The organism is Nocardia farcinica (assembly GCF_001182745.1).
GTDB lineage: Bacteria > Actinomycetota > Actinomycetes > Mycobacteriales > Mycobacteriaceae > Nocardia > Nocardia farcinica.
The window spans coordinates 1,902,342-1,957,138 of record NZ_LN868938.1; the positions used below are offsets into that span (position 1 = coordinate 1,902,342).

The following is a 54,797-nucleotide window of genomic DNA, read 5'->3' on the forward strand; positions in this document are numbered from 1 at the left end:
GGGTAGTCGACCAGCCGCTGTCCCCAGCGCTCCCGCCCACCCAGCACGGTCGTCCTCATCGGCCCACCGCCGGGAGCAACCGCGCCAGCTCGGAGAGGTGGTCGGGGTGGTCGGCGGGCACGATGCCGGAGTACAGCGCGGTCCAGCAACCCGGGCAGCACTGCTGCCGGAACACCACCGGGGTGTCGACGTATGCGGCCGGGTCGGAGGTGACCTGCGGACCTGCCTCATTCGACGGGCCCTCGTAACAGGCCAGCGCCAGTCGCCCGGAGCCGCTGTCGCCCAGCAGCCGCCCGCAGTGCGCGCAGCCGATGAAGCGATCGTCGCCGTCCCGCACCTCGACCAGGTTGTCGTCGAGGCGCCGGGCACGGGCGAGATCCAGGGTGGTGCCCGGAGCATCGGGGACCACCGAGCGTTCCCGCCGCCGGGCACGCAGCGCGGCACGCAGGTCCGCGGTCTTCGCGACGTCGAGTGTCCCGTCGGCGACGACGACGCCGTAGCCGAGTTCGGCGCCCTGTGGGCTCACCTTGCCGTTGCGGACGTCGACCGCCACCGCTTCGGGGTCGCGGCGCAGCGGGTCGCCGTACCCGCCGCCGCCCTGCCAGTGCATGTAGAGGACTTCGCCGGGGGCGAGGTAACTCTCGGCGTAGCAGGCGCCGAGTTCCGCGGTGCCGTCGAGTTCGTCGAGAGAGCCGGGAATGCGCCCCTCGGCCAGCATCCGCAGCACACCGGAGTCCCTGGCGAGGATCTCCAGGCCGGTGTTGCCCGGCAACCCACCCGCCAGGCCGCCGTTCTGCGCGACCGCCTTACCCGCCGAGGCGAACACCAGGCCCATCGGCAGGCTGGTGCCGTACGGTGTCACCGCCAGCGAGGCGCTGACACCGCCGCGGTGCCGCCCCGGCCCGCCGGAGTCGGGTTCTTCGCGCCGCCACAGCGTCAGCAGCGGGTAGAGGAACTCGGTCATCTCGGTGTCGGGGATGCGGCCCATCGGGATGCAGAACAGCCCACCGGTGTCCATGCCGTCGGCGACGGGGCGCGCGCCGTAGCCGCCCGCCATCGGCTCCATCATGATGTTGAGGAACGGCACCGGCTGTTCGGCCCGCTCGTCCAGACCGGCCACCACCGCGGTGTCCCAGGTGCCGCAGCAGGAGGCCTGCACGTTCTTGCCGAATTCGATGTGCTGGTCGAGCATCTGGGCCAGGCATTCGGCGATCAGGTTGCCGGTGAGCCACGCCGGGCCGATCGGCCCGCGGCTCACCGCCGCCGGGAAGGTGGCGTTGTTGATGGTGCCTTCTTCGGAGATCAGGTCGAAGCAGCGCATCAGGCCGCCGGCCGACCACGGGATGTCACCGGCCAGGATCGGCAGCAGCGCCAGCATCACGCCGCCGCGCATGCCCGCGTAGGTGCAGTTGATGACGCCGGTCTGTGGATCTGTTCCGGTGAAGTCGAAGCTGAGGTGGTCGCGGGTCTTGGTCATAGCGACCGTGATCTTGTGCACGCCGCGATCGCCGATCTGCGCCTGATCCTGGTAGCCGGTGGCGCGCCAGGTGCCGTCGGGCAGATCGGAGAGCTTGGCGCGCAACCGGTTCTCCGCGTCGGCCATCATGCGCTTCATGACCGCCTTGACGGTATCGGCGCCGTACTGCTCGATCACCGCGAGCAACCGGTTGCGCCCCACCGTGTTCGCGCCGATCTTGGCGCGCAGGTCCAAGCCGACCAGCATCGGCACCCGCGAACGGCGGACCCACACGTCGGCCACGTCGCGCTGGAGTTCGTAGTCACGCACCACCTTGATCGGCGGGGTCGGCAGCGATTCGGAGAACACGTCCTTGGCCGCCGGGTCGAACGAGCCCAGACCCGAACCACCGAGGTCGGGTTCGTGGCAGATGGCGCTCGTCCACGCGAACAGTTCGCCCTCGTGGAAGACCGGTTGATAGACGATGACGTCACTCTGGTGCAGACCGCCGCCCACCCACGGGTCGTTGCACAGGAACATGTCGCCCTCGGCGATACCGGGGTTGGTGCTGCGGTTGCGCAACGTCCAATAGATGGCCAGGTCGACAGCGCCGACCAGCATGGTGTTGTAGAGGCCGACCTGAACCTCCTGGCCCAGCTCGTCGCTGATGGCGAAGTCGAAATCGTTGGCGTCGGTGACGATCGGCGAGCCCGACATCCGCTTGAGCGCCTCGCCCATCTCGTCGGTCACCGACCACAGGCGGTGCCGGATGACCTCGTAGGTGAGCGGGTCGACACCGTCGATCTGTTCCTGGGTGACGGTGTGGACCGGCAGCGTGGGCGGCAGCGAGCGGCGCAACTCCTCGGGGTCGACGGGGCGGCTGGCGAATACTTCGGACCCGGGAATGGGTGCGGTCATGGTGGTTCTCCTGGTACGAGGCTGGGCTAGTCGGCGGTGATGGTGAGATTGCCGAGTCGGTCGACGGTTCCGGTCGAGTCGTGCGGCACCACCACCGTCGTGGTGGGCACCTCGACGATCGCGGGCCCGCGTAGCACGTGGCCCGCCCGCAGCCGGGTGTAGTCGTAGATGTCGGTGTCGACGAAGCCGCGACGGCCGTCGAGGCACACCTTTCTGGTGCCCACGCGCGCGACGCTCGCGTCGGCCGAATCGGCGACGGCGAGTTCGGGCAGCTCCGGCGAGAACGGCAGTACGCCGGTGCCGCGGACCCGGTAGGTGATGGCCTGGATGCCCGCCTCCCGGAATCCGCTGTCGGCTCCGTAGAGCTCGGCGTAGCGCTGCTCGAAAGTGTCGGAGGCGGTGGCGATTTCGGTGGCGGTCAGCGCGCCCCCGGCGACCGGGGTCGCGACCTCGGCCAGCTGCATGGTGTAGCGCATGTCGATCTCGCGGTCGATGCGGACCTCCGCGAACTGCAGGCCCTGGCGCGCCAGCTGCTCGCGAACCTGTTCCTCGAGCTGCTTGAAGTTCTGTTCCACGCGGGCCGGGTCCAACGGCATGGCGGCCGGGTCGGACAGTTCCTTGGCCAGCACGATGTCGGAGGAGGCCAGACCGTAGGCGGAGAAGGCCGAGGCCACCTGCCCGAGCGGCACCACGACGTCACGCACGCCGATCTCCTGGGCATACCGGCCACAGTGCGCGGGGCCGGAGCCGCCGAAGGCGTAGACGATGAAGTCGCGTGGATCGTGCCCGGCTTCGACGACCGTCTTTCGGAGCAGGTCGCCGGTCTGAGCGTTCTGGACCTCGTAGATCGCCGCGGCCGCCTCCTCCACCGACAAGCCCAGCGGCTCGGCGATCCGGCGGCGGATGGCCTCGCGCGCCAGCTCCACGTCCAGCGCCTTGCGCCCGCCGAGGAGACCCCGCTGGGGCAGGATGCCGAGCACCAGATTGGCGTCGGTGTTGGTGGGCTCGGTGCCGCCCTGCCCGTAGCAGGCCGGGCCGGGCACGGCCTGGGCGCTGTGCGGACCGATCTGCAGGTTTCCACCGGCGTCGAGCCAGGCGATCGCGCCGCCGCCGGAACCGATGGCGTGCACTTCGAGGGTCGGCACGTTGATCGGGTGGTGGTTGATGATCGTCGTCGAGGAGCGCACCGGTTCACCGTCGACGATGAGCCCGGCGAGGAAGGTGGTGCCGCCCGCGTCGGTGGCGATGATGTTGCGGTGGCCGAGTTGGCGGCCCAGCGACACCGCACCGACGACGCCGCCGGTGAGCACCGAGCCCACCGTGGAAATCGCGTGTGCGGGAGCTTCGGCGGCCGCGACCGCGCCGCCGTTGCTCTGCATCACCAGCAGCGGTCCCGCCAGGGAGTGCTCGCGCAGCCTGCCTTCCAGTTCGCCGAGGTAGTCGCGCAGGCCGGGACCGATCTGGGTGCTCATGATCGTGGTTGCGTTGCGGGCGAATTCGCGGATCCGGGGGCTGACCTCGCTCGAGAGCGAGACGAACAGGTCCGGATCGATGTCGTGGGCGATCTCGCGGATGCGCCGCTCATGGGCGGGATTGCGGAAGGACCACAGCAGCGACACCGCGACCGCGGTGATGCCGTCCGCACGCAGGGCGTGGATGGCCGCGCGCACCTCGTCTTCGTCCAGCGGCACCACCACCCGGCCGTCGCGGTCGACGCGCTCGGTCACCTCCAGCGCGTGGCGCTTGCTCACCAGGCCGTGCGACTTGCTCTGGCCGAGCACGTTCTGCAACTGCTCGGGTGAGCGGCCGAGGTACCTGCCCTCGACGTTCATGATGTAGATCGAGTCGCGGTGGCCCTTGGTGGTGAGGAAGCCCACCTCGGGTACCTGGTTCATCACCAGCGCGTTCAGCGACGAGGTGGTGCCGTGCGCGATGTGGTGGGTGTCGGCGAGCATCGCCGCGAGCGGCCGGCCGAGCTGCTGGGCCAGCACCTCGAGCACATCCATCACGCCGCGGGAGTAGTCCGGCGGGGTCGAGGGCGACTTGCCCGCGATCACCATGCCCTCGCCGTCGTCGAGGACGGCGTCTGTGAACGTGCCACCGACGTCCACTCCGATCACATATCCCATTGCCGCTGTGCTCCTTCGGACAGAGGTGCGGGCGAGCCGAATCCGGCCGCCGCTCGTTTAACGAATTCGTCGAGTATTTGACGTGTTCGACGACATGTCAAGCCACTCTCGTGAGTCGGATCACTTTTCCAGGGTAACTCTCCCAGCTCGAACCACCCTTGACGTGTCCGTCTCTGATGTCGAATACTTGTCGTGAACGTCGAATCGCGGGCGAGGGTCGCCCGCATCGGATCGGAAGGGAAACGATGGGCATCCACCGCATCGGGCTGGTCGTCCCCAGCTCCAACGTCACCGTCGAAACGGAGATGCCCGCGCTGCTGTCGCGGCATCCCGGGGCGGAGTTCTCGTTCCACTCGACGCGGATGCGCATGCACACCGTCTCGCCCGAGGGGCTGGCCGCGATGAACGCCCAGCGCGAACGGTGCGTGCTCGAGATCGCCGACGCGGCACCGGAGGTGATCCTCTACGCCTGCCTGGTCGCGGTCATGGTCGGCGGGCCGGGCGAGCACCACCGGGTGGAGAGCGCCGTCGCCGAGCAGCTGGCGACCGGCGGCTCGCAGGCGCTGGTCCGCTCCAGCGCAGGTGCACTGGTCGAGGGTTTGCGCGCGCTGGACGCGCAGCGAGTCGCCCTGGTGACCCCGTACATGCGCCCGCTCGCGGAGAAGGTGGTCGCGTATCTGGAAGCCGAAGGCTTCACCATCTCGGACTGGCGTGCGCTGGAGGTGGCGGACAACACCGAGGTCGGCTGCATCCCGGGCGAGCAGGTAATGGCCGCGGCCCGCTCACTCGACCTGAGCGAGGTCGACGCGCTGGTGATCTCCTGCTGCGTGCAGATGCCCTCGCTACCGCTCGTCGAGACCGCCGAACGCGAATTCGGCATTCCCGTCCTGTCCGCCGCGACCGCGGGCGCCTACAGCATCCTGCGCAGCCTCGACCTGCCCGTCGCCGTGCCCGGCGCGGGGCGGCTGCTGCGCCAGGACTCCGCTGTCACCGCGAGCTGACCGCACCGAGATCATTCAGGAGCCATCATGAGCGCACTCGCCCACACCGTCCGCGGCGTCGATCACGTCGCCTACCCCACCTTCGACCCCGCGGCCACCGTCGCGTTCTATCGCGACGTGCTCGGTTTCCCGGTCGTGCACTCGATCTGCGCGGCGGGTTGGGGTCCGGACAAGCACCCCGATTTCATCCACTTCTTCTTCGACATCGGCAACGACGACCGGCTGGCGTTCTTCTACTACTTCGGCCTGACGCCCTTCGACGGCGGCCCGCAGGGCGATGCGTATTCGCGGTTCGGACCCGAGGTGCCGATCTGGTTCATTCGTTCCCGCCACCTGGCCATCCACGTCGACAGCGAGGCAGACCTACTCGAGTACCGCAGCCGCCTGGACAACAGCGCGTGGCCGGTGGAGATGCAGATCCAGCACGAGACCATCGAGTCCATCTACACCCACGACCCCAACGGATACATGATCGAGATCACCCGGGCACTGCGCCCGGTGACTCCGCAGGAAGACCTCGACGCCAACCTGACCATCGATGCTCTGGTCGACGTCGTGTCCCGGCCGAATCCGAGCATGGCCGCCCTGCTCGCCCGCAAGGCCGAACTCATCGTGGAGCGGGCCGAGGCGTGGCAGGCGGCGCGTGGCGAGCACACCGCGGCGGTGGCGCGATGACGGCGCTGTTCGTGCTCGACGTGCCGGAGAACAAGCCCGTCGCCGAGGTGGCCGGGCGTGACCCGGCGGTCAGCGTCGACCGCGTGGGTCCGTACTTCAAGATCAGCGCGCCCGGCCCGATCAGAGTGGATCGGCGGGCGACCGGATGCAGGCATGCGGTCTGGTACAGCAGCGTGGCCGGCCTGATCGACTCGCGGATCGTCCAGTGGGACAAAGACGCGTTGGAGGTGCGGCCGCGATGAGCCCGACCACCGAACGCCCGACCACCGAACGACTCGGGGCGGGGCGATATCGCGAGGCCGCCGCGGCGCCGGCGGCCACCGTGACCTCGGTGCACGAGCTGGCCACCGCCGACGGCGCGAAGGTCGCCGGCGTCCTGCGCAGCGTGCCCGGCGCCCGAACCGTGGTCGCGCTCATGCATCCGCGCCAGGATCTCACCCACCACGTGCTGGTTCCCGAACTGCTCGCGCGCGGGTACGCGGTGTGGACGCAAGGCGCGCGGTCGCCCAACAACGACATCGCCCTGATCCACGAACAGGCCCTCCTCGACGTCGCGGCGGGTCAGGTCTTTCTGCGCGACACCGGATTCGAGCACGTGGTGACGCTCGGGCACTCCGGCGGCGGCACCTTGTTCGCGTTCTACCACCAGCAGGCGGGCCGCGCTCCGGGCGAGCGGCTCACGCAGACCCCGGCCGGGCGGCCCATCGATCTGGCTGCCGCGGACATGCCGCTGCCGGACGGCGCGGTGTTCCTGGCCCCGCATCCCGGGCAGGGTGCCCTGCTGCTGCGGCTGATCGATCCGTCCGTGGTGGACGAGTCCGACCCGCTGAGCGTGGACCCGGCGCTGAACCCCTTCGATCCGGCCAACGGGTTCGCCGAACCGCCGCACAGTTCCACCTACTCCGCCGATTTCGTCCGGCGGTACCGGGCGGCCCAGCGCGAGCGGATCGAACGTCTGGACGCCGTGGCCCGCGCCCGGGTGGCCGAGGCCGCAGCGGCGCGGCGCCGGTTCACCACCTCGCACGACCCGGCCGACCGCCGGGCCGCCCTCGTGCCACGGGTGCTCACGGTCTACCGCACCGACGCCGACCTGCGTTTCACCGATCTGTCGCTGAGCCCGAACGAACGCCCCTACGGCTCGCTGTTCGGCCGCCGCCCGGACCTCACCGATTACGGACTGGTCGGCTTCGGCCGGTTCAGCACCCCGGAGGCGTGGTTGTCCACCTGGTCGGGACTGAGCACCAACGCCGACTTCGTGCGGTGCGCACCGGGAGTCACGGTGCCGTCGTTGTTCGTCGAACTCACCGGCGACCAGGCCTGTTTCCCGGAGGATGCCGCCGCGATGGTCGCCGCGCTCGGCGCCGCCGACACGACCCACATCCGCGTCCGCGGAACGCATTTCGGCGGACCGATCGCCGAGGGCGAGCCCACCGGCGCGAGCCTGGCCGCGGTGGAGATCGACCGCTGGCTGGCGGAGAGGTTCGCGCGGTGAGCGAAATCTAAGACCGCGGGATCGGGTGCAGGACGACATCCCGTAACTGGCCCGCCACGGCGACCGCCGTCAGGTAGGTGTGTTCGGGCTGTCTGCGCCGGTCGGTCGGCGAGCCGGGATTGAGCAACCGTAACCCGGTGGGCGCAACCGTGTCCCAGGGGATGTGGCTGTGCCCGAAGATCAGCACGTCGGTGTCGGGGAAGGCGCGGGCGCAGCGCTGCTCGCGGCCCTTGGCCGGGCCGGTCTCGTGCACCACGGCCAGCCGCACGCCGTCGAGGTCGGCGTGGGCGATCTCGGGCAGCCGGGCCCGCAGCTCCGGCCCGTCGTTGTTGCCGTGGACGGCGACGAGCCGGGCGCTGCGGGCTTCGAGCCGGTCCAGCAGTCCGGGTTCGATCCAGTCGCCCGCGTGCACGACGACGTCGGCCGCGTCCACCTCCCGCCAGAGCACCTCCGGCAGATCCTTCGCGCGCACCGGCACGTGCGTGTCGGACATGATCAGCACCCGCATGGGTCCATCATGCGCCCCGCCGCGCGCCGCGAGCGCGATCGGTCAGCGCACGTCAGTCCAGGACCAGGGATTCCGTGCCCGCCAGCTCGTCTCCGGAGGTGTCCTTGAGCGCGACGCCGGAGCGGCCGAGCCTGCGGGCGCCCGCGACCAGGGCGGCGGTGATGGCCGCCGCCCGCTGGTAGCCGAGACCTTCGGGCGGGTGGATGTTGGAGACGCAGTTGCGGTCGGCGTCCGTGCGGCCGGGGCGGGGCAGGTGGGTGAGATAGATCCCGAGGCTGTCGGCGACCGAGAGGCCGGGCCGTTCGCCGATGAGCACGATCAGGGTGCCCACGCCGAGCGCCGCGCCGATGTGATCGCCGAGTGCGACCCTGGCCTGCACGGCCAGCACCGGCGGGGCGAGCCGGTAGTGCGGGCGCAGCTCCGCGGCCAGTGCCTCGAGCAGGCCGGGGCCGTGTTCGTCGAGGGCACGCGGGGACAGCCCGTCGGCCAGGACGATACCGATGTCGGCGTCGGTGCGCGGCACCGCGGACAGGTCGGCGGGGGTGCGGCCGAGATCCGGTCTGCGCAGGTATTCCCCGCGGTCGCCCGCGTTGCTGCGCACCACCGACGGCGCACCGAGCCCGACGGCGGCGATCCGCTCGGCGAAGGCGGCGGCGTCGAACGGCAGGTGCACGGCGTCGCGGGCGGCGGCGTGCGCGGCACGGAACTCCAGCACCCGCCGGGTGGGCAGGGCGTTGCCGGTGCGGCCCAGCCCGATCCTGGCCTGGGTGGTGCGGCGCAGCGGCGCCCACACGTCCTGCGGGGAATCGGCGGCGTTGTCGATCTCCACGACGAATCCTCCTGGTCAGCGCGTGGTCAGGGCGAGCAGTGGCGAGGCGTCCGCGTCGACGGGCCGGATGCGGCCCGCCTCGTCGGCCATCCCGAGCCCGTGCAGCCAGGTCTCGAACTCGGGTGCGGCCCGCAGGCCGAGCACCTGACGCACATACAGCGCGTCGTGGAAGGACAGGCTCTGGTAGCCGAGCATGACGTCGTCGGCGCCGGGCACCGCGATCACGAAAGCCGCGCCGGCCACCCCGAGCAGGGTGAGCAGGGTGTCCATGTCGTCCTGATCGGCCTCGGCGTGGTTGGTGTAGCAGACGTCCACGCCCATCGGCAGGCCGAGCAGCTTGCCGCAGAAGTGGTCCTCCAGCCCGGCGCGGATGATCTGCTTGCCGTCGTAGAGATACTCCGGCCCGATGAAGCCGACCACGGTGTTGACCAGCAGCGGGTCGAGCGCGCGGGCCACCGCGTAGGCCCGCGCCTCCAGCGTCTGCTGATCCACCGGCAACCCGCCGGTGCCCAGATGCGCACCGGCCGACAGCGCCGATCCCTGGCCGGTTTCCAGATACATGACGTTGTCGCCGACGGTCCCCCGCCCCAGCGAGCGAGCCGCCTCGTTGGCCTCGGCCAGCATCGGCAGAGTGATCCCGAAGCTCGCGTTGGCGCCCTCGGTGCCCGCGATGGACTGGAACACCAGGTCCACGGGCACGTTCCGCTCGATCAGCGCCATCGTCGTGGTCACGTGCGAGAGCACGCAGGACTGCATCGGGATGTCGAAGCGGGTGCGGATGTCGTCGAGCAGGTGCAGCAGGTCCGCGGTCGCCCGGGGCGAATCGGTGGCGGGGTTGATGCCGATGACGGCGTCGCCGCAGCCCATGAGCAGCCCGTCCAGGGTGGCGGCGGCGATGCCGCGCGGGTCGTCGGTGGGATGGTTCGGCTGGAGCCGGGTGGCGATGCGGCCCGGCAGGCCGATGGTCGTGCGGAACGCCGAGGTGACCGTCGCGGCCTTGGCGACCGCGATCAGGTCCTGGTTGCGCATGAGCTTCGAGACCGCCGCGACCATCTCCGGCGTCAGGCCCGCGGCGACGCCCGACAGGGTCGCCGCGGCGTCGGGGCCTGCGGCGGTGGCCAGCAGCCAATCGCGGAACCCGCCGACGGTGAGGTGCGCGATCGGCGCGAAGGCCGCGCGGTCGTGTCCGTCGACGATCAGCCGGGTCACCGCGTCGGTCTCGTAGGGCACCACCTGTTCGTCGAGGAAGGTGGTCAGCGGCAGGTCGGCCAGCACCCAGCAGGCGGCGGCGCGTTCGGCGTCGGACTCCGCCGCGCACCCGGCGAGCTGGTCGCCGGAGCGCAGCGGGGTGGCCTTGGCCAGCACCTCCACCAGCGAGCCGAAGCTGTAGTTCCGGCCGGACACGCTCTGGTGGTAGGTCATTCGAGTTCCTCCTCGGCGCGGGCCAGGACCGCGAACTCCTCGTCGGGCGAGTTGGCGACCAGGCGGTGGCGGCTGTAGAGACCGAAGTAGGCCAGGAAGGCGGCGAACACCGCCAGGCAGCACAGCGCGGCCGTGGTGTCCACCAGGAAGGTGGCCACCACCGCGAACGCGGCGACGACCAGGGCGAAGCCGGTGGTCGCGATGCCGCCGGGGGTGCGGTAGGGCCGCGCCATCCCCGGTTCGCGGCGGCGCAGCACGATGTGGCTGGTCATCATCAGCACATAGCTCAGCGCGGCGCCGAACACGGCCATGTTCAGCAGCATCGACCCCTGCCCGGTGAAGGTGAGCCCGAACCCGATCGTGCCCGGCACGATCAGCGCGAGCACCGGCGCCTTGCGAGAGTTGGTGACCGACAGCGACTTCGGCAGGTATCCGGCGCGCGAGAGCGCGAACAGCTGGCGGGAGTAGGCGTAGATGATGGAGAAGAAGCTGGCGATCAGCCCGGCCAGGCCGATGTAGTTGACCACCTTGGCCGCCCCGCTGTCGCCGAGGGCCTCGACCAGCGGGTTGCCCGAGGACTGCATGGCCTCGGCCCCGCCCGCGCCGGTGGTGAGCACCAGCACGAGCGCGCAGGTCACGAGCAGCACGCCCATGGCCGCGACGATACCGCGCGGCACGTTGCGCTCGGGGTTCTTCGTCTCCTCGGCCGCCAGCGGCACGCCTTCCACCGCCAGGAAGAACCAGATGGCGAACGGGATCGCCGCCCAGATGCCGAGGTAGCCGTGCGGCAGCACGCTGGAGGCACCGGCGGCGTCGGAGACCGGGATGTCGGTCAGGTTGGCCGGGTCGAATTCCCCGATCGCGGCGACGACGAACACGATCAGGCCCACCAGCGCGATCGCGGTGATCACGAACATGACCTTGAGCGCCTCGCCGACACCGCTGAGATGGATGCCGATGAAGATCGCGTAGACGGCCAGGTACACCCACCAGCCGTCCTGGATGCCGAACAGGCCGAGCGACTCCACGTAGGCGCCGATGAAGGTGGCGATCGCGGCGGGCGCGATGGCGTATTCGATGAGAATGGCCGTGCCGGTGGCGAATCCGCCCCAGGGGCCGAGCGCGCGCCGGGCGAAGGTGTAGCCGCCGCCCGCGGCGGGCAGTGCCGAGCTCATCTCGGCCATGCCGAGCACCATCGCCAGATACATGCCCGCGATGATCACCGCGGCGATGGCCAGGCCGCCGAAACCGCCTTGTTCCAGCCCGAAGTTCCAGCCGGAATAGTCGCCGGAGATCACATAACTCACGCCGAGCCCGGCCAGCAGCAGCCAGCCGGCGCTGCCGCGTTTCAGCTGGCGTCTGGCCAGGTAATCGTTGGATTCCTCGTGCGATTCGCTCCCTTGATTCCGGGATTTGTCGGCGTCGAGAACAGACATCTGCGGCTCCATACGGGCTTCGGAAATACGGCGGTGAGCTGGGCTCGCGGGCGGCGAGCCGGGAAATCGATCGCTCACGTCGGCAAAAGGTACTGAGCCGATATGACGGCCTGCATACGTTTGTCGAATCTGTTGTGAGAAATCCTCCGCCGGAAATTCCCACCCCGCGTAACATGCCGGAAACATTCAACCGGTGCGCTTGTGATAATCCTCGGTACGGCGCCGACCCGCGGCGCCGTACCGAGGGAACGGAGTGCGATGCCCGAGGCGCAGGGACGGCAGCTGATCGCCGAGCAGTCCCCGGTCCGCGGCCTGGACCGGCGGCGCCTGCCGTTCGCGCCCGTGCTCGCCCAGTCGGTGGCCGCCGTCGCCCCGGCAGGCACCGCGGGCGTGACGCCCGCGCTGGTGCTGGCGACCGCGGGCGGCGGCGGAGCGCTGGTGGCGTTCGTCTGCGCGGCGGTGCTCACGCTGCTGGTCTCGGCGTGTGTGCGGCCGATGGCGCAGCGGATGGCGTCGGTCGGCGGCCTCTACACCTATGTCGCGCGGGGGCTCGGCCCGAAGGCCGCCGTGCCGACGGGCTGGTCGGCGATCGTCGGTTACGGCGCGGTGTCCATCGCCGGTCTCATCGCCGTCGGCGCCTACCTCGCGCACGTGGCCGCGAGCATCGGGCTCGCCCGCGGCACGCCCGCGGTCGCGGTGGGCGCGGTCGCGGTGACCGCCGCGCTGGCCGTGGGGGTGGTGCTGATCCGCGGCATCCGCATGTCGGCCTGGACGACCCTCGGAGTGGAGTGCGTGTCGATCGTCATCGTCGCGGCGGTGCTACTGGTGCTGATGACGACCCATCACGCCGACGCGCCGGTGGGTTCGGCGTTCACCTTCGACGGCGACCTGCAGATCCTGGCCGTGGGGGTGGTGGTCGCGGTGAGCGCGTTCGTCGGCTTCGAAAGTTCCACCACGCTCAGCGGCGAAGCGCAGCAACCGTTCCGGTCGATCCCCCGCTCCGTCACGTGGACTCCGCTGCTGTCGGCGGCGATCTACCTCACCGCGGTGCCGATCCTGGCGATCGCGCTGCGGCACGCACCGCCCGCGGTGCGCGAGAGCTCCACCCCGCTGGTGGAACTGCTCGTCTCCGACGGCTCCCGGCTGCTGGCGGCGTTCCTGGATCTCGGCATCGCCGCCTCGTTCTTCGCCTGCACGCTGGCCTCGATGAACGCGCTGGTGCGGGTGCTGTTCTGCATGGGCCGCGAAGGCGTCGCGCCGCGCACCTTCGGCCACGTGCACCCGCGCTTCCGGACGCCCTCGCACGCCGCGCTCGCCGCGCTGGCCGTGGTGGCGGTGGTGCCGGTGGTCGTCCTGGCCGTGGGCGCGACGCCGGAGGAAGGTCTGCGCGCGTTCCTCACCCTCAGCGCCTGCGGCTATCTGGGCAGCTATTTCGCGGTGTGCGTGTCGGCGCCGGTGCTGTTGCGCCGCATCGGGGAGAACAGCGCGCGGGTGTGGGTGCTCGGCACGCTCACCTCGGTGCTGCTGCTGTTCCTCGCGGGCAACGCGGCGATCTCGACGGTACGCGACGGCAATCGGGTGATCCTGGTGTACGGCCTGATCATGGCGGTGGCGGTGCTCTACACCGGGTATCTGGCCGTGGTCGCGCCGCGGCGGTTGGCCGCGGTCGGCATCTACGACGAGACGCAACGGTCCGATCTGGCACGGGTGGCCACGTTCCGATGAGCCCGTTGCGCGACCCCTCCCGGCACCACCCGAGCACCGTCTCCAATTCGCTGCGCATCCTCGAAGCCGTGGCCTGCCTCGGTCTCGGCGTGACGGCCAAGGAGATCGCCGCGGCCCTGCACATGCCCGCGGCCACCGCCTACCGGCTGCTGAACGCGCTGGTGGCCGAGGAGTACCTGGTGCGCACCTCCGACCTGCGCGGTTTCGGCCTCGGTGCGCGCCTCGACGGTCTGATCAGCGCGGCCGCGCAGCCCCGGGTGCCGTTCGCCGCCCGGGCGGCGATCGAGGAACTGCGCGCGAGCGTCCGTTTCGGGGTGCACGTCATCGGATTCCGCGCGACCACCCTGCACGTCATCGACGCCGACCCGGACCATCCGGTGCGGGCCGAGCGCGAACTCGTCCGCCATCCGCACGCCTCCGCGGCGGGCAAGCTGCTGCTCGCCCACGACACCGAGGCGCTCGCGACGCTGCCCGCCCGGCTCCCCCGCCTCACCCCCGCCACGGTCACCCATCCCGCCACCCTGCACGCCCAGCTCGAGGCCGTGCGCCGCGACGGTCTCGCCACCCAGACCGACGAGCTGGAGACGGGACTGAGCTGCGCGGCGTTGCCGATCGCCGACGAGACCGAGGTGGTGCGCGGCGCGCTGTGCCTGGCGGGGCCGTCCGCGCGCGCCGAGGCGATCCTGGCCCACCTGGACGCGGCGGCGCGGTGCGCGAAAATCCTCGGCCCGCTGCTGTATTGAGTCGTGCGGTTACGCCGCGACCGGGGTGTGCTGCGGGCACTCCAGGTGATCGTCCCCGCGCTCGCCCGGCAACTCCACGCACGCGCACGCCGCCGCCTCACCCCGGTAACTGCGGCTGAGCCGGCGATAATGCTCGCTACCCAGCGCGTATCCGGTGAACAGTAGGCCGAGCAGGCCCAGCAGGACGAACACCAGCGCCATCCCTCGCGCCTCGCCGGTGCCGAACCACCCGCCGATCGTGCGCGCGCCCGCGCCGTCGGTCATCAGCGGGATGACGACGAACTGGGTCAGCGGACTGATCAGGAACGCGGTCAGCGGTGCGGCCGCCTGCTCGACGCTCTGCGCGAAACCGAACACCCGGCCCTGCCGCTCGTAGGGCACCACCTTCTGCAGCACGGTCTGCTCGGCCGCCTCGACGAACGGCATGACGAGCATGAACACGGCCATGCCCGCGACCAGCAGCAGCGCCGAATCGCGCAGCGGGAACGCGAGGGTCACCACCCACAGCCCCATGTTGGCCAGCAGGATCAACCGCACCGGATTCGACGAGGTGCCCAACCGTGCCACCAACAGCCCGCCGACGATCATGACTCCGCTCAGCGCGCCCCAGATCACGCCCCACGCCTGCACCGACATCATCGACAGCGCATAGGGATCCAGCAACGCCATCAGCCCACCCATCAGCAGGTTGTTCAGCGAGGTGAAGGCGATGAGCGGCACCATGCCCGGGATGCCACGGATCACCCGCACGGTGCCGCGCACGTCGACCCGCCGCGGTTCGCCGGCGGCGGCCGCGTGCGCGAGTGTCTCCGGCAGCCGGAGCCGGTGCAGGTGCAGCACCGACCCGGCGAGCACCGCGACGGCGAGCACGAGCACCCCGAGCATGCCGTTCCAGCCGACCAGCAGCGCGCTGGCCACCGAGGTCACCAGGTGCGAGACGCCCGTGGCCGTGCCCACGAGTCCGTTGGCGCGGTCGCGCACCCGCTCGTCGAACAGCGCGGTGACGATCGTCGGCAGCGCGATCCCGCGCACGTTTCCGCTGATCACCCCGGTCATCAGCAGCACGATGAACAGCCACAGCCACGCGCTGCCCGGGTCGCGCCACTCGTCGGCGGGGGTGACCAGGTAGCAGGCCAGCGCGAGCGTGTAGATCGTCAGCGAGACCAGGGCGGAGACCTGCATGACGGTCTTCTTGCGGTGATGGTCGACCAGGCTGCCGAACCACACCCCCGTCGCGGCGGTGGCGACCAGGAAGATGCCCGCGATGACGCCGGTCGCGAAGACCGACCGAGTCCGCAGGTAGACGAAGAAGGTGATGGCGAACCACACGGTGAAGTTGATGAACGTCACCAGCAGCACGTTCACCAGCAGGTGCGCGAAGGTCCGCGCGGTCGGGTCGCGGAAGTCCAGCCGCGCGGTGTCCTCGGTACTGCCTCGGGTGATTCGCATGGACATGATTCGACAACCTCGACCTCGCTCGAGGTCAACCCGCGGGATCGACCTACCGGACTCGTCGGGTGTTCCGACCGTGCGGACGGCGCGAACTCATCGGTGCCCGCGGAAATCGGTGGCGCCCGTGCACCCCGCACGGCCACGATGGGGGCATGCGACCCGCGATCGGCGCCGCCCTGATCCGCTGTGGCGAATGCGGCGGCTACGAGTACGGCGGCGCACCCGGCTGCCGCCGCTGCGCCGCCCTCGTCGACGACCTGGTGGAGGAGAAGTGGCGGCGGTGGCGCGCCGACCGGGCCGGCGAACCCGAGCACGAGCTGGCCCGGCGCGTCGCCGACGAGCCGGACCGGCACGACTGGCGCGTGGTCGACGCGGCGCTGGACCGGCTCGGCTGCACCGAGTGCGGCGACCGCCTCGGGCGCGGGCCGGCGACCTGCGCGGCCTGCACCCTCGCCCACGGCTACCGCTACGCCGCCGTCGAAACCGATCGGCCCGGTGTGCCGCCCGGCAACGAGCACGCCGTCCGCGTGAACGTCTCGGTGGTGCGTCGCCCCGCGGCGACCTCGCCGCAGGAGCTGCTGATCCGCCGCCTGTTGCTGCCCGCCCTGCTGATCGGGCTCCTGCCGACCACCGCGCAGGCCCAGCGTCTCAGCGCCGCCGCGAAGGCCGACCCGTCGCCGGAGCGGGTCACGGCACTCGTCGACGCCTGGCTCACCGCCGCCGGCGTACCGCTGCCCGCCCCCTGAACCCCCGCCACGGTCACGCCACCGCGGGCGAACCCGCGGCCGTTCGACCCGGCACGCATCCGAATCGGGTTGCCTCCGTTCCTCGATGGACCCCGCGCTCAGCGCAACGAGATCGCCAGCTCCTCGAGCAGGTCCATCTGTTCCTGCATTCCGACCTCCATGCCCGAGGCCAGGATGGTGTCGCGCAGTTCCCGGCTCTCGCACTGCACCAGCAGGGTGAGGGTGGTGCGCTCGTCGCGTTCGGTGAAGGTGACGATGTTCAGCGGAGCGCCCGCGTCGTCGGCGGGTGCGCCCGGCATCTCGAGCACCTCGGTGGTGACGATCCGCTCCTCCGGCACGATCTCGCGGTATTCGCCGTGGAAGGCGACCTCGCCGTCGCCGCCGGTGAGCACATAACGCCAGCGCCCGCCGACTCGGAGGTCGATCTCCACGCTCGTCATCACGCCCTGGTTGCCACTCCACCAGCGGCGAACCAATTCCGGTGTGGTCCAAGCGCGGTAGACCAGGCGCTTAGGCGCGTCGAACTCGCGCGTGATGAGGATCTGCTCATCGCTGGGCAGTGTCACCACGGCCGTGCCGCTGCTTCTCGTCGACTCGATCATCTCGGTTCTCCCCGTCCTTCAGTTCCGCCAAAACCGCGTCCAGCTGGTCGAACCGCTCCGACCAGGTGCGCTCGTAGCGCCGGACCCATTCGTGGATGGGCGCGAGCGCGCTGCCATTGAGCCGGTACATCCGTTGCCGCCCGTCGTCGCGGACGTGCACCACGCCCACCTCCCGCAACACCCGCAGATGCTTGGACACCTGCGGCTGCGGCACCCCCAGCATCCGGACCAGATCGTTCACCGGACGTTCGCCGTCGAGGAGGACATCCAGGATTTCCCGGCGGCGGGGCTCGGCCACCGCGTTGAACACATCGGTCGTCGTCGCTGCTCGTGCCACGCCCAAATCATATACCCATGTGGGAATACGTCAACCGTTCGTCGCGGAGGTTTCGGCGGACCGTGAGCGGCAATGGCTTGGGTGTCGGGGGAGGTTAAGCAGTCAGCCTCGCCCGGCCCCCGCATCCGGCACTAGCCTGTGGGCGTGGTCGAGAAGGGCGCGCCGGGCCGCGGCGCGACGCGGGTGCGCCCGCGTGGCCTGCTGTTCCGGCGCGTTCTCTCGGCCGCGGGGCTCGTGGTCGCGGGCTGGTCGACGGTGCGGGTGGCGCGCCTGCTCAGCGGCGACGAGAGCGTCGTCCCCGACGACGACCCGCACGGGTATCGCACGATCTTCTCACTGGTGCTGCTGCCGTTCCTGGTGCCGGCGGTGATCGGCCTGGCGCGCGAAACGGTCGCGGTGTGGCGCTCGCCCGGACGGCCGGGCTTCGTCGCCGGCCTGGCACTGTTCCTCTCCGCGCCACTGGCCCATCCGCTCGTCCTCCCGGCGGCGCTGCTCGGCTCGGCGATCGTCGCCGTCGCCCTCGCGGACCGGTTCCGCCAGGTATGTGCGCTGCGTGCCGCACGGGCGAAAGCCGAGCCGCCGGTAGATCCCGATCCCCTCCGGTGAGGCGGTCAGCACGGCGCCGGTGGCGCCCGCGCTCGCGGCGTCGGCCAGGGCGGCGCGGGTCATGGTCTCCCCGAACCCTTTCCGTCGATGATCCGGTCGGACCACGACGTACTCGATCGCCGCGACGCCGCCGTGCACGAACGAGTAGCAGCACGCGACCGGTTCCCCGTCGAGCAGTCCGATCCGCATCGACAACCGCCGATACAGCCCCGCGTACGCCGCGAACCAGGTGTCCATCACCGCGCGAGGCGTCGAGTCCGCGCCCCAGACCCGCACCCAGGCGCGCAGCCCGTCGAGATCGGTGACATGCCGGATGTCCAGCGCGGATTCCGGTGCCGCGGGGAGGGTTTCGAGATCGAGCCACATTATCGGCTCCTCCTCCTCGAACACGAGTCCCGCGGCCGGCAGCAGCTCGTCCAGCTCCGCCGGGCAGGTGGGGCCGACCCGCCAGTGGAACGGCGTGGTGAACCCGCGCACGGTCTCGGCGACGAGTTCCGGTGTGGCGCGGCGGGTTGCGCCGACACCGTTGAAGGTGGCATCGGGCAGGCCGGTGTCGAGCACGTGCACATCCCTCACCCAGCGCCCGCCGAGCAGTTCGGCAAACCAGAGGTGGCTGTCCCGGAACGCCAGGGCCGTCGACGAACTCACCGCATCACCTTCCCACGACCCGCCCCGGGTAACGAGCGGTCACACGCACCCGATAGGAGGGAATGGCAAACCATCAGCGAACCAGGGTTACCGCCGTCGCAGCGCTCGCGGTCGGCGCGGTGATCGCCGCGAGCGCGCCCGCCTCGGCCTCCACCTACCTGCCGGTCGAGCTGCCGATGGCCACCACCGCCGCACACGGCCTCGGCTGCGCGGGCGAGGTGTGGGCCGTGGGCAACGTCTACCCGGACGGCGACGTCCCCGGGACGGTCGACCTGCAGCTGAAGGGCTGGCTGAAGGTGCTCGGTGTTCCGGCGCCGTGGTGTTCGGTCACCGCCACCGTCGACTGGCGCAATCTCGACACCGGCGCCACCGGCTCCGGGTCGGTGTTCCTGGGTAGCGGCAACGGTTTTCCGTTCTTCTGGGCGGGCCCGCAGCTGGGCAATCTCCGGTTGGTGACCGGAGCGGGGCAGGTCCAGTTCACCCTGCGCACCGATCTTCCGCACGCACCGAGCACCACCACCGTCACGGTGTACTGATCCCCGAACGCGGGGCCTGGGCCAACGGGGCGTGCGGGTCCAGATGCTCGCCCATCGCGCGCAATCGGTGGTCGATGACCAGCCACGCCTGGGTCGTGAGCGTGTCGATGAGGTCGGTGCGCGAGCAGTGACGCCGGTCGAGCCAGTGCACGACCGAGGCGTCGACCAAGCCGATGATGCCGACCAGAACCGCCTCCGCCGCGGCGCGGTCCTCGCCGAAACGCGGCAGGAAGCGGGCGCCCGCCGCGGCGAGTTCGGCGGCGAAGGCGCCCCGATCGCCGCGCTGCCGGGCGGCCTGCTGGTGCCCTCGGCTGATCAGGAAGCGGTAGAGGTTGGGGTGTTCGTCGGCCCACATCACCTGCGCGGCGACCGGTGCGCGGATGACCTCGATGGGGGTGCCGGACAGGTCGATCCGCGCGCGGATCGCGGCCCGCAGTTCCCGGTAGGCCGAGCGCGCCACCGCCAGGTCCAACTGTTCCTTGCTGGCGAAATGCCGGTAGACGTTGGGCCGAGCCAGGCCGGCACGGTCGGCGATCTGCCCGGTGAGTGCGGCAGGGCCGTGCTCCTCGATCACCGCGCGGGCCGCGGCGAGGATCTGCTCGCGGCGCGCCTCGGCGGATTCGGCACTGCGCGCCGCGGGCGTCGACGTCATCGGCCCATCGTAATCCCCGCTCGATGCCCCGCGGCGCCGAGTGGAGCACCGGTGATACACGGTGTATCGTCGCACTGCCCCACCGATACACCGTGTATCACCACCGGGGTGGCCGCGCCACCCCGCCGACGAGAAGGACCTTGCCGTGACCGGTTCTCGCTCACCCTGGATGGACGACGACCTCGACGCCCTGCGGGACCTCGCCCGCGCGTTCTGCGAGAAGGAGATCCAGCCCCACCTCGACCGCTTCATCGACCAGCACCAGGTCGATCGCGACCTCTGGCGGGCCGCGGGCGAGCTGGGCCTGCTCGGCCTGTCGATTCCGGAGGAATACGGCGGCGGCGGTGGCACGTTCGCGCACGAGGCGGTGCTGGTCGAGGAGCAGGCACGCATCGGCGACACCGCGTGGGGCGCGGCGATGCACAACGCGATCGTGGCGCACTATCTGCTCGCCTACGGCACCGAGGAACAGAAACGGACCTGGCTGCCGCGCCTGTGCTCCGGGGAGGTGGTCGGCGCGCTGGCGATGACCGAGCCCGGCACCGGATCGGATCTGCAGGCGATCCGCACCCGCGCGGTGCGCGAGGGCGACGACTACGTGATCAACGGCGCCAAGACGTTCATCACCAACGGCGGGCAGGCCGATCTGGTGATCGTGGTCGCCAAGACCGGCGCGATCGCCGACGGCGCCGCGGGCACCTCCTTGATCCTGGTGGAGACCGACCGCCCCGGCTTCCGCCGCGGTCGCCGGTTGGACAAGATCGGCCAGCGGGGCCAGGACACCTCGGAACTGTTCTTCGACGACGTGCGCGTGCCGGTGGGCAACCTGCTCGGCGAGTCCGAGGGCCAGGGCTTCGTCCAGCTGATGCAGCAACTCCCCCAGGAACGGCTGATCATCCTGGTCGGCTCGGTGGTCGCGATGGAAACCGCGCTGGCGCAGACGATCTCCTACACCAAGGAGCGCCAGGCGTTCGGCAAGCCGCTGTTCGCCTTCCAGAACACCAAGTTCACCCTCGCCGAGGTCGCCACCGAGACCCGGATCGCCCGCGTCTTCCTCGACGACTGCATCACCAAGCACATCCGCGGCGAACTCGACGTGCCCACCGTCGCGATGGCGAAGTGGTGGATCACCGAGCGCACCATGGTCGCGCTGGACGAATGCCTGCAACTGCACGGCGGCTACGGCTACATGACCGAGTACCCGATCTCGCGCGCCTGGGTCGACCACCGGGTCCAGAAGATCTACGCGGGCACCAACGAGATCATGAAGGAGATCATCGCCCGCACGCTCTGACGCCACCCCTTGTCCCGGCTGGAACGTCGGCGTACCGTGAGTTCGGTACACCGACGTACCACCGGAGGAGGTTGGCCATGACCGCGGTGACACTGCCCGCCGGGCCCTCGACCCCCTCCCTGATCCAGGGCGTGGCTTTCGCCGCGAGCGGCACCCGCTCCTGGCACCGCCTGCACCGCCGATACGGCTCGGCGTTCACCGCCTCGCTGCCCCGGTTCGGCCGGATCGTGGTGCTCTCCGATCCGGCCGAGGTCAAGGCGCTGTTCACCGCGGGCCCGGAGCTGGTCGACAACATCGACGTCAACCTCGGCCAATTCCTCGGACCCGGTTCGATGTTCTCGCTCAACGGCGAACACCACCGCCGACACCGCAAACTGCTCACCCCGCCGTTCCACGGCAAGCGACTCACGGTGTACGAGACCATGATCGAGGAGGCGACCCGCGCCGAGGCGGCGTCCTGGCCGCAGGGGCGGGAGTTCCCCACGATGGATTCGTGGATGCGCATCACCCTCGATGTGATCCTGCGCGCGGTGTTCGGCGCCCAGGGGAACGAAGCCGACCAGCTGCGTGACCTGTTGCCCCGCATGGTGGTACTCGCGTCGTCGCTGGCGATGCTGCCGGTGCCGGGCCCGCTGCTCGGCCGCGTCGGCCCCTGGGCTCGCTACGCCGCCCACCGCCGTCGCTACGACGAGATCGTCGGGCGGCTCATCGACCACGCCGCCGCCGACCCGCACCTCGACGAGCGCGACGATGTGCTCGCGATGATGGTGCAGGCCCGCTACGACGACGGCGCGGCCATGACCCGCGGCGAGATCGCCGACGAACTGCTGACCCTGCTGGCGGCCGGCCACGAGACCACCGCGACCACCCTGGCGTGGACGATCGAACGGCTGCGCAGGCATCCGGAGTTGTTGCGCCGCTTGGTCGCCGAGGCCGACGAGGGCGGTCACGAGCTGCGCGAGGCCACGCTGCTCGAGGTGCAGCGGACCCGGCCGGTGATCGAGCTGACCGCGCGCACGGTGCGCGCGGAGACGCTGCCGCTGGGCCGGTGGACCCTGCCGAAGGGCCAGCGCGTGCTCGTCAGCATCCGGCTGATGCACGACAACGAGGAGCTGTTCCCGAACGCGCGGGGGTTCGACCCGGACCGGTTCCTCGGCGTGCGCCCCGGCACCTACCGGTGGATTCCGTTCGGTGGCGGTGCCCGGCGCTGCATCGGCGCGGCGTTCGCCACCATGGAGATGAATGTCGTGCTCCGCACGCTGCTGCGGGAGTTCACCCTCGCCCCCACCGCGGCGCCGGCCGAGCGCAGGCACTTCCGCGGCGTCGCCGTCGCACCGGCGCGGAAGGGCCGCGCGGTCGTCTACCGCCGCGCCACCGCCCCGGCCCGGCGGACCGCCGCCGAGATCGGGGAGGCCACTATTCTGGGCCGGTGACCCGCACCGATTCCGCCACCGGGGCCGCGGTGCAGGCCGCCGCGGAGTCGGGATTCCGGCGGCGCCTGCTCGACGGCATGGCCGCGGCCGTGCGCGAACGCGGCTACCGCGACGCCACGGTCGCCGACGTGGTAAGGCACGCCCGCACGTCGCGGCGCACGTTCTACGAGCACTTCGCCGGGAAACAGGACTGCTTCATCGCCCTGCTCACCGAACGCAACGCCACGGTCATCGAGCAGATCGCGGCCGCCGTCGACACCGAGGCGCCGTGGCAGGTGCAGATCCGGCAGGCGGTCGAGGCGTGGATCGGGGCCTCCCAGATCGATCCGACGATCACGCTCGCCTGGATCCGGGAGACGCCCGCGCTCGGCGAAAGCGCCCAGCGCCTGCACCGCGAGACCGCCAACGCCTTCATCGCGCTGATCCAGAGCCTCACCGGCTCCGCCGGTTTCGCGGCCGCGGGCCTGCGTCCGCCCTCCCGCCGGCTGGCGACCATTCTCTACGGCGGCTTCCGCGAACTGATCGCGACCACCGTCGAAGACGGCGGCGACATCGACGACATTGTCGAGGTCGCCGTCGCGGCGGCCGTCGCACTGCTCGGGCCGCACGACTGATCCGACCTCGCTCAGCGATGCGGTTTGGTCATGTCCCGGTTCATCATCGGCAGCTCGATACTGATCGGCATCCGCAGCTCGGCCAGGTAGATCAACGCCGCCTGGCGCAGGAACTCGTCGAAGAGCCAGTACACGTCGGCGGCCGGCGGCGCCACGGTGAGCAGCCCTTCGCGGACGGCGATGAACGGTCCCCAGCTCATGCGCAGCAGCGGATCCCAGACCGGCTCGCGCGGGATCCGCAGTTCGTCGGCGATCCTGTCGCCCAACAGGAACCGGGTGAACGAGCCGAGCACGCCCCTGCTGAGAATGGCGAGATCGAGATTGCCGCCCAGCCCCAGCAACCGGTCGGCCAGCGCGGCGCCCTCCGGCGTCGCCGCGATGATCGGGTCGAGCACCTGCGCGGCCTGCGAATCGGCCTCGGGCCACGAGTTGGGGATGTACTCGTCGCGGATGCCGAGCATGTGCGCGGCCACCTGCCAGGTGTGCAGGAACGCCTCGGACTCGTGCGCCGGGATGGGCACCTTCCAGGCGGTCAGGTGCTTCATGACGGTGGTCGGGAGACTGTGCCAGGTGACCATCATGTCGTTCTGGCTGATCGGGATCTGCTCCTGCGCCGAACTCACCCAGTGCGGTGACTGCGGCAGCAGATGGCGCACCGCGGCGTGCACCAAGCGAGTCTTGACGCAGGTCACCACCATCTCGCCGTCCGGAGCGTAGGCGTTGTGCGTGCCGATGTCGTAGCCGAGCTTGGCGGTCTTGGCGATGCGGTCCTTGAGGTCGTGGCCGCCCTTGGAGTAGTAGACCGCGCGGGCCTCCTTCGGGATGACCGTGCTCATCATGCCGCTGGCCAGGCCGTAGAGCACACCCAGATACAGGCCGCGTTTCTTGTTGAACTCGACGGCGGTGGCCAGCTTGCCCGGGTCGGCCCAGGGCGGCAGCTGCCGCGCGTACTCCATGAACTCGCGTAGGTCGGCGGGCAGTCCGTCGGGCAGCGGCTGGCCGTTTCTGGTCCACGTCCGCAGCAGCTCGTTGACCCGGGGTACCTCGCCCCGGTCGATGATCGAGGCGACCAGTTCGTCCGCCTCGGGGTCCCACACCCCCATCGGGTCGGCCCCGTCGCCGCTGCCTGCCACCGACCCCTGCGGTGACCAGGTCCACGGCTCCGCGCGCGCCGGCGTGACCATCGCGAGCGCGCCGAACGCGCCCAATGCCCCGCCGGTCTTCAGCGCGGTACGCCTGCTGAGTCCATCCATGTCGTCAACTCCTCGTCGAGCCCGAACACCACCGACGGCGCGAGGCGGGTTCGCAGACCCGGCGCGCCGATCAAGCGACCAGAACAGTCATTAACTTAGCAAGGGGATCGGCGTCTTGTCCCGGCTTTGCGGATTCCGTATCGCGCAGGACGTCGCGGGGACTGGAGGGGCATGGGACGAAGCGGACTATTGCCGATGACCAGCATGATCGATTGCGATTCCACACGGGTGAGCCCGGTGCGCAACCCCAGGGGAAAGCCATCGGCGAGTGCGGCGACGCTGTGCGCTCACACAATGGAACGGACCGTAACCACACGTCACTTGACGCGGCCCGCCCGCAACTCCCACCTCCGAGCACGTGGCCCACCCGCGCTTCGCCTTCTCCCTGGGTGGATATGGCGCACCGGCACGACAAAGGCGGTAGGGGCGCGCCACGCCACCTACCGCCCGGAACCGCGCACGCGGCGTCAGGTATCGGAATTCGCCAGCCGCTGGGCCAGCATCTCCTTGCCGAGCTGGCCGCCCTTGCGGCTCTCGGTCTGCGCCCTGCGGAAGAAGTCCGCGAGGTCGGCATCCCCGTCGCGCTCCGCGTCGCTGATGTAGGTCTCCAAGCGCAGTGCGTTCTCGAGCGACGCCTGAACGAACCAGATCAGGTTGTAGTCCTTGTCGCGGGTACCGGTGACCTCGCCGGTCTCGTCGTTGCTCATCGCTGCCTCTCTCTCCTCGGTGTTCGGCCGCCGCTCCCGCCGTTCCCGGGCACACCCGAGGCAAACCCCGCCGACGGCCGCGGTTGCGCGCCACCGGGCCTGCGGTTTCGGCGCTTCCGCCGGGGTATTCCGCCCACGTCGATGTCCGGCCGCCGTGCAGCCCGGCCGTCGGCAGGCCGTTGCCCGCCCACAGCGGGCGGGCAGCGGCGACCACTTCCGACGCCGAGGAGAAGCATGCTCACACCGAACGTGGCCGACGGCGTCCACCTGCTGGCCCACGCGGCGGTGAACGTCTACCTGGTCGAGGACGAGGACGGCGTCACCCTCGTCGACACCGGCCTGCCCGCGACGTACCCGCGCATCCGCCGTGCCCTGCGCGCCATCGGCCGCGACACCCGCGACGTCCGCGCGGTCGTGCTCACCCACGCCCACTTCGACCACGTCGGCTCGGCCCGCCGGATCCATCGCGACTGGCAACTGCCGATCTCCACCCACACCGCCGAGCGGTTCCTGGCCGCCCATCCCTACCGCTACCGTCACGAACGCGCCCGGCTGCGCTATCCCCTGCGGTACCCGAAATCCGTGCTCGTGCTGGCCCGGATGGCCGCCGCGGGCGCGTTGTTCGTCCGCGGCACCCCGGAGGTGACCTGCTTCGACGACGGCGCCGAACTCGACGTGCCGGGACGCCCGCGCGTCGTCTTCACCCCCGGCCACACCCTGGGGCATTGCGCGCTGCACCTGCCCGGCCGCGACACCGTGCTCAGCGGCGACGCGCTGGTCACCCTCGACCCCTACACCGGTGCCACCGGCCCGCAGATCGTCTCCGGCGCCGCGACCGCCGACAGCACCCAGGCACTGAGTTCACTCACCGCGCTCGCCGCGACCGGCGCCCGCACCGTGCTGCCCGGGCACGGCGCACCGTGGTTCGACGGCGTCGCCGCGGCCGCCGAACTCGCGCTGCGCGCCGGCCCGTCCTGACCCGCCGGCGTCTCAGCCCGCCGCTGCCGCTGCTTCCGGCGGCTGCGATGCATCCGGAGCCGGGCCGAGTGCCCGCGGCGGCGCCGTCAGGGCCTGGGTCGCGCCCAGGCCCGCACCGATCCCGGCGCCGATCACGGCCAGCGGCACCGTCATCAGCGCCGCACCGTAGGCCGCGCCCACCGGCGCCGCGGCCAGGCCGATCGGAGCGAACGGCAACCCGATGGCCAGGCCGAGCGCGCCGCCCGCGCCCGCGCCGATGACGGCGAAGGGGCTCGCCACCACCGCGCCCGCGGCCGCGCCGACCGCCGCGGCGCCGATCGTCTGGCTCGCCACCCGGTCGGAGCGGGTGCGCTCCATGCCGACGGAGTCGAGGAAGGTGGCCAGCTCGGCCTCCTTGGTCGCGGCGGCGTCGTTGAGCTGGATGGCCTGCTCGCGCGGCAGCCACTCGGGCGATTCGACCTGGACGTCGCCGAAACGCAGCACACCCGGCGGCGGCGCGATCGGCGGCACCGGCGCGACCGGGACCGGCGGGTGCAGGGCCTCGACCGGCGAGAGGTAGTCCGGGCTCGGCACCGGCCGCGCCCATTGCAGGGAGGTCAGCGTGTCGTCCGGGATGCGGATGCCGTGATAGGGGCGGACATTCGGCGCCTCGGCCGACGGCCAGGTGGCGGTCTCGGCGGGCGGCTCGGGCGCGGCGGCGGCCACCCCGTTGCCCGCGAGCGTCAGCACGACCGGCGCCGCCCCCGCCACGACCATGACACCGACCCGTTGCCGGGAAGCACTCGCCGCCCTGTGCTTGCCCGTACCGCGCTTGCCCATACCGATCGATCACCTTTCGTCCGCCGAGAGCTCCTGTCTTCTCACGTTCGAACCCGCGGGGCGCCGCGGATGGGTCGAGGGTGGGGCGGACACGACCATGACCGCGGGTGCCCGCACGTACGCCCCCGGGGTGACCGTGAAATCGGGGTTTCCCTGGATGCCCCGGGACGCGTGCGCCGAATACGGTCGGGCGGACAGGGTTTGTCGAGTGGGAGTGAGGTGGGCGTGTGAGTACCGTCGACGCGGCGACGAGATCCGATCATCAGGCGGCCGAACCACCCGCCGGCCAGACGGTGCCGGTCCGCTGGAACCCGCTCACCCGCATCGTCTTCCGCTTCTGTTTCGTCTACTTCGGACTGTTCTGCCTGCTGTTCGCGCAGATCGTGTTCGCCTTCCTCGGCTATGTCGTCACGCTGTTGCCCGACGACGCGATGCTGTGGCAGATGCGCACCATCACGCCGGTCGTGGAATGGCTCGGCCGCACCGTGTTCGACACCGAGGTGGTGCTGCGCACCGACTCCGGCAGCGGCGATCAGGCGTTCATCTGGACGCTGGTGTTCGGCATCCTGGTCGTGTCGGTACTGGCGACGCTGGTGTGGACGGTGCTGGACCGGCGCCGCACCGAATACCGCGTCCTCGCGGGCTGGTTCCTGATCTTCCTGCGCCTGTGCCTGGCCGGCCAGATGCTGTTCTACGGCGTGGCCAAGCTGATTCCGAGCCAGATGCCCGAGCCCGCGTTGCAGGCGCTGCTGCAACCCTTCGGCGAGTTCAGCCTGACCTCGGTGCTGTGGTTGCAGGTGGGCAGCTCCCCCGCCTACGAGATCCTGCTCGGCGCCGCGGAGGTGCTCGGCGGCGTGCTGCTGTTCCTGCCGCGCACCGCCCTGCTCGGCGCGCTGCTGAGCCTGGTCGCGATGGCGCAGGTGTGGGTGTTGAACATGACCTTCGACGTACCGGTGAAGATCCTGTCGTTCCACCTGCTGTTGCTGGCGGTGGTGCTGCTGGCGCCCGAGGCGCGGCGGCTGCTCGACGCGCTGGTCCTCGACCGTCCCACCGGCCCGTCCACCTACCCGCAGCCGTTCCGCACCCCGCGCTCGCGCCGGATCGCCGCCACCGCCCAGGCCGCCCTCGGCGTGTGGATGACCGCGGGCCTGCTCTACATGGGCGTCGACTCGTGGTACGAATTCGGCGGCGGCAAAGCGAAACCCGAGCTGTACGGCATCTGGGAGGTCACCGAATTCACCGTCGACGGCACCCCGGCACCGCCGCTGACCACCGACGAGAACCGTTGGCAACGCCTGGTCGTCGAACACGAGGAGATGGTGACCTTGCAGCGCATGGACGGCACCCTCGTGCCCACCCTCGCCACCACCGCCGACAACGCCCTCACCCTCACCGCCCCACCCACCGCCCCCGACGCCACCCCGACCACCCTCGGCACCTTCACCCTCGACCGCCCCACCCCCGACCAGCTCCGCCTGGACGGACAATGGAACGGTCACCCCGTCACCATCGCCCTCACCCAACGCGACCTGAACGAATTCCCCCTGCGGCAGCGGGAATTCCACTGGATCCAGGACTACCCGAACTTCCGCTGAGCCGTCGGACGGCGTTCGTTCAGCCGGTAGCGGTGGCCAGGCTCCGGTGGCTGGAGGTTGTCACGTCAGGCCGACCCGTAGCCGACCGGACAATCGCGAACAGCAGCTAGGAGGAGCGCAGGACCTCGCCGATGGCGGCGGGAAGGTGCTCCGCAACCGAAGTGGCGGTGAGCGGTCCGTGTCCGCGGTACCGGTGTGCCCGGGCGGCGGCACGGCCGTGAATGAAAGCGGAGATTTCTCCGGCGTCGAGCGCCGAGAGCCCCGCGGACATCAGAGCACCGGCGACGCCTGCCAGGACGTCTCCCGCACCTGCCGTAGCCAGCCAGGCCGGGGCTTCGGCTTGGCTTGCGACCTGCCCGTTCGGGGGCACCACGATGGTGGTGGGGCCTTTGACCAGCACGGTGGCATCGATCGCCTGTGCAAGGACCCGGCCGTGATGAAGGGGGCGCGCCTCGACATCCTCGCGCGCTGCCGGTGCGCCGACGATGTCGAGCAAACGAGACAGTTCGCCGGCGTGCGGCGTGAGGAGGATCCGGTCTGCCGGGGCGCGGCGATCACCGGCGAGGCGGCGACGGGTGCAATCGTCCAGTGCCCCGGCATCCACCACACAAGGTTGCCCCGAGCTGAGCGCCTCATCGATGGCGGCTTCCTGGCCGGGGTCATCGATGACGCCGGAGCCGAGCAGCCATGCTTGGACTCGGCCTGCAGCGGGCACGGACTCGGGCACGCGGGCCAGGACATGGTTGGTGACTCCGGGCGGACCGATGAAACGAACGATCCCGGCTGCGGCTGCGACCGCGCCCAGACAGGCCAGCACCGCGGCACCGGGGTAGGTGTCGGACCCCGCGACCACACCGAGCACACCACGCGAATATTTGTGTGCGGTTCGTGCGGGAACCGGCCACCGCGCGGCGATGTCGCGGACATCGAGGCGACGAACGACGGGTTCGGTCGGGAGGGGCGCCAGTCCCACATCGACGTAGCGCAGTCGACCTACCGCGGTGTGCGCCGCGGGCGGCAGGAGCACACCCGGCTTGTGTGCCGCGCAGCTGATGGTGATCTCCGCGCGCACATGAACGCCGGGGAGCTCGCCGGTGTTCGGGTCGATTCCGCTGGGCAGATCGATCGCAACGACGGGAACGTTGTCGGACATCAGCGCCACCAACTGCGCTGCGCGCCCTTGCAACCCGGGCGAGCCACGCTCACCGACGATGCCGTCGACGACGAGGTCGGCGCCGCCCAGAATCGGCCTGAGACTGCTGAGGTCGGCAGTGGCGGGGTGGACTCGGCCGCCCTTGGCCGTCAATCGTCGCCGTCCGGGCTCGTAAACCTGGTCCCCCACCAGCACGGCGTCGACGCCCACGCCCTGCCGCCGCAACGCGACCCCGGCGAGCAGGGCATCCGCGCCATTGTTGCCGCTACCGACCAGCAGCGCGACGCACCTGCCGTACACGCGGCCCGTGCGACGCCGCAGTTCAGCAGCCACAACGGCGGCTATGCCGGCTGCGGCCTTACGTAACAGCCGGTCCGGCGCTCCACCGCCATCCAGTTCCGTACGCACGGCGGCCAATACGTCTTCCGCGGCGTACCCAAACGTCACCGGATGACTCCGCAACGCTTCGCCAGCCCGTGGACGTGGGCGCGCGCACGCGCGTTGTCGCGGTTGATGAGCTCGCGCAACATCTCCCCGACGAGGACCGAGTGGTGGACCTCGTCGGCGCTGGCCGACTCGGCATCGAGCAGGACGAGAATCGCGCCTTCATCCTCGCCACGGCGGATCAATCCGCGAGCGGTGTCGATCATCGCCCGGCTTCGTCGCTCGACGCTGGGCACGCTCGACAGATCGAGTCGCCTACTGTATTCCACTATGTCGTCGGTGCGGCCCAGTTCTGCCTGGAGCGCTATCCCGTGGATGTCGACGTTGCCAGGACCGAAGATCGTCCAGGGATCGATGTAGGCGCCGAGCGCCCGAGCGGTCTCGTCGGCCACGCGGTGCAGTGCCCACGCGCGACCGTCCTGGTCGGATTGGGCGGCCGACACCGCGGCGGCCAGATGCAGCATTCCGTAGTCGGCCATCAGGTCCAGCCGCTCCTGCGAGGATGCGTCGATGCGTCGCTTGACCTCGTCAGCGGCGTTGAGGCACAACCGGGTCGCCTCCTCCTGCTGGCCGGCACGCCGGTAGCTGGCCGACAACGCCCAGGCGCCGAGGGCGATCAGGTGCGGGTCGTCGGCCTCGCGAGCCGCGAGCATCGCGCGTTCCGCGACCACCCACGCCAGGTCCCCGTCCGGGATGTGGTGCAGCCATTGCCGTGTGACATGCCACGTACCAGCCAACATCGTCGCCGCGGCCCGGCGGTCGTCGGCGCCGTTGTAGGCTGCGGCGGAATCGAGAATGAGCTCGGGGAGCATTCCGCCGAGAACACGGTGTGCGGTGGGGCTGTTGTGCCAGATCGTCCACGCCTCGGCGACCCGGTCGGACAAGGCGACCAGATCAGGAGTATCGCCACGTCGGGTGATCGGCACCGCGGTCCGCAACACCGCGTCACGGACGGCGTCGACGATGTCATAGCGCGGGGCGTAGCCGGGGGCGAGGCTGTCGACCGGGCGGCCGAGCAGGTCCGGCAACTCGACTTTCAGCACAGTGGCGATGTTCACCAGGTCGGTCAATCGGTCGGTGAAGATCCGGCCCTGCTCGATACCCTTCACCCAGGGGATCGATTTTCCTATGGCAGAAGCGAGTTCGGCCTGTGTGACAGCGGCGGCCTTGCGGAAGGCGCGGATGTTCGCACCAACGCCCTGCACCAGCTCAGGGTTCATAGCGATCAGACTACACGCCAAAAGGGATAGTATTTTAGCCCTTTCATTGCTCTGGAGTGCCTACCGTTTCCGGCATGGGGAAAGCCGCCGAGCGTCGCCCTGACGGTCGAACAATCACGTGCGCAACGGATTTCCGATCATCGTCGTGGGAAGACACACACGACCCGTGCCCGGACACCGCCGAGGTGAGGGAACTCCTGCCGTTGGCACCGGCGATGCCGACCTCGCTGCCACAGCGCATACCGGGCGCGTATTCGCCGGCAATGACGACAGGGCGGTATGCGGAGTGCGTTCAGGTCGTCGTGATCGCGCCCGCCCTCGAAGACGGAAGCCCGCAGTACAGCTGCGACGAGCACACACTGCGACGGCTCCTTGCTGCCCTCACGCGGCAGGACACCGACGTCCCCGACCAGTGACGTCGGACGCGACCACAGTATCCAGCTCTCCCAGAAGCCTTCGGATCGTTCGGATCCGGCACCATCACCAGCTCATTCCCCCGAGGAGCCTTGCCCGTGCCAGTTCTCGACACACCTGTCAGCCGTTGCCGGTTCTACCGCAGCGTCTGCGATCTGCCCGCCGTCGTGCGTCCCGAGACGGATCGAATCACCGTCCGGGCCGGTCACATCGGCGCCGTCACCATGCCCGCGGTACTCGGCGGACAGGTCCGGTTGCACCTGCGACGCCACAACCTCGGCGGTCCGATCATCTCCCACCCCCGATCCAAGCGCTGGACCTACCTCGTCCAACCGGACTTTCCACAGGATGTTCCGACCTTCTCTGAGATGTTCCGCCTCAACGTCACCATCACCAGCCCCGGCGCCGACATCGCCCTGCCCACACCCTCCGCCACCGGTGTCGCGTTCCGGCTCTGGGTCGACCAGCCGACCAACCCGTTCCGGCCTTCGGGCAGCGCCGTGATCGAGTCCATTCGCGCTTGCCTCGCATCAGGTTCGGCGGGAAGTGAGTGATTCGGAGGTGGAGCACTCCACGCAGGTGGGGGCGGCATCGGCACGGTGGGTTACGCGTGGGGGCACGGTGTGGGTGCGTGTGATCCTCGATGACGACAGTGAACTTTTCATCGAACCGGATCGACCGTTGGGCGAGTGCTTCGATCTGATGCCGCGCGAACTCTGGGACCGGGTGCGCCACGAGTACGAGTGTCGGCGAGACCCAGCTCTCGCCGAAGCCCTCCGCCGTACCACCGCCTGGATGGCGGCGACTCGGGCTCCGCGATGAGGATGCGTCGGGACATCAGTCCCAGAGTGGATCTCGCCATATGCCAACTAGGCTTCGATCATGGGAATGCTGGAGGGTAGGCCTTCGATCCTGGCGATGGCCGATCTCGCCACCCCGATGGCGATCCGGGTGGCCGCGACGCTCGGGTTGGTCGAGCAGGCGGGGGCAGGCGCGACGGTGGCACAGCTCGCCGACCGCACCGGGACCTCGGCTCCCGCGCTGCGCCGGCTGCTCGACCATCTGGTTGCCGTCGGTGTCTTCGTATCCGGCGGGGAATCCGGGCACTATCGGCCGACACGGCTGGGCGACCAGATGCGCGGGGATTCCCCTGACGGGGTGAAACTCCTGCTGGACATCAACAGTGCGGGAGGCCGTGCGGAGCTGGCTTTCGTCGAACTGCTCGAGACGATCACCACGGGCGCGCCCGCCTATCCGCGCCGTTACGGCCGGGACTTCTGGGCCGACCTCGATGCGGTGCCCGCATTGCGACGCTCGTTCGACGCCCAGATGCGGTGGCGCTTCCGGGTTCTGGCCGGACAGATCGCCGAGCGTTTCGACTGGGGACGGTTCACCGACATCGTCGACGTGGGCGGTGGGGACGGGACACTGCTGGCTGCGATACTGCGCAGCCACCCCGGCGTGCGGGGACGGCTGGTCGACCTCGAGCCGGCAGCCGCGGCAGCGGCCGAGCGGTTCGCCGCGGCGGGGCTCGCGGACCGGGCCACCGCCGTCGCAGGAAGCTTCTTCGACGCGCTGCCGACCGGGGCCGACGCCTACCTGCTGTCCGACATCCTGCACGACTGGGACGACGCGCACGCCCACGCCGTTCTCACCGCGTGCGCGGCCGCCGCGGGTACGGACGGGTCCATCGTGGTGATCGAGCCGATCCTGGGCCGAGGGGTGGACACAGCGACGTCTGACACCGGCGAAAACCACTTGGACCTCCCCCACCCCGCCGGTAGGCTTTCTCCCTTGTGTCTGCGTGTGGGAGGGGTCGGTGGTGACGCTGCCCGGAGCTTTCGCGGTGTACGGGCGGCTGGTGGTGGCGGGGTTTCGCAGGCAGTGGCAGTACAAGCTGGCGATGTTCGCCGGGCTGTTCACCAACAGCGTGTTCGGGCTGGTGCGCGGGGCGGTGTTGGGGGCCGCGGTGGGGTCGGCGGGGGCGTTCGCCGGTTACGACGCGGGCAGTGTCGGCGCCTATGTGTGGATTTCGCAGGGGCTGCTCGGGGCGATCACGTTCATGAACGTCGACAGCGAACTGGCCGAGCGGGTGCGCACCGGCGACATCGCGATCGACTTCCTGCGGCCGGTGGACATCCAACTGGCCTATCTGGCCGAGGACCTCGGCCGGGCCGCCTGCACCCTGCTGCCGCGTGCGCTGCCGAGCGTGCTGCTGGGCGTCGTCGTCTTCGACATCACCATGCCCACCACGCCCGGCTCCTACCTGCTCGGGGTGGTCAGTGTGCTGCTGGCGGTGGCGATCTCGTTCCTCGGGCTGTTCGCGGTGACGATGATCGGGTTCCGGGTGGTGGAGACGCGCGGTTTCCGCACGGTGTATCAGATCGTGGGCACGTTTCTCGCGGGCTTGTTCGTGCCGGTCCACCTGTTCCCGGAGTGGCTGCGCACGGTGGCGAACGCGACGCCGTTCCCCGCCATGCTGCAGGCACCGGTGGACGTGCTGTCGGGGCGGGTCGTCGGACTGGACGCGGTGCAGGTGGTGGGGACGCAGCTCTGCTGGGTCGTGGTCGTCGGCGGGATCGGGCGGGTGCTGCTCGCGGCGGGCAGGCGCAGGCTGGAGGTGCAGGGTGGGTGAGCTGCGGCGGCGGGCCGCGCCCTACCTGGCGGTCCTCGGCTCGCGAGTGCGGGCCCAGCGGTCCTACCGGCTCAGTTTCGCCGCGGACCTGTTCGGCGCGTTGCTGGTCGGGGTGGTCGAGTTCGCCGAGGTGTGGGTGATCTTCCACAACGTCGGGGTGCTGGGTGGGCTGGATCTGGACGCGGCCCTGCTGCTGTTCGGATTGAGCAACAGCGCGTTCGCGTTGGCCGAGGTGATGTTCGGGCATCTCGACCGGCTGCCGAGGCTGATCCGGATGGGCACGCTCGACGCCTATCACCTGCGCCCGCAACCGCTGCTGCTGCAGGTGATCACCGGCGACATCTCCCTGCGCCGCTTCGCCCGCGCCTCGGTAGCGCTGGTGGTGCTGGCGGTCGGGTTGGTACGCAACGACATCGACTGGTCCTTCGGCGCGGCCGCACTGCTGGTCGTCTCGCTGGTGAGCGGCATCGCGTTGTTCGCCGGACTGTTCGTGGCGGCGGCCGGCTGCCAGTTCCACCTCGTCGACGGCGCCGAACTCACCAACAGTTTCACCTACGGCGGTTCGTTCGCCGCGGCCCAGCCCGCCTCGGTGTTTCCGACACCGCTGAAGCTGGTCTTCGGGTTCGCGATCCCGGTGGCCTTCACCGCCTACCTGCCGACCATCGCGGTGCTGGAGTTGCCCGGCCCCGCCCTGCTGCCGTCCTGGCTGGCCTGGCTGGCGCCGGTCGCGGCGCTCTGGGTGTGGGCGGTGGCGATGGGACTGTGGCGAACGGGCACCAGGCACTACCAAGGAGGCGGCGGATGAGCGCGGAGCCGATCATCGATGTCCACGAGCTGACCCGACGATTCGTCGTGCGGCGGCGCACCGGGCGGAGATTCGCGCGCGAGCGGGAAATCCGGACGGCGGTCGACGCGATGAGTTTCCGGGTCGACCGCGGCGCCGCGGTCGGCTACATCGGTGCCAACGGTGCGGGCAAATCCACCACCATCAAAATGCTCGCCGGAATCCTGGTGCCCACCGCGGGCACGGTTCGCACGTGCGGGTTGGAGCCGGTGCGGCGCCGACGGGAACTGGCGAGCCGGATCGGCGTGGTGTTCGGGCAGCGCTCCCAGTTGTGGTGGGATCTGCCACTGCGGGAATCGTTCTCGATTCTGGCGGCGATCCACCGGCTCGACCCCGACAGCGCACGCAAACGCACCGACGCGCTGGTAGAGCAGTTGGAAATGGCCGACACCCTCGACACCCCGGTGCGCCAGCTCTCGCTGGGCCAGCGGATGCGGGCCGAGGTGGCGGCGGCGCTGCTGCACGAGCCGGACCTGGTGATCCTCGACGAACCCACCATCGGCCTGGACGTGCTCTCCAAACAGCGGCTGCGGGAATTCCTGCGGGCCGAACGCGCCGAACGCGGCACCACGCTGTTGCTGACCACCCACGACATGGGCGATATCGAGCGGTTGTGCGAGCGGGTGCTGGTCGCCGATCACGGCAGGCTGGTCTACGACGGCTCCCTGTCGGGCCTGGCGGCGACCGTGGGCGCGCGCCGGGTCCTGGTGGTCGACCTGATGGATCCGACCCCGGATCTCACCGGCCTGCCCGGCGCGACCCTGGTGTCGACGGAAGCGGGCGGACTGCGCCAGCGCCTGGCCTTCGACGCCGAACAGACCACAGCCGCGCATCTGCTGGCCGCGGTGTCCGCGCGCGCCGAGGTGCGCGATCTGTCGGTGGAGGAACCCGAGATCGAGGACGTGGTCCGGCGCATCTATCAGTCCTCGCGCTGAATATCCTGCGCGCGGGCGGATTCGGTTCGGTCTGGTGCCCACCGAGAATTTCTGCGACGGCCGTACCGGAATTCGCATGCCCCGAGAAGTCGCGGCACGAAGCGGATTTGGTGAATCGATCCCGATGGACCAGTATTCCCTCCGCAACACACATTTTTCACGTGGGGAGAATTTCTCGATGTTTCTGTCGGGCAGAACCGTTCTCGGGCTGATCGCAGGGTCGGCGATCACCGTGCTGGGTGCGGGCACCGCACTCGCGGCCGAGGACTACTACGGCTCGCTCGCTCTCGGGTTGGAACCGGGCGCCATCATCGTGGGCTCGGGCGTCAACTACCCGGACCAGGAGGGCGCTGACGTTCGTGCCCTGCAGGAATGCGGGGTGGACAACTGCTCGATCGTCGTGCAGTTCCGCAACGCCTGCGGCGCGGTGGCGGTGCGCGGCAACGAGGTCGCGTGGGCGGGCGGGTACACCCGGGTCGAGGCCGAGCAGTCGGCACTGGCCGAGCTCGGTCCCGATCCCAGCCCGCTGCTGGTGAGCCTGGGCAGCGCGACGCCGGACCGCGCGCACATCCTGGCTTCGGAGTGCGCGGGCTGATCGAGGCCGGCGCGAAGGGCCGGAACCGGGTGACCGGTTCCGGCCCTGTCCGTGTCGGGGGTCAGCGAGGCCGATTGTCGATCAGCCGCCGCGCCTTGCCGATGGAGCGCTCCAGCGCGCCGGTGGGCAGCACCTCCACCTCCACCGAGACCCCGATCCGGTTCTTCACCACGTGCCGCAGGTCGCGCGCGGCCGCGGCCATCTGCTCACCCGTCACACCCGGCCGGGTCTCGACCCGCACGGTGAGCACATCCATCCTGGCGGGCCGGTCGAGCACGCACTGGAACTGTGGTGCGAGCACGGGCACGGTCAGGATGAGTTCCTCGATCTGCGTGGGGAACAGGTTGACCCCGCGCAGGATGATCATGTCGTCGCTGCGGCCGGTGATCTTCTGCATCCGGCGCATCGACCGGGCCGTGCCGGGCAGCAGCCGGGTCAGGTCCCGGGTGCGGTAGCGGATCACCGGCATCGCCTCCTTGGTCAGCGAGGTGAACACCAGCTCGCCCTCCTCCCCGTCGGGCAGCACCGCCCCGGTCTCGGGGTCGATGATCTCCGGGTAGAAGTGGTCCTCCCAGATGTGCAGGCCGTCCTTGGTCTCCGCGCACTCCATCGCCACGCCCGGCCCGATCACCTCCGACAGCCCGTAGATGTCGACGGCGTCGATGCCGAGCTGTTGCTCGAGCTCCACCCGCATGGTCTCGGTCCACGGTTCGGCGCCGAAGACGCCGACGCGCAGCGAGGTGGCGGCCGGGTCGACGCCCGCTGTGATCATCTCGTCGAGAATGGTCAGCATGTAGGACGGGGTGACCATGATGGCGTCCGGCCGGAAGTCGGTGATCAGCTGCACCTGCCGCTGGGTCATCCCGCCGGACATCGGAATCACGGTGCAGCCCAGCCGTTCCGCGCCGTAGTGCGCGCCGAGACCGCCGGTGAACAACCCGTAGCCGTAGGCGATGTGCACCTTGTCGCCGGGGCGCACCCCGCCGGCGCGCAGGCTGCGTGCGATGAGGTCGGCCCAGTTGTCCAGGTCGCCCGCGGTGTAGCCGACGACGGTCGGCTGGCCGGTGGTGCCCGAGGAGGCGTGGATGCGCGAGACCTGTTCCTGCGGCACGGCGAACATCCCGAACGGGTAGTTGGCCCGCAGGTCCTGCTTGGTGGTGAAGGGGAACTTCGCCAGGTCGGCCAGGTCGGTGAGGTCCGACGGGTGCACGCCCGCGGCGTCGAAGGCCGCCCGGTAGTGCGGCACGTTGGCGTAGGCGTGCGCGAGCGACCATTTCAGCCGGTCGAGCTGGAGTGCCGAGATCTCGTCACGCGAGGCGAATTCGATCCGGTCGCCGAGGGTCTGCGGGGAGGCGGGGGCAACGCTGCTCATGATGACTCCGGAGGTGGTGCTGGGTCAGGCGTCGAAATCGACGACGACCGAGTCGCTGACGGGATAGGTCTGGCAGGTGAGGACGAAACCGTCGGCCACTTCGGCGTCCTCGAGGGCGTAGTTGCGGCGCATGTCGGCCTCGCCGCCGGTGATCTTGGCGCGGCAGGTGCCGCAGACGCCGCCCTTGCAGGCGAACGGGAGATCGGAACGGATCTGCTCGGCGGCGTCGAGGATGCTGCGGTCGCGCGGCAGCAGGCCGGTGGTGCTGCGCCCGTCCAGGACGACGGTGACCGAACTGGTCGGGCCCTCGACGCCGGGTTCCCGGTGTTCGGCCTGGGGCGGGGGCGCGTCCTCGACGAAGAACAGTTCGAAGTGGACGCGCTCGGGCGCGACGCCGAACTCGGCCAGCACGGCGCGGGCGTCGGTGACCATGCCGAACGGCCCGCACAGCCAGGCGTGGTCGATGTCGCCGATCGGCACCACGGTGGACAGGATGGCGCGCAGCCGTTCGGCGTCGAGCCGCCCGGTGAACAGCTCGACGTCGCGGGGTTCACGGGAGAGCACGTGCACGACCTCGATGCGGTCGCCGTAGCGGTCCTTGAGGTCGGCGATCTCGTCGACGAACATCACCGACCGCACCCGGCGGTTGCCGTAGAGCAGCACGACCTCGCTGTCGGGGTGGGCCAGTACCGAAGCGGCGATGGACAGCATGGGCGTGATGCCCGAGCCCGCCGCGATCAGCAGGTGCCTGCCGCCGGCGTCGGGGTCGGCGGCGAAGGTGCCGCTCGGTCCCTGCACCTCGATCCGGTCGCCGGGCCGCAGCTGGTCGACCAGCCAGGTCGACACCGCTCCCCCGGCCACCCGCCGCACCCCGATCCGGGGCGGGGCGCCGACCGGTGCGCAGATCGAATAGGACCGGCGGTGCTCGACCCCGTCGAGCACCCGGCGCACGGTCAGCGACTGACCGGGCCGGAAGGCGAACTCCTCGGCGAGTTCGGCGGGCACGTCCAGGGTCACCGCGACCGCGTCGTCGCACAGCCGCTCGACATCGGCGACGCGCAGGTCGTGGAAGGCCCGGTGCCGGGCCGGTCGCGTGCGCGCGGTCTGCACTGGTGCGCTCATCTCAGATTTCCTTCACATGTTCGAACGGCTCGCGGCACGCCCGGCATCGATACTGGGCCTTGCACAGTGTCGCGCCGAACTCGGCCACCACCTCGGTCTCCGCCGAGCCGCAGTGCGGGCAGGTCAACGCGCGCGGCCGGGCGGTGAGGGTCAGCGGGACGGGGCCGCTCGCGCGCCGCGGCGCCGGACCGGGCAGCGAGTAGCCGTGCTCGCGCAGTTTCCGCCTGCCCTCGGCGCTGATCCAGTCGCTGCTCCAGGCGGGTGCGAGCGCGGTGTGCAGGCGCACCTCGGGGTAGCCGTGGCGGCGCAGCGTGCGGGTGATGTCGGCGCGCATGGTCGCGATGGCCGGGCAGCCGGAGTAGGTGGGGGTGATGGTCACCGCGACGGTCCCGTCCGCGTCCACCTCGACAGCGCGCACGATGCCCAGATCGGCCAGGGTGAGCATCGGCAGCTCCGGGTCGGGCACCGAGTCGACCAGGCGGCGCGGGTCGACGGCCACGGTCACCACGTCCCCTCCGGGTGGGCGCGGGCCACGCACTGCATCTCGGTGAGCAGCGGCCCCAGCGCCTCGGTGTGCAGGCCCTGGCGACCCGCCCGGCCACCGACGGTGCCGACCGAGGTCGAGGGCGGCGCGGGCAGCTCGGCGGCGTGCAGCACCTGCGCCAGCACCCGGTCGAATTCGGCGCGCACCGCGCGCGGATCCACCGCGACACCGGTCTCGGCGAGCGCCAGTTCCTCGGCACTGGGCACGAACAGTTCGGCGACGAACGGCCACACGAACGCGAGCGCCTCGGTCATCCGCCGCCGCGACTCGGCCGTGCCGCAGCCGAGCGTCACCGTCCAGCGGGCGGCGTAGTCGCGGTGGTAGGTCAGCTCTTTCACACCCTTGTCCGCGACAGCGGCCAGCACCGGATCGCGGGAGTCGCGCAGCCGGTCGAACACCGCGAGCCGCCAGGTGGACAACACCAGCAACCGCACGACGGTGCGGGCGAAATCACCGTTGTCGACCTCCACCAGCCGCACGCACCGGAAGGCGTGATCGTCGCGGAAGAATGCGAGCGCGTCCTCGGCGGGCACCGGGGAGGTCGCGGAGATGAACGGGACGACCGCGGGATCGGCGGCGCCTGCGCGGGCCAGCAGCAGCCGCGCCTGCCCGAGCAGGTCGAGGCCGATGTTGAGCAGGGCCACGTCTTCTTCGAGTTCGGGTGCGCGGGCAGCCCATTCGGAGAGCCGCTGGGCGGCGATCAGCGCGTCGTCGCCGAGCATCAGGCAGTAGGCGGCCAGGGCGGCGGTGTCGACGTCGGCGGGCACCGTGGTGTCCACCCCGGCCAGCGGGTCGTCGAAGCTGGTGCCGAAGGCCCACTGGCCGTCGCCGTCGCCGTCGAGGAGGCCGCTGAAAGCGGAGTCGTGATCGATCATCGCGGTGGCCTCACATGTGGGGGACGGTGTCGGGGATGTCGTAGAACGTCGGGTGCCGGTAGACCTTGTCGCCGCTGGGGGCGAAGAACGGGTCCTTCTCCGACGGGCTGGAGGCCACGATCGCGCGGGAGGGCACCACCCAGATGCTCACCCCTTCGTTGCGGCGGGTGTAGACGTCGCGGGCGTGCCGCAGCGCCATCTCGTCGTCGGCGGCGTGCAGCGAACCGACGTGCACGTGGTTGAGGCCGCGCTTGCCGCGCACGAACACCTCGTAGAGCGGCCAGTCGGCGCGCACGCCCGCGGATTCGGTCTCGGTCATCGGTGGGTGCCCTTTCGTTCTCGTGCGGCGAAGGCGGCCGCGGCCGCGCGCACCCAGGCGCCGTTCTCGTGGGCGCTGCGGCGGTTGGCGATGCGTTCGACGTTGCAGGCGCCCTGCCCGGCGACCACGGCGGCGAATTCGTCCCAGTCGGGGGTGCCGAAGTCGTAGTGGCCGCGTTCGGCGTTCCAGCGCAGCTCCGGGTCGGGCAGTCGCACGCCGAGCACCTCGGCCTGCGGCACCGTCATGTCCACGAAGCGCTGGCGCAGTTCGTCGTTGGTGTGCCGCTTGATCCGCCACGCCATCGACTGCGCGGTGTTGGGCGACTGGTCGTCGGGCGGGCCGAACATCATCAGCGACGGCCACCACCAGCGATCCACGGCGTCCTGCACCATCGCCCGCTGGGCCTCGGTGCCGCTCATCATGGTCAGCAGCAGTTCGTAACCCTGCCGCTGGTGGAACGACTCCTCCTTGCAGACCCGGATCATGGCCCGGGCATACGGCCCGAAGCTGCTGCGGCACAACGGCACCTGGTTACAGATGGCGGCGCCGTCGACCAGCCAGCCGATGACGCCGACGTCGGCGTAGGTGAGGGTGGGGTAGTTGAAGATCGAGGAGTACTTCTGCCTGCCCTCGATCAGCTTGTCGGTCAGGTCGGCGCGGTCGGCGCCCAGGGTCTCCGCCGCCGAGTACAGGTAGAGCCCGTGGCCCGCCTCGTCCTGCACCTTCGCCATCAGGATCGCCTTGCGGCGCAACGACGGTGCGCGGGTGATCCAGTTGCCCTCCGGCTGCATGCCGATTATCTCGGAGTGCGCGTGCTGGGCGATCTGGCGGATGAGGGTCTTGCGGTAGCCCTCGGGCATCCAGTCGCGCGGCTCGATGCGCTGGTCGCGGGCGAGGATCTCCTCGAAGTCCCGTTCGAGGTCTGCCGTCGAGGTGGTCATGTCGGCCTCTCTTCGCTGGGTGCTGGCACGCTGGGTGCGGACATCGTGGTCATCGGCCCTCGAACACCGGCGCGGTCTTGGTCAGGAACGCTTCCACGGCGGCGCGGTGGTCACGGCTCGCGCCGAGCGCCTCCTGTGCGACGCGCTCGCGTTCCAGCGCGTCCGCCAGGCCGGCGGACTCGGCTCGCAGCAGCTGCTTGACCTGCCGGTAGGCCGCCGTCGGGCCGTGCGCGAGGGTGGTGGCGAGTTCGGCGGCGGTGGCGTCCACGTCGTCGTCGGCGACGAGCCGGTGGATCAGGCCCCAGGCCAGCGCCTGCTCGGCGGTGAAGCGGTCGCCCAGCAGCATGAGCCCGGCGGCGCGGCTGGCGCCGAGCGCCCGCACCAGCGTGTGGCTGAGGCCGGAGTCGGCGGCCAGGCCGATGCCGGTGAAGGCGGTGGCGAACTTCGCCCCGTTCCCCGCCACCCGGATGTCGGCGGCCAGCGCCAGGCCGAGGCCCGCGCCGACGCAGGCGCCGCGGATGGCGACGACGACCGGCACCGGTAGGTCGGCCAGCGCCCGCAGCAGCGGGTTGTAGTGGGCGCCGACGGTGTCCATGGCGGTGGCCGGGTCGGCGCGCAGCGCGTCGACGTGTTCGCCGAGATCCTGTCCCACGCAGAAGTTCTTGCCCTCGGCGGTGAGCAGCACGGCGCGCACGGTCTCGTCGGCGGCGATGCGGGTGACCGCGGCCAGCAGATCGTTCTTGGTCGCCAGGTCGAGCGCGTTCGAGGCGGCGGCGCGGCGCAGCGTGAGGGTGGCCAGTGCGGCCTCGACGCGCAGATCGACGGTGCTGGTTCCGGTGGTCATGCTCGTCCTCCGCTCGCGGTGGTGTCCCAGGTGTAGAAGCCCTGGCCGGTCTTGCGACCCAGCTCGCCGCGCTCGACCTTCTCGCGCAGCAGCCGGGGTGGGGTGAACCGCGGCCCGAGGGTGGCCGCGAGGTGTTCGGCGATGGCCAGCCGCACGTCGAGGCCGACCAGATCGGTTGAGCGCAGCGGACCCATCGGGTGGCGGTAGCCGAGTTCCATCGCCCGGTCGATGGCGGCCGGGTCGGCCACGCCCTCCTCGACCATCCGGATCGCCTCCAGCCCGAGGCAGACGCCGAGTCTGCTGGTCGCGAAGCCGGGTGAGTCGTTCACCAGCACCTCGGCCTTGCCCAGCGCGGCGACCCAGCCGCGCACCCGCGCCACCACGGCGGGATCGGTCGCGGGGGCGCGCACGATCTCCACCAGGGCCGAGGCGGGCACCGGGTTGAAGAAGTGCATGCCCAGGAAGCGCTGTGGATTGTCCAGTGCCGCGCCGAGTTCGGTGATGGACAGCGAGCTGGTGTTGCTCGCGATCACCGCGCCGGGGCCGACGACCGAGTCGGCGGCCGCGAGCACCTCGGCCTTGAGAGCCGGGTTCTCCGGCACCGCTTCGACGACGAGGTCGGCGTCGGCGGGCAACTCCCGCGGCGCGGCGACGGTGCGCACCGCGGCGAGCACGGTCTCGGGATCGCGCCCGTCGAGGGCGCCGCGTTCGGCGGCGCGGCGCAGGCCGGTGGCGATCCGGTCCAGCGCGGCCGCGCGGTCACCGGCCTCGGCGACGACGACGGTGCTGCCGAGGGTCGCGAAGACCTGGGCGATGCCCGCGCCCATGCGCCCGCCGCCGATGACGGCGACGCGCTGGGGGACGGTCGGTTCGGTCATGCCTTCTGCTCCACGGTCTTCTCCAGGAATGCGGTCATGCGGGTGTGCTTCTCCTCGGTCTCGAACAGCACCGCCTGCGCGATGTCGTCGGCGAAGGGGTGGAATCCGGGGGCGTCGACGATCGTCTTGGTCAGCCGCAGGGCCAGCGGCGCCGAGCGGGCGATGCGGTCGAGCAGCCGGTGCGCGGCCGCCAGGTGGGCGCCGGGTTCGGTCACCTCCATGACCAGGCCCGTGTGCAGGGCAATGTCCGCGTCGAGCAGGCGCCCGCCCAGCAGCACCTGCTTGGCCACCGACACACCGACCAGCCGCGGCAACCGGTAGCTCGCGCCCGCGGCGGCCATGATGCCCAGGCCCGGCTCCGGGTTGCCGAACACGGCGGTGCTGGTGGCGATCCGGAGGTCGCAGGCGTAGGCCAGTTCGGCGCCGCCGCCGAGCGCGTACCCGCTGACCGCGGCCACCGTGGGCAGCGGCAGCCGGGCGACCCGGTCGAACAGGGTGCGGTTGATCCCGGCGAGCGCGTCGTCGCGGGTGCGGGCGCGCAACTGGGCGATGTCGGCACCGCCGGCGAAATGCTCGCCGCGGCCGGTGAGCAGCAACAGTTTGGGATCGCGTTCCAGCCGCTCGCAGACCCGGTGCAGCTCGGCGATCATCGCGGCGTCGATGGCGTTGCGGCGCTCGGGACGGTCCAGGGTGACCACCACCCGGTCGTCCCGCTCGTCCACGGTCAGGGTCGTGTACTCGCTCATGCCGCCTCGATCGCCATCGCGACGCCCTGCCCGACACCGACGCACAGGGTGGCCAGGCCGCGCCGGACGCCTTCCCGTTCCATCCGGCCGACCAGGGTGAGCAGGATGCGGGCGCCGGAGCAGCCCAGCGGATGGCCCAGCGCGATCGCGCCACCGTCGGCGTTGACGATCTCCTCGTCGAGCTTCAACTGCCGGATCACACCGAGCGACTGCGCGGCGAACGCCTCGTTGAGCTCCACCGCGCCCAGGTCGGCCCGCGACCAGCCGGCCCGGTCGAGTGTCTTGCGGGTGGCGGGCACCGGGCCGAGGCCCATCACGTTCGGGGCGACGCCCGCGGACGCGCTCGCGACGATGCGCGCGCGGACCGTCAGCCCGTGCCGCCGCACCGCCTCGGCGCCGGCAAGCACCAGCGCGGCCGCGCCGTCCGACAGCGGTGAGGACGAGCCCGCGGTGACGATGCCGTCGGGCCGGAACACCGGGCGCAGGGCCGCCAGCTTCTCGGCGGTGGTGTCCGGGCGCGGCACCTCGTCGGTCTCGACGAGCGTGTTCCCGGCCCGCACCGCGACGATCTCGCGCCGGAACCGGCCCGCCGCCACGGCCGCGGCGGCCCGCTGTTGGCTGCGCAGCGCGAACGCGTCGGACTCGGCGCGCGAGATCCCTTCCAGCGCCGCCACTTCCTCCGCGGTCTCCCCCATCGACAGGGTGATCTTCCTGGCCCGCGGGCCCGCGTCGGTGGGCACGGCCCGGTCGGCGGCGGTGAAGGCGGGGTTGGTGAACCGCCAGCCCAGCGCGGTGTCGGCGACCTCGCCCGGGCGCGCCCACGGCGTGCCGGGCTTGGCCATCACCCACGGGGCGCGGGTCATGGATTCCACACCGCCCGCCACCACGATGTCGGCCTCACCGCCGCGAATGGCGTTGGCGGCGGTGGCGACCGCGGTCAGTCCGCTGGCGCAGAGCCGGTTGACGGTGTAGCCCGGCACCGCGTCCGGCAGGCCGGCCAGCAGGACCGCCATCCTGGCGACGTTGCGGTTGTCCTCGCCCGCCTGGTTCGCCGCCCCCAGCACGACCTCGTCGACCGCGTCCACGGGCACCCCGGCCCGGCGCACCGCCTCGGCCACCACCGTGGCGGCCAGGTCGTCGGGGCGCACGCTCGCCAGCGCGCCGCCGTAGCGGCCCTGCGGCGTGCGCGCCCCGTCCACGAGGAAGACTTCGCCCATCACTGCTCCTTGTCCGATCGTCCCTCGAAGTATTACCGAACATTCGGTCAGTAATCAACCCTCGGTCCACAGTTGTGCGAGCAACCGGGCGGCATGCGTCAAGATGGACGGATGACCTCAGCGCGCCCCACCCAACGCACCGGCCGCCCGGGCCGTCCCGGCTACGACCTGGACTCGCTGCTGTCGGTGGCGGTGAAGGTGTTCAACGACCGGGGCTACGACGCGACGAGCATGGAAGTGCTCGCCAAGCGGCTCGGCATCGCCAAATCGGCCATCTACCACCACGTCTCGGGCAAGGGCGAGTTGCTCGAGCTGGCACTCTCGCGCGCGCTCAACGGCCTGTTCGCCGCGACCACCGAGGAGGGGGCGATCACCGGCCGGTCCATCGACCGGCTCGAGTACGTGGTGCGGCGCGCGGTCGAGGTGCTGGTGGCCGAGCTGCCCTACGTCACACTGCTGTTGCGGGTGCGCGGCAACACCCCCGCCGAGAAGCGCGCGCTGGCCCGCAGGCGCGAGTTCGACGCCTTCGTCGCGGGCCTGGTCGCGGCGGCGGGCGAGGAGGGCGATCTGCACACCGATGTCGATCCCGCCCTGGCCAGCCGGCTGATCTGGGGCATGATCAACTCCATCGTGGAGTGGTACCGCCCGCGCGGGGAGAACTCCGCCGACGAGATCGCCGACGCCGTGGTCGCCATCGTCTTCGACGGCCTGCGCCGCTCCGGCCCGGCCACCGGCTGACCCCCGACCTTGACATGCGCGCGGCTCTCCCGGATGGTAATTACCGACCGAATGTTCAGTTGAACGGAGAGCTGATGAGCGAACTGCTGCAAAGCTACGTGGGGGGCCGCTGGGTCACCCCGCCCGACGAGGGCACCCCGTTGCTCAGCGCCGTCGACGGCAGCGTGGTGGCTCGCCTCTCGTCGACCGGCGTCGATCGGGCGCACATGGTCGATCACGCCCGCACCGTCGGCGGCCCGGCGCTGGCCGCGCTCACCTTCCACGAACGCGCCGCCCGGCTCAAGGCGCTGGGCAAGTACCTGCTCGAGCACAAGGCCGAGCTGTACGCGATCTCCGCGCACACCGGCGCGACCGAGCGCGATTCGGCCGTCGACATCGACGGTGGCGCGGGCACCCTGCTCAGCTACGCGAGCAAGGCCACCCGCGAACTGCCCAACGACACCGTGTATCTGGACGGCGGCGTGGAGCGCCTCGGCCGCAAGGGCACCTTCGCCGGTCAGCACATCTACACCGCGCGCCGCGGCGTCGCCGTGCAGATCAACGCCTTCAACTTCCCGGTCTGGGGTTTCCTGGAGAAGCTCGCTCCGGCGTTCATCGCCGGCGTGCCTTCCCTCGTCAAGCCGGCCGGCCAGACCGCCTACCTCACCGAGGCGGCGTTCCGCTTGATCATCGAGTCCGGGCTGCTGCCGGAGGGCTCGGTGCAACTGCTGTGCGGCAGCGCCGGTGACCTGCTCGACCACCTCGGTGGGCAGGACTCGGTGGCGTTCACCGGTTCGGCCGAGACCGCCGCACTGCTGCGCGCGCACCCGGTGGTGGTGCGCGAGGCGGTGCGGTTCACCGCCGAGGCCGACTCGCTCAATGCCTCGATCCTGGGCGCCGATGTCACGCCCGGCTCCCCCGAGTTCGAGTTGTTCGTCGGCCAGCTGGTCACCGAGATGACGGTGAAAGCGGGCCAGAAGTGCACCGCGATCCGGCGGGCCCTGGTGCCGGAACCGATGGTCGACGCCGTGGTGGACGCGGTGCGGGAGCGGCTGGCCCGGGTGGTCGTTGGCGCCCCCGGCGCCGACGGGGTCACGATGGGCGCCCTGGCCGGGATCGATCAGCGCGAGGAGGTCCGCAAGGCGGTGCGGGCGCTGACCAAGAGCGCGCAGATCGTCTTCGGTGATCCGGAGTCCGTGACCGTCGTCGGGGCCGACGCCGCCACCGGCGCGTTCCTGTCGCCGATCCTGCTGCGCTGCGACGACCGCGAGGCCGTCGAACCGCACGAGGTCGAGGCGTTCGGGCCGGTGAGCACCGTGCTCGGCTACCGCGACACCGCCGACGCGATCGCACTGGCCGCACGCGGCAAGGGCAGCCTGGTCGCCTCGGTCGTCACCGGCGACACGGCCGTCGCGCGCGAGATCGTGCTCGGCCTGGCCCCCTATCACGGGCGGGTGCTCGTTCTCGACACCGTCGACGCCCGGGAGTCCACCGGGCACGGTTCCCCGCTGCCCACGCTCGTGCACGGCGGACCGGGCCGGGCGGGCGGCGGCGAGGAGCTCGGCGGCATCCGCGGCGTCCTGCACCACATGCAGCGCACCGCCGTGCAGGGCAGCCCCGCGGTCCTCACCGCGGTCGGACGGCGCTGGGTCACCGGTGCCGACCAGGTGCGCGGCGACGTGCACCCGTTCCGCAAGGACCTCGGACAGCTGAAACTCGGCGACACCATCGTGGCGGGCCCGCGCCGGGTCACCCTCGACGACATCGGCCACTTCGCCGAGTTCACCGGCGACACCTTCTACGCCCACACCGATCCCGAGGCGGCCGCAGCCAACCCGCTCTTCGGCGGCATCGTCGCGCACGGCTACCTGGTGGTGTCGCTGGCGGCCGGATTGTTCGTCGACCCCGCCCCGGGCCCGGTGCTGGCGAATTTCGGCGTCGACAATCTGCGGTTCCTCACCCCGGTCAAGGCCGAGGACGAACTGACCGTCACGCTCACCGCCAAGCAGATCACCCCGCGCACCAGCGCCGCCTACGGCGAGGTCCGCTGGGACGCCACCGTCACCAACCAGAACGACGAGGCCGTCGCCACCTACGACGTGCTCACGCTCGTCGCCAAGCCCGAGGGAGAAACCAAGTGAGCTACCAGATCTCGGTCTGCTACGGCACGCCCGACGACCCGGCGGCCTTCGACGAGTACTACCGCACCACGCACGTGCCGCTGGCCGCGAAGGTGCCCGGCCTGGCCGGGCTCAGCTGGGGCAAGTGCCGCTCGCTGGACGGCTCGGAGCCGCAGTTCTACGCGGTGGCGCAGCTGCGCTTCGCCACCGAGGCCGACCTCCAGCAGGCGCTGGCCTCGCCGGAGATGAAGGCCGCGGGCAAGGATGTGCGCAACTTCGCCACCGGCGGCGCCAGCATGTTCGTCCAGCAGCTGGAATCTCCCCTGTCCTGAATGATGGTGCGGTGGGCGCGGTCTCGTCCCGCGCCTACCGCCCGCACCGTGAGGAGCCCGTATGACCACGGTCGACGAGTCGGCCACCGCCCACGCCCGGCAGATGTTCGCCGACGACCTCGCCTCGCGTGCGCTCGGCATCGAGATCGTCGCGCTGAGCCCCGGCCATGCCACCGCGACGATGACCGTGTCCGACCGGATGGTCAACGGTCACGGCATCACCCACGGCGGCTACGTCTTCCTGCTCGCCGACACCACCTTCGCGCTGGCGTGCAACAGCCACGGTCGCGCCGCCGTCGCCGCCCGCGCCGACATCCGCTACCTGCGGCCCACCCGGGCCGGGGAACTGCTCACCGCCACGGCGGTGGAGCGCGCCGTATTCGGCCGCAACGGAATCTACGACGTCACGGTCACCGATGCGGCGGGCCGGACCGTGGCGGAATTCCGCGGGGACAGTCGCGTGATCGCGAACTGAGCGCGCACGAACCCGTCCCCTTTTCCACCGTTATTTCTACCGCTGCGTTCCCGTCGACGCCGCGGTATCGAAGTCGAATTCGGCGATTCTGCGGGCGGCGTCGCGTAACGCCTCGATCAGCGGTGAGCTGTCCTCGGCGCGCGTGCACAGGCACAGCGACGCCGGTTCCACGTCCCGTACCGGCACGAACACCACATCGGGGTGCCGGTGGGTGTCCTGGACGAATTTGCTGGTGATCGAGATGGCCACGCCGGTGGCGACGACCTCGAGCAGTTCGTCGATCGTGCGCACCGACGGCCCGTAGACGACCGGCCTGCCACTGGGGCGCGGATCGCAGGCCCACCAGCGCACCCATTCCCGGTCCGCCTCGTGGTCGGTCAGGTGCGGCTCGCCGTCGAGTTCGTCGACCGATATCGAATCCCGGTCCGCGAGCCGGTGCGCGACGGGCAGCGCGACCACCCGCGGCTCCTTGCACAGCACATCCAGGCGCAAGCCGCCCGCGTCGGCCACCGGTGGACGCATCAGCGAGGCGTCCACCTTGCCGTCCCGCACCGCCGACGCCTGCTCCGCCCAGCCCAGCTCCACCAATTCGATGGTGGCGACGCCGGATTCGCGTCGCACCAGATCCAGCAACGGTCTCGTGCGGGTCGCCAGGGCGGCGGTCATGAAGCCGATGCGCAGCGTCTCCCCCTCGGCCCGCACCGCCCCCACCGCACGCTGGGCCGCCGCGAGCGCCGCCCGCGCCTCGGGCAGGAATCGGCGCCCGGCCGGGGTGGGTTGCAGTGGATGCACCGAGCGGTCGATCAGCTCGACGCCGAGTTTCTGCTCGAGCTTGCGGATCTGCTGGCTCAGGGCCGGGGTGCTGATGTAGAGCCGCTGCGCGGCGCGCCCGAAATGGCCTTCGTCGAGCACCGTCACCAGATACGAGACCAGACGCAGGTTCAGGTCGACCACGACAGCCTCTCTCGCCGTGGCCAGCGACACCGCTGGCCTGTACCGATAAGCAGAAGGTTAACACCTCCCCCGAGGAATGTAATGGACATCACGTTCCTGCCGGGCGAGATTGGAAGCGTCTCGCACAGCCCCGCGAGAAATGCGCGGCGAATTCGCTGCACGCGCATCCGATCCGGTCGAATGTACCCGGCCGATCGATTTCCCGTTTCACCTCGAGAGGACCATCGCAGTGACCATCTCGGCACCCGTCGGCCCCACGTTCTGGATGCAGAATCCCGGCACCACCCCGAAAGGCGCGCGCAAGGAATTCGTCGACCCCGACGATATTCCGTGGACCGATTGGCTCATGCCCGGCACCCGATTCAAGCTGCTGTACGCGAACCTGGCCACCGGCGCCTTCACCGTGATCCTGCGGGTGGACCCGGGCGTGACGGCCACCCCGCATTGGCACCTGGGCACCGCACAGGCTTTCCTGCTCGAGGGCGGATTCCATTACGACCCCGACGATCCGGGCCGCGCGGGCACCTACACCTGTGAGGTCGCCGGCGCGGTCCACCAACCGGTCTCCCCCACCGGCACCACCATGCTGGCCTTCGTGGACGGCCCCATCGCCGGCTACCTGCCCGACGGCACCCTCGGTGTCGTCGCCGACGCCCGCCTGCACTACTACATGGCCCGCGACAACAACGCCGTCGCCCACACCCAGGTCGTCGACTACGCCACCGACCCCTCGCTGACCCTGCACGACGGGGCGCCGACCAGCGAGCGCACCCCGCGGTGAGCGATCGGAAGACACCCATGCTGCAGATATCCACCCCCGAACGGGCCGTTGTCACCGGTGCCGCGTCCGGGATCGGGCTCGCCATCGCCGAGCAGCTCATCGCGGCGGGCGGACGGGTGCTCGCGTTCGATCTGGACGGCGACGGGCTGGCCGCGGCGGCCGAGAAGTACGGCCGGGCGTATGTGCCGCACGTCGGCAGCGTCACCGACACCGACGAGGTGCGGGCGGCGGTCGGCAAGGCCGAGGCCGAGCTCGGCGGGATCGACAGCCTGTTCAACGTGGCGGGCGGGCTGCGGCCCGCGCCGATCGTCGGGCTCGCCGAGGACGACTGGGATTTCACCGTCGACGTCGTGCTGCGCAGCGTCTACCTGTGCACGAAATACGTGGCCGACAGCATGATCCGCGCGGGCAACGGCGGCTCGATCGTCAACATCGCCTCGGTCAACGCGCACATCCCGCTCTACGGCGGCAGCGCCTACGCCGCGGGGAAGGCGGGCGCGGACATGTTCGCCAAGAACGCCGCCCTCGAACTGGGCAGGCACGGCATCCGGGTGAACTCCGTGCTGCCCGGCCTGGTGCAGACCCCGATGGCCGGGTTCATCCTCGGCAACGACCAGATCATGCGCGAATTCCGCGCCAACGCCGTGTTGAAGCGGCCCGCGCAACCCGCCGAGCTGGCCGCTCCGGCGGTGTTCCTCGCCAGCAGCGCCGCCGGTTACATCACCGGCGCGAGCCTGGTGGTGGACGGCGGATACGAAATCGGCAGCTACCCCGACCTCAGCACCCACCTCTAGGAGAACGACGATGACCACCCTGCAGCATCACAGCACCGCCGCCCCGCGCACCTCCTACGAGGAGGAACTCGTCCACATGATGGACGACATCGACGCCCTGATCGAGAAGCAGACCGTCCCGCTCTACCGCAAGATCCTCATCAACTACCGCAGGCACGCCCTGCTCGAGGTGTCGGGCCGCTACGACGAACTGCTCCAGCCGGAGATGACCGTCGCCCACCCGCGCTACCGGATCTTCGAAGGCGGCCAGGGCGTCATCCTCGACGGAATGGACCAGGTCCGCGGCTTCTATCGGTCGCTGGCCGAGCTGGACATGCTGGTGATGTGGACCGGCCGCCAGCGGATCGCCGTCGGCGACCACGGCTTCGCCGGAGAGGCGGAATTCAGCCAGTTCGTGCCCGGAAAGATGCTCGGCGACAACGTCTTCGCCTCGATGGACGACGCCGCCGCCAAGACGGACTCCGGCTACGATCCCGACGCCTACTACCTGGTCCGGCGCACCCTGGCCTTCGTCTGGCCCTACGACGAGACCGGCCGGATGGTCGGTGAACACGTCTACGAGGACACCAACTCCAAGACGGTGACCCGTGTCGACACCGCCGAGGTCATCACCGGCGCCCGCGCGGCCGAACTGCTCGCCCCGCTCATCGAGAAGTACGAGCTACCCGCCTGAGCGTACGACGGCGGACGCCGGCGCGGCCCCGAACCAGACCCGGTTCGGGGCCGCGCCCGCTCGCCGCCTGCTCACCCCCGGACGGCGACCGCATCCCCTTCGAGCAGCATGCTCGGCAGCGCCGACGCCGAAATCGGCGAACGCGCCGCGACTGTGGCACCCTCACACCAGCGATTCCCGCCACGCGGCATGGAGGCCCGCGAATCGCCCGTCACCCGCGATCAGCTCGGCGGGCGTGCCGTCCTCGACGACGCGGCCGTTCTCCAGCACCAGCACCCGGTCGGCGATGGCGACGGTCGACAGGCGGTGCGCGATGATCACCGCGGTGCGCTCGCGCAGCACGGTTTCCAGTGCGCGCTGCACCAGACGCTCCCCGGGGATGTCCAGGCTCGAGGTGGCCTCGTCGAGCACGATCACCGCCGGATCGGCCAGGAACACCCGGGCGAAGGCGACCAGCTGGCGTTGGCCGGCCGACAGTCGCCCGCCGCGTCTGCGCACATCGGTGTCGAAACCTTCCGGCAGCGCCGCGACGACCTCGGACAGGCCGACGGCACGGGCGGCCTCGTACACCTCGGCGTCGGTGGCTTCCGGCCTGCCGAGCCGGATGTTGTCGGCCACCGAGCCGGAGAACAGATACGACTCCTGGGTCACCATCACGACGTGCCGGCGCAGGTCGGCGTCGGTGAGGCGCCGCAGGTCGACGCCGTCCAGCGTCACCCGCCCACCGGTGGGGTCGTAGAAGCGGGTGAGCAGCTTGGCGAGCGTCGACTTGCCCGCGCCGGTCGGCCCCACCAGGGCCACCACCTGCCCGGCCGGGATGTCGAGGGTGAACTCCGGCAGCACCGGTCCGGTCCGCCGGGCCGGCGCCTCCTCGGCGCCCGCGTAGTCGAACCACACGTTCTCCAGCCGCATCGCGCCCGAAACCTTCTCCAGCCGCACCGGATCCGCGGGCTCGGGTACGGCGGGCCGCTCCTCGAGCACGCCGGAGATCTTCTCCAGCGCCGCCGCGGCCGACTGGTAGGAGTTGAACACCTGGGCCAATTCGTCGAGCGGACCGTAGAAGTTCTTCAGATACAGCAGGTAGGCCGCGAGCACACCGACCGCGAGGTCGCCGTGCACCACCCGCCACGCCCCGACCACGAGCACCACCACCGTGGTGAGGTTGCCCAGCAGCCGGGTCAGTCCCGCGTAATCGCCCATGCCGCGGGATGCGGCGACGTTGGCCGTGCGGTAGGCGTCGTCCTCGGCCGCCAACACGCTCGCGTTGCGCTGTTCGCGCCGGAACGCCTGCACCGCCCGCATGCCGCCCATCGCTTCCACGAAGTGCACCACCACGCGCGCGATGGCGCCGCGGGTGCGGCGGTAGCCCGCGCGCTGCCTGCGCTGCGCCCAGCGGGTGACCAGGAACAGCGGCACGAACCCGGCGAACACGACCGCGGCCAGCGGACGGTCGAGGTAGACCAGCAGCACCGCGATGGTGACCACCGACAGGATCGCGCCCAACGCCTCGTTGAGCGCGCCCTCGAGCAGCTCCTGCAGGGTCTCGATGTCGCCGGTGAGGCGGGTGACGACCTTGCCGGAGGTGTACTTCTCGTGGAACCCGACGTCGAGGCGCTGGGTGTGCGCGAACGCGCGCACCCGCAGGTCGTAGAGCACGTTCTGGCTGAGCCTGCCCGCCAGCCGCACGAAGCAGAAGGTGGTGACCCCGCCCAGCAGGGCGGCGCCCGCGTATCCGCCGACGGCGATGCTCAGCGGACCCCAGTCGCCCGCGCGGCCCGCGCCGATGCCGCGGTCGAGGGCGTAGGCGACGAACAGCGGGCCGGCCACGGTGACGGCGTTGTCCACCACGATGATCGCCAACGCCAGGGCGAGGGTGCCGCGATACGGGCGAACCAGGTCGGCGAGCAGCCGACGCGAGCGCCGGGCGAGCACGAGGTTTCCGGTCTCGGTGACCTCGGTGTCCTCGTTGGCGATGCCGCGCCAGTCGGCGGCCTCGTCCGGCTCGGTGTTCGGCCCGGTGGCGCGCTCGGTCACGGCGCTGTCGGTGCTCATGGTTCACCTCCCATCAGTTCGCGATAACGGCTGCTGGTGCGCAGCAACTGGTCGTGAGCGCCCTCGGCGCGGACGCGGCCGTCGTCGAGTAGGACGACACGGTCGGCCAGGGCCGCGGTCGACGGCCGGTGCGCGACGAGCAGGGTGGTGGCTCCGGCCAATGCGCCGCGCAGCCGCTGCTGGACCCGTTCCTCG

56 protein-coding genes and 1 pseudogene (2 of these 57 cut by a window edge) are annotated in these 54,797 nt (G+C 70.7%); 27 read left to right on the forward strand and 30 right to left on the reverse strand.

The genetic code is table 11. From position 1 onward, the window contains the following. The 3 genes in view from AMO33_RS09265 to AMO33_RS09275 are tightly spaced (at most 26 nt apart) and all read right to left on the reverse strand, a layout consistent with a single transcriptional unit that may run on beyond the window. Window positions 1–59, reverse strand: the start of a protein-coding gene (locus AMO33_RS09265; protein WP_060592004.1) for a (2,3-dihydroxybenzoyl)adenylate synthase. 1,645 nt of this gene lie to the left of the window's left edge; only the first 59 of its 1,704 coding nucleotides appear in the window; its start codon is at window positions 57–59; the stop codon falls past the left edge of the window. After that, the gene (locus tag AMO33_RS09270) at window positions 56–2,374 is read right to left on the reverse strand and encodes a hydantoinase B/oxoprolinase family protein (protein WP_060592006.1); all 2,319 of its coding nucleotides are present in this window, start codon (window positions 2,372–2,374) and stop codon (window positions 56–58) included. The genes AMO33_RS09265 and AMO33_RS09270 overlap by 4 nt, the downstream gene beginning before the upstream one ends. A 26-nt stretch (window positions 2,375–2,400) precedes the next feature. Continuing rightward, window positions 2,401–4,503 (reverse strand): hydantoinase/oxoprolinase family protein, encoded by a 2,103-nt coding sequence (locus tag AMO33_RS09275; RefSeq protein ID WP_060592008.1) that lies wholly within the window; start codon window positions 4,501–4,503, stop codon window positions 2,401–2,403. Between the two features lie 245 nt (window positions 4,504–4,748). Here AMO33_RS09275 and AMO33_RS09280 point away from each other — a divergent pair, with 245 nt between their 5' ends. Genes AMO33_RS09280 through AMO33_RS09295 form a run of 4 tightly spaced genes read left to right on the forward strand, consistent with a single transcriptional unit; the run spans window position 4,749 to window position 7,671 of the window. Then, complete coding sequence (locus tag AMO33_RS09280) at window positions 4,749–5,504, forward strand: maleate cis-trans isomerase family protein (RefSeq protein WP_060592010.1); 756 nt, start codon at window positions 4,749–4,751, stop codon at window positions 5,502–5,504. Window positions 5,505–5,531: 27 nt separating this feature from the next. After that, window positions 5,532–6,179, forward strand: coding sequence for a VOC family protein (locus AMO33_RS09285; protein ID WP_060592012.1), 648 nt, complete (start codon window positions 5,532–5,534; stop codon window positions 6,177–6,179). Further along, a complete protein-coding gene (locus tag AMO33_RS09290; protein ID WP_011208723.1) occupies window positions 6,176–6,421 on the forward strand; it encodes a hypothetical protein in 246 nt (81 codons plus the stop codon). The genes AMO33_RS09285 and AMO33_RS09290 overlap by 4 nt, the downstream gene beginning before the upstream one ends. Continuing rightward, a complete protein-coding gene (locus tag AMO33_RS09295; RefSeq protein WP_060592014.1) occupies window positions 6,418–7,671 on the forward strand; it encodes an alpha/beta fold hydrolase in 1,254 nt (417 codons plus the stop codon). The genes AMO33_RS09290 and AMO33_RS09295 overlap by 4 nt, the downstream gene beginning before the upstream one ends. A gap of 7 nt (window positions 7,672–7,678) precedes the next feature. Here the strand turns inward: AMO33_RS09295 and AMO33_RS09300 are convergent, their stop codons facing one another. Genes AMO33_RS09300 through eat form a run of 4 tightly spaced genes read right to left on the reverse strand, consistent with a single transcriptional unit; the run spans window position 7,679 to window position 11,866 of the window. Continuing rightward, window positions 7,679–8,179 (reverse strand): metallophosphoesterase family protein, encoded by a 501-nt coding sequence (locus AMO33_RS09300; protein ID WP_060592015.1) that lies wholly within the window; start codon window positions 8,177–8,179, stop codon window positions 7,679–7,681. 52 nt (window positions 8,180–8,231) lie between these two features. Continuing rightward, window positions 8,232–9,008, reverse strand: a complete 777-nt coding sequence (eutC, locus tag AMO33_RS09305; protein ID WP_060592017.1) for an ethanolamine ammonia-lyase subunit EutC — start codon at window positions 9,006–9,008, stop codon at window positions 8,232–8,234. 15 nt (window positions 9,009–9,023) lie between these two features. Continuing rightward, window positions 9,024–10,430, reverse strand: a complete 1,407-nt coding sequence (locus AMO33_RS09310; protein WP_060592018.1) for an ethanolamine ammonia-lyase subunit EutB — start codon at window positions 10,428–10,430, stop codon at window positions 9,024–9,026. Further along, entirely contained in the window at window positions 10,427–11,866 is a 1,440-nt protein-coding gene (gene eat / locus AMO33_RS09315) for an ethanolamine permease (protein ID WP_060593397.1), read from the reverse strand. Before eat ends, AMO33_RS09310 begins: the two co-directional genes overlap by 4 nt. Before the next feature lie 258 nt (window positions 11,867–12,124). On the opposite strand from eat, the gene AMO33_RS09320 reads away from it, so the two are divergent. Both AMO33_RS09320 and AMO33_RS09325 read left to right on the forward strand, forming a co-directional pair. Continuing rightward, window positions 12,125–13,591 carry an APC family permease gene (locus AMO33_RS09320; protein ID WP_011208717.1) on the forward strand — a complete coding sequence of 489 codons (1,467 nt, stop codon included), beginning with the start codon at window positions 12,125–12,127 and terminating at the stop codon, window positions 13,589–13,591. Beyond that, the gene (locus AMO33_RS09325; protein WP_060592020.1) at window positions 13,588–14,334 is read left to right on the forward strand and encodes an IclR family transcriptional regulator; all 747 of its coding nucleotides are present in this window, start codon (window positions 13,588–13,590) and stop codon (window positions 14,332–14,334) included. Before AMO33_RS09320 ends, AMO33_RS09325 begins: the two co-directional genes overlap by 4 nt. Before the next feature lie 9 nt (window positions 14,335–14,343). Here AMO33_RS09325 and AMO33_RS09330 read toward each other — a convergent pair whose 3' ends face one another. After that, window positions 14,344–15,783 (reverse strand): MFS transporter, encoded by a 1,440-nt coding sequence (locus AMO33_RS09330; RefSeq protein WP_240327459.1) that lies wholly within the window; start codon window positions 15,781–15,783, stop codon window positions 14,344–14,346. Between the two features lie 155 nt (window positions 15,784–15,938). Here AMO33_RS09330 and AMO33_RS09335 point away from each other — a divergent pair, with 155 nt between their 5' ends. Then, window positions 15,939–16,532, forward strand: coding sequence for a hypothetical protein (locus AMO33_RS09335; protein WP_011208714.1), 594 nt, complete (start codon window positions 15,939–15,941; stop codon window positions 16,530–16,532). A 98-nt stretch (window positions 16,533–16,630) separates the two neighbouring features. Here AMO33_RS09335 and AMO33_RS09340 read toward each other — a convergent pair whose 3' ends face one another. The 3 genes from AMO33_RS09340 to AMO33_RS09350 form a co-directional block, all read right to left on the reverse strand. Further along, the gene (locus AMO33_RS09340; protein WP_060592024.1) at window positions 16,631–17,134 is read right to left on the reverse strand and encodes an SRPBCC family protein; all 504 of its coding nucleotides are present in this window, start codon (window positions 17,132–17,134) and stop codon (window positions 16,631–16,633) included. Beyond that, window positions 17,079–17,471: an ArsR/SmtB family transcription factor gene (locus tag AMO33_RS09345; RefSeq protein WP_060593398.1), complete on the reverse strand. Its 393-nt coding sequence runs from the start codon at window positions 17,469–17,471 to the stop codon at window positions 17,079–17,081. The genes AMO33_RS09340 and AMO33_RS09345 overlap by 56 nt, the downstream gene beginning before the upstream one ends. Before the next feature lie 333 nt (window positions 17,472–17,804). Then, entirely contained in the window at window positions 17,805–18,725 is a 921-nt protein-coding gene (locus tag AMO33_RS09350; RefSeq protein WP_060592026.1) for a GNAT family N-acetyltransferase, read from the reverse strand. A gap of 62 nt (window positions 18,726–18,787) precedes the next feature. On the opposite strand from AMO33_RS09350, the gene AMO33_RS09355 reads away from it, so the two are divergent. After that, a complete protein-coding gene (locus tag AMO33_RS09355) occupies window positions 18,788–19,261 on the forward strand; it encodes a hypothetical protein (protein WP_011208710.1) in 474 nt (157 codons plus the stop codon). Here AMO33_RS09355 and AMO33_RS09360 read toward each other — a convergent pair. Beyond that, window positions 19,248–19,913 (reverse strand): TetR/AcrR family transcriptional regulator, encoded by a 666-nt coding sequence (locus AMO33_RS09360; protein ID WP_060592030.1) that lies wholly within the window; start codon window positions 19,911–19,913, stop codon window positions 19,248–19,250. The two genes, AMO33_RS09355 and AMO33_RS09360, sit on opposite strands and share 14 nt — an antisense overlap. 169 nt (window positions 19,914–20,082) lie before the next feature. On the opposite strand from AMO33_RS09360, the gene AMO33_RS09365 reads away from it, so the two are divergent. From AMO33_RS09365 to AMO33_RS09375, 3 genes are all read left to right on the forward strand, one after another. Next, window positions 20,083–21,207, forward strand: a complete 1,125-nt coding sequence (locus AMO33_RS09365; RefSeq protein WP_060592031.1) for an acyl-CoA dehydrogenase family protein — start codon at window positions 20,083–20,085, stop codon at window positions 21,205–21,207. 77 nt (window positions 21,208–21,284) lie between these two features. Next, the gene (locus AMO33_RS09370; protein WP_060592033.1) at window positions 21,285–22,640 is read left to right on the forward strand and encodes a cytochrome P450; all 1,356 of its coding nucleotides are present in this window, start codon (window positions 21,285–21,287) and stop codon (window positions 22,638–22,640) included. Further along, window positions 22,637–23,254, forward strand: coding sequence for a TetR/AcrR family transcriptional regulator (locus AMO33_RS09375; RefSeq protein ID WP_060592035.1), 618 nt, complete (start codon window positions 22,637–22,639; stop codon window positions 23,252–23,254). The genes AMO33_RS09370 and AMO33_RS09375 overlap by 4 nt, the downstream gene beginning before the upstream one ends. Window positions 23,255–23,265: 11 nt before the next feature. Here AMO33_RS09375 and AMO33_RS09380 read toward each other — a convergent pair whose 3' ends face one another. After that, window positions 23,266–24,507, reverse strand: coding sequence for an oxygenase MpaB family protein (locus tag AMO33_RS09380; protein WP_060592037.1), 1,242 nt, complete (start codon window positions 24,505–24,507; stop codon window positions 23,266–23,268). Window positions 24,508–24,974: 467 nt separating this feature from the next. Beyond that, a complete protein-coding gene (locus AMO33_RS09385; RefSeq protein ID WP_060592039.1) occupies window positions 24,975–25,214 on the reverse strand; it encodes a hypothetical protein in 240 nt (79 codons plus the stop codon). Between the two features lie 234 nt (window positions 25,215–25,448). Between AMO33_RS09385 and AMO33_RS09390 the strand changes: the two genes are divergently transcribed. Further along, a complete protein-coding gene (locus tag AMO33_RS09390) occupies window positions 25,449–26,192 on the forward strand; it encodes an MBL fold metallo-hydrolase (RefSeq protein WP_060592041.1) in 744 nt (247 codons plus the stop codon). 12 nt (window positions 26,193–26,204) lie between these two features. Here the strand turns inward: AMO33_RS09390 and AMO33_RS09395 are convergent, their stop codons facing one another. After that, on the reverse strand, window positions 26,205–27,011 hold the full coding sequence (locus tag AMO33_RS09395; protein WP_060592042.1) for a hypothetical protein: 807 nt from the start codon (window positions 27,009–27,011) through the stop codon (window positions 26,205–26,207). Between the two features lie 227 nt (window positions 27,012–27,238). Between AMO33_RS09395 and AMO33_RS09400 the strand changes: the two genes are divergently transcribed. Then, window positions 27,239–28,606, forward strand: coding sequence for a hypothetical protein (locus tag AMO33_RS09400; protein WP_060592044.1), 1,368 nt, complete (start codon window positions 27,239–27,241; stop codon window positions 28,604–28,606). 106 nt (window positions 28,607–28,712) lie between these two features. On the opposite strand, the gene AMO33_RS09405 is transcribed toward AMO33_RS09400, so the two are convergent. Together AMO33_RS09405 and AMO33_RS09410 are read right to left on the reverse strand one after the other, a co-directional pair. Beyond that, entirely contained in the window at window positions 28,713–30,206 is a 1,494-nt protein-coding gene (locus AMO33_RS09405; RefSeq protein ID WP_082668628.1) for a bifunctional ADP-dependent NAD(P)H-hydrate dehydratase/NAD(P)H-hydrate epimerase, read from the reverse strand. Then, the gene (locus AMO33_RS09410; protein WP_076573499.1) at window positions 30,203–31,423 is read right to left on the reverse strand and encodes a helix-turn-helix domain-containing protein; all 1,221 of its coding nucleotides are present in this window, start codon (window positions 31,421–31,423) and stop codon (window positions 30,203–30,205) included. Before AMO33_RS09410 ends, AMO33_RS09405 begins: the two co-directional genes overlap by 4 nt. Before the next feature lie 74 nt (window positions 31,424–31,497). Here AMO33_RS09410 and AMO33_RS31415 point away from each other — a divergent pair, with 74 nt between their 5' ends. The 7 genes and pseudogenes from AMO33_RS31415 (at window position 31,498) to AMO33_RS09435 (ending at window position 36,846) form a co-directional block, all read left to right on the forward strand. Continuing rightward, window positions 31,498–31,839 (forward strand): hypothetical protein, encoded by a 342-nt coding sequence (locus tag AMO33_RS31415; RefSeq protein ID WP_139337504.1) that lies wholly within the window; start codon window positions 31,498–31,500, stop codon window positions 31,837–31,839. Window positions 31,840–31,935: 96 nt separating this feature from the next. Beyond that, entirely contained in the window at window positions 31,936–32,391 is a 456-nt protein-coding gene (locus AMO33_RS09415; protein WP_240327463.1) for a DNA-directed RNA polymerase subunit beta, read from the forward strand. A gap of 385 nt (window positions 32,392–32,776) precedes the next feature. After that, a pseudogene (locus tag AMO33_RS32955) lies at window positions 32,777–33,520 on the forward strand (methyltransferase); the annotation flags it as partial. Window positions 33,521–33,659: 139 nt separating this feature from the next. Beyond that, window positions 33,660–34,472 (forward strand): ABC transporter permease, encoded by an 813-nt coding sequence (locus AMO33_RS09420; RefSeq protein ID WP_240327464.1) that lies wholly within the window; start codon window positions 33,660–33,662, stop codon window positions 34,470–34,472. Continuing rightward, window positions 34,465–35,277 carry an ABC transporter permease gene (locus tag AMO33_RS09425; RefSeq protein ID WP_060592052.1) on the forward strand — a complete coding sequence of 271 codons (813 nt, stop codon included), beginning with the start codon at window positions 34,465–34,467 and terminating at the stop codon, window positions 35,275–35,277. Before AMO33_RS09420 ends, AMO33_RS09425 begins: the two co-directional genes overlap by 8 nt. After that, the gene (locus AMO33_RS09430; RefSeq protein WP_060592054.1) at window positions 35,274–36,251 is read left to right on the forward strand and encodes an ABC transporter ATP-binding protein; all 978 of its coding nucleotides are present in this window, start codon (window positions 35,274–35,276) and stop codon (window positions 36,249–36,251) included. The genes AMO33_RS09425 and AMO33_RS09430 overlap by 4 nt, the downstream gene beginning before the upstream one ends. A 178-nt stretch (window positions 36,252–36,429) precedes the next feature. Further along, window positions 36,430–36,846 carry a DUF4189 domain-containing protein gene (locus AMO33_RS09435; RefSeq protein ID WP_011208698.1) on the forward strand — a complete coding sequence of 139 codons (417 nt, stop codon included), beginning with the start codon at window positions 36,430–36,432 and terminating at the stop codon, window positions 36,844–36,846. A 61-nt stretch (window positions 36,847–36,907) separates the two neighbouring features. Here the strand turns inward: AMO33_RS09435 and paaK are convergent, their stop codons facing one another. The 10 genes from paaK to AMO33_RS09485 are packed head-to-tail and all read right to left on the reverse strand — an operon-like array spanning window position 36,908 to window position 45,704. Continuing rightward, on the reverse strand, window positions 36,908–38,218 hold the full coding sequence (gene paaK, locus AMO33_RS09440) for a phenylacetate--CoA ligase PaaK (protein WP_011208697.1): 1,311 nt from the start codon (window positions 38,216–38,218) through the stop codon (window positions 36,908–36,910). A gap of 24 nt (window positions 38,219–38,242) precedes the next feature. Further along, window positions 38,243–39,340: a 1,2-phenylacetyl-CoA epoxidase subunit PaaE gene (paaE, locus tag AMO33_RS09445; protein WP_011208696.1), complete on the reverse strand. Its 1,098-nt coding sequence runs from the start codon at window positions 39,338–39,340 to the stop codon at window positions 38,243–38,245. Window position 39,341: 1 nt separating this feature from the next. Further along, window positions 39,342–39,845 carry a 1,2-phenylacetyl-CoA epoxidase subunit PaaD gene (gene paaD / locus AMO33_RS09450; protein WP_060593400.1) on the reverse strand — a complete coding sequence of 168 codons (504 nt, stop codon included), beginning with the start codon at window positions 39,843–39,845 and terminating at the stop codon, window positions 39,342–39,344. Next, window positions 39,842–40,759 (reverse strand): 1,2-phenylacetyl-CoA epoxidase subunit PaaC, encoded by a 918-nt coding sequence (gene paaC / locus AMO33_RS09455; RefSeq protein ID WP_060592058.1) that lies wholly within the window; start codon window positions 40,757–40,759, stop codon window positions 39,842–39,844. The genes paaD and paaC overlap by 4 nt, the downstream gene beginning before the upstream one ends. Before the next feature lie 10 nt (window positions 40,760–40,769). Then, window positions 40,770–41,078 (reverse strand): 1,2-phenylacetyl-CoA epoxidase subunit PaaB, encoded by a 309-nt coding sequence (gene paaB / locus AMO33_RS09460; protein ID WP_011208693.1) that lies wholly within the window; start codon window positions 41,076–41,078, stop codon window positions 40,770–40,772. Continuing rightward, window positions 41,075–42,019 carry a 1,2-phenylacetyl-CoA epoxidase subunit PaaA gene (paaA, locus tag AMO33_RS09465; RefSeq protein WP_060592060.1) on the reverse strand — a complete coding sequence of 315 codons (945 nt, stop codon included), beginning with the start codon at window positions 42,017–42,019 and terminating at the stop codon, window positions 41,075–41,077. The genes paaB and paaA overlap by 4 nt, the downstream gene beginning before the upstream one ends. Window positions 42,020–42,068: 49 nt before the next feature. After that, window positions 42,069–42,863, reverse strand: coding sequence for an enoyl-CoA hydratase/isomerase family protein (locus AMO33_RS09470; protein ID WP_011208691.1), 795 nt, complete (start codon window positions 42,861–42,863; stop codon window positions 42,069–42,071). Continuing rightward, window positions 42,860–43,741 carry a 3-hydroxyacyl-CoA dehydrogenase family protein gene (locus AMO33_RS09475; RefSeq protein ID WP_060592062.1) on the reverse strand — a complete coding sequence of 294 codons (882 nt, stop codon included), beginning with the start codon at window positions 43,739–43,741 and terminating at the stop codon, window positions 42,860–42,862. Before AMO33_RS09475 ends, AMO33_RS09470 begins: the two co-directional genes overlap by 4 nt. Beyond that, on the reverse strand, window positions 43,738–44,487 hold the full coding sequence (locus tag AMO33_RS09480; RefSeq protein WP_060592064.1) for an enoyl-CoA hydratase/isomerase family protein: 750 nt from the start codon (window positions 44,485–44,487) through the stop codon (window positions 43,738–43,740). Before AMO33_RS09480 ends, AMO33_RS09475 begins: the two co-directional genes overlap by 4 nt. Further along, window positions 44,484–45,704 (reverse strand): thiolase family protein, encoded by a 1,221-nt coding sequence (locus AMO33_RS09485; RefSeq protein WP_060592066.1) that lies wholly within the window; start codon window positions 45,702–45,704, stop codon window positions 44,484–44,486. The genes AMO33_RS09480 and AMO33_RS09485 overlap by 4 nt, the downstream gene beginning before the upstream one ends. Before the next feature lie 111 nt (window positions 45,705–45,815). On the opposite strand from AMO33_RS09485, the gene AMO33_RS09490 reads away from it, so the two are divergent. The 4 genes from AMO33_RS09490 to paaI all read left to right on the forward strand — a co-directional run bounded on the left by AMO33_RS09490 (window position 45,816) and on the right by paaI (window position 49,348). Then, on the forward strand, window positions 45,816–46,442 hold the full coding sequence (locus tag AMO33_RS09490) for a TetR/AcrR family transcriptional regulator (RefSeq protein ID WP_011208687.1): 627 nt from the start codon (window positions 45,816–45,818) through the stop codon (window positions 46,440–46,442). A gap of 74 nt (window positions 46,443–46,516) precedes the next feature. Continuing rightward, window positions 46,517–48,562 carry a phenylacetic acid degradation bifunctional protein PaaZ gene (paaZ, locus tag AMO33_RS09495; protein WP_060592068.1) on the forward strand — a complete coding sequence of 682 codons (2,046 nt, stop codon included), beginning with the start codon at window positions 46,517–46,519 and terminating at the stop codon, window positions 48,560–48,562. Next, entirely contained in the window at window positions 48,559–48,873 is a 315-nt protein-coding gene (locus tag AMO33_RS09500) for an EthD family reductase (RefSeq protein ID WP_011208685.1), read from the forward strand. Before paaZ ends, AMO33_RS09500 begins: the two co-directional genes overlap by 4 nt. A gap of 61 nt (window positions 48,874–48,934) precedes the next feature. After that, window positions 48,935–49,348, forward strand: a complete 414-nt coding sequence (gene paaI, locus AMO33_RS09505; protein ID WP_060592070.1) for a hydroxyphenylacetyl-CoA thioesterase PaaI — start codon at window positions 48,935–48,937, stop codon at window positions 49,346–49,348. 36 nt (window positions 49,349–49,384) lie between these two features. On the opposite strand, the gene AMO33_RS09510 is transcribed toward paaI, so the two are convergent. After that, the gene (locus AMO33_RS09510; RefSeq protein ID WP_060593401.1) at window positions 49,385–50,302 is read right to left on the reverse strand and encodes a LysR family transcriptional regulator; all 918 of its coding nucleotides are present in this window, start codon (window positions 50,300–50,302) and stop codon (window positions 49,385–49,387) included. Window positions 50,303–50,531: 229 nt separating this feature from the next. Between AMO33_RS09510 and AMO33_RS09515 the strand changes: the two genes are divergently transcribed. From AMO33_RS09515 to AMO33_RS09525, 3 genes are read left to right on the forward strand one after another with little or no spacing between them, the layout of a single operon-like run. After that, window positions 50,532–51,083: a 2,4'-dihydroxyacetophenone dioxygenase family protein gene (locus tag AMO33_RS09515; RefSeq protein ID WP_240327467.1), complete on the forward strand. Its 552-nt coding sequence runs from the start codon at window positions 50,532–50,534 to the stop codon at window positions 51,081–51,083. Window positions 51,084–51,100: 17 nt separating this feature from the next. Then, on the forward strand, window positions 51,101–51,877 hold the full coding sequence (locus tag AMO33_RS09520) for an SDR family NAD(P)-dependent oxidoreductase (RefSeq protein ID WP_041560878.1): 777 nt from the start codon (window positions 51,101–51,103) through the stop codon (window positions 51,875–51,877). Between the two features lie 10 nt (window positions 51,878–51,887). Further along, window positions 51,888–52,550, forward strand: a complete 663-nt coding sequence (locus tag AMO33_RS09525; RefSeq protein WP_060592071.1) for a hypothetical protein — start codon at window positions 51,888–51,890, stop codon at window positions 52,548–52,550. A 162-nt stretch (window positions 52,551–52,712) separates the two neighbouring features. Here the strand turns inward: AMO33_RS09525 and AMO33_RS09530 are convergent, their stop codons facing one another. Beyond that, window positions 52,713–54,602, reverse strand: a complete 1,890-nt coding sequence (locus tag AMO33_RS09530) for an ABC transporter ATP-binding protein (RefSeq protein WP_060592073.1) — start codon at window positions 54,600–54,602, stop codon at window positions 52,713–52,715. Beyond that, window positions 54,599–54,797 carry the final stretch of an ABC transporter ATP-binding protein gene (locus tag AMO33_RS09535; RefSeq protein WP_060592074.1) on the reverse strand. 1,619 nt of this gene lie beyond the right edge of the window, so 199 of the gene's 1,818 nt are visible here — the last part of the coding sequence; its start codon lies beyond the right edge, outside the window; it ends in the stop codon at window positions 54,599–54,601. The genes AMO33_RS09530 and AMO33_RS09535 overlap by 4 nt, the downstream gene beginning before the upstream one ends.

Excerpts from the sequence above, each read along its gene's own strand:
- paaK (WP_011208697.1), bottom strand. The coding sequence starts at position 38,218 with ATGAGCAGCGTTGCCCCCGCCTCCCCGCAGACCCTCGGCGACCGGATC.
- AMO33_RS09390 (WP_060592041.1), top strand. The coding sequence starts at position 25,449 with ATGCTCACACCGAACGTGGCCGACGGCGTCCACCTGCTGGCCCACGCG.
- AMO33_RS09280 (WP_060592010.1), top strand. The coding sequence starts at position 4,749 with ATGGGCATCCACCGCATCGGGCTGGTCGTCCCCAGCTCCAACGTCACC.
- AMO33_RS09480 (WP_060592064.1), bottom strand. The coding sequence starts at position 44,487 with ATGAGCGAGTACACGACCCTGACCGTGGACGAGCGGGACGACCGGGTG.
- AMO33_RS09320 (WP_011208717.1), top strand. The coding sequence starts at position 12,125 with ATGCCCGAGGCGCAGGGACGGCAGCTGATCGCCGAGCAGTCCCCGGTC.
- AMO33_RS09395 (WP_060592042.1), bottom strand. The coding sequence starts at position 27,011 with ATGGGCAAGCGCGGTACGGGCAAGCACAGGGCGGCGAGTGCTTCCCGG.
- AMO33_RS09340 (WP_060592024.1), bottom strand. The coding sequence starts at position 17,134 with ATGATCGAGTCGACGAGAAGCAGCGGCACGGCCGTGGTGACACTGCCC.
- paaZ (WP_060592068.1), top strand. The coding sequence starts at position 46,517 with ATGAGCGAACTGCTGCAAAGCTACGTGGGGGGCCGCTGGGTCACCCCG.
- AMO33_RS31415 (WP_139337504.1), top strand. The coding sequence starts at position 31,498 with ATGGGGAAAGCCGCCGAGCGTCGCCCTGACGGTCGAACAATCACGTGC.
- AMO33_RS09290 (WP_011208723.1), top strand. The coding sequence starts at position 6,176 with ATGACGGCGCTGTTCGTGCTCGACGTGCCGGAGAACAAGCCCGTCGCC.
- AMO33_RS09385 (WP_060592039.1), bottom strand. The coding sequence starts at position 25,214 with ATGAGCAACGACGAGACCGGCGAGGTCACCGGTACCCGCGACAAGGAC.
- AMO33_RS09470 (WP_011208691.1), bottom strand. The coding sequence starts at position 42,863 with ATGACCACCGGAACCAGCACCGTCGATCTGCGCGTCGAGGCCGCACTG.
- paaB (WP_011208693.1), bottom strand. The coding sequence starts at position 41,078 with ATGACCGAGACCGAATCCGCGGGCGTGCGCGCCGACTGGCCGCTCTAC.
- AMO33_RS09530 (WP_060592073.1), bottom strand. The coding sequence starts at position 54,602 with ATGAGCACCGACAGCGCCGTGACCGAGCGCGCCACCGGGCCGAACACC.
- eat (WP_060593397.1), bottom strand. The coding sequence starts at position 11,866 with ATGTCTGTTCTCGACGCCGACAAATCCCGGAATCAAGGGAGCGAATCG.
- AMO33_RS09335 (WP_011208714.1), top strand. The coding sequence starts at position 15,939 with ATGCGACCCGCGATCGGCGCCGCCCTGATCCGCTGTGGCGAATGCGGC.
- AMO33_RS09435 (WP_011208698.1), top strand. The coding sequence starts at position 36,430 with ATGTTTCTGTCGGGCAGAACCGTTCTCGGGCTGATCGCAGGGTCGGCG.
- paaC (WP_060592058.1), bottom strand. The coding sequence starts at position 40,759 with ATGATCGATCACGACTCCGCTTTCAGCGGCCTCCTCGACGGCGACGGC.
- AMO33_RS09485 (WP_060592066.1), bottom strand. The coding sequence starts at position 45,704 with ATGGGCGAAGTCTTCCTCGTGGACGGGGCGCGCACGCCGCAGGGCCGC.
- AMO33_RS09310 (WP_060592018.1), bottom strand. The coding sequence starts at position 10,430 with ATGACCTACCACCAGAGCGTGTCCGGCCGGAACTACAGCTTCGGCTCG.
- AMO33_RS09275 (WP_060592008.1), bottom strand. The coding sequence starts at position 4,503 with ATGGGATATGTGATCGGAGTGGACGTCGGTGGCACGTTCACAGACGCC.
- AMO33_RS09490 (WP_011208687.1), top strand. The coding sequence starts at position 45,816 with ATGACCTCAGCGCGCCCCACCCAACGCACCGGCCGCCCGGGCCGTCCC.
- AMO33_RS09355 (WP_011208710.1), top strand. The coding sequence starts at position 18,788 with ATGGCAAACCATCAGCGAACCAGGGTTACCGCCGTCGCAGCGCTCGCG.
- AMO33_RS09330 (WP_240327459.1), bottom strand. The coding sequence starts at position 15,783 with ATGCGAATCACCCGAGGCAGTACCGAGGACACCGCGCGGCTGGACTTC.
- AMO33_RS09285 (WP_060592012.1), top strand. The coding sequence starts at position 5,532 with ATGAGCGCACTCGCCCACACCGTCCGCGGCGTCGATCACGTCGCCTAC.
- AMO33_RS09365 (WP_060592031.1), top strand. The coding sequence starts at position 20,083 with ATGGACGACGACCTCGACGCCCTGCGGGACCTCGCCCGCGCGTTCTGC.
- AMO33_RS09380 (WP_060592037.1), bottom strand. The coding sequence starts at position 24,507 with ATGGATGGACTCAGCAGGCGTACCGCGCTGAAGACCGGCGGGGCATTG.
- AMO33_RS09295 (WP_060592014.1), top strand. The coding sequence starts at position 6,418 with ATGAGCCCGACCACCGAACGCCCGACCACCGAACGACTCGGGGCGGGG.
- AMO33_RS09300 (WP_060592015.1), bottom strand. The coding sequence starts at position 8,179 with ATGCGGGTGCTGATCATGTCCGACACGCACGTGCCGGTGCGCGCGAAG.
- AMO33_RS09520 (WP_041560878.1), top strand. The coding sequence starts at position 51,101 with ATGCTGCAGATATCCACCCCCGAACGGGCCGTTGTCACCGGTGCCGCG.
- AMO33_RS09410 (WP_076573499.1), bottom strand. The coding sequence starts at position 31,423 with ATGAACCCTGAGCTGGTGCAGGGCGTTGGTGCGAACATCCGCGCCTTC.
- AMO33_RS09370 (WP_060592033.1), top strand. The coding sequence starts at position 21,285 with ATGACCGCGGTGACACTGCCCGCCGGGCCCTCGACCCCCTCCCTGATC.
- paaE (WP_011208696.1), bottom strand. The coding sequence starts at position 39,340 with ATGAGCGCACCAGTGCAGACCGCGCGCACGCGACCGGCCCGGCACCGG.
- AMO33_RS09475 (WP_060592062.1), bottom strand. The coding sequence starts at position 43,741 with ATGACCGAACCGACCGTCCCCCAGCGCGTCGCCGTCATCGGCGGCGGG.
- AMO33_RS09525 (WP_060592071.1), top strand. The coding sequence starts at position 51,888 with ATGACCACCCTGCAGCATCACAGCACCGCCGCCCCGCGCACCTCCTAC.
- AMO33_RS09360 (WP_060592030.1), bottom strand. The coding sequence starts at position 19,913 with ATGACGTCGACGCCCGCGGCGCGCAGTGCCGAATCCGCCGAGGCGCGC.
- paaI (WP_060592070.1), top strand. The coding sequence starts at position 48,935 with ATGACCACGGTCGACGAGTCGGCCACCGCCCACGCCCGGCAGATGTTC.
- AMO33_RS09270 (WP_060592006.1), bottom strand. The coding sequence starts at position 2,374 with ATGACCGCACCCATTCCCGGGTCCGAAGTATTCGCCAGCCGCCCCGTC.
- paaA (WP_060592060.1), bottom strand. The coding sequence starts at position 42,019 with ATGACCACCTCGACGGCAGACCTCGAACGGGACTTCGAGGAGATCCTC.
- AMO33_RS09430 (WP_060592054.1), top strand. The coding sequence starts at position 35,274 with ATGAGCGCGGAGCCGATCATCGATGTCCACGAGCTGACCCGACGATTC.
- AMO33_RS09325 (WP_060592020.1), top strand. The coding sequence starts at position 13,588 with ATGAGCCCGTTGCGCGACCCCTCCCGGCACCACCCGAGCACCGTCTCC.